General features: G+C 58.7%; 46 protein-coding genes and 6 pseudogenes (2 of these 52 only partly in view). 25 read left to right on the top strand and 27 right to left on the bottom strand.

The genetic code is table 11. From position 1 onward, the window contains the following. Positions 1-767: the 5' portion of a hypothetical protein gene (locus tag M1D87_RS12545; RefSeq protein WP_421091541.1), read on the bottom strand. 124 nt of this gene lie to the left of the window's left edge; the window shows 767 of its 891 coding nt (coding positions 1-767); its start codon is at positions 765-767; its stop codon lies beyond the left edge, outside the window. Positions 768-1292: 525 nt separating this feature from the next. On the opposite strand from M1D87_RS12545, the gene M1D87_RS12540 reads away from it, so the two are divergent. From M1D87_RS12540 to M1D87_RS12530, 3 genes are read left to right on the top strand one after another with little or no spacing between them, the layout of a single operon-like run. Continuing rightward, positions 1293-4466 (top strand): hypothetical protein, encoded by a 3174-nt coding sequence (locus M1D87_RS12540; protein ID WP_409280369.1) that lies wholly within the window; start codon positions 1293-1295, stop codon positions 4464-4466. A gap of 28 nt (positions 4467-4494) precedes the next feature. After that, positions 4495-9192 (top strand): GMC oxidoreductase, encoded by a 4698-nt coding sequence (locus M1D87_RS12535; RefSeq protein WP_409280368.1) that lies wholly within the window; start codon positions 4495-4497, stop codon positions 9190-9192. Between the two features lie 25 nt (positions 9193-9217). Continuing rightward, positions 9218-10705: a hypothetical protein gene (locus M1D87_RS12530; RefSeq protein WP_409280367.1), complete on the top strand. Its 1488-nt coding sequence runs from the start codon at positions 9218-9220 to the stop codon at positions 10703-10705. A gap of 30 nt (positions 10706-10735) precedes the next feature. Here M1D87_RS12530 and M1D87_RS12525 read toward each other — a convergent pair whose 3' ends face one another. From M1D87_RS12525 to M1D87_RS12515, 3 genes are all read right to left on the bottom strand, one after another. Continuing rightward, positions 10736-11527 carry a dienelactone hydrolase family protein gene (locus tag M1D87_RS12525; RefSeq protein WP_409280366.1) on the bottom strand — a complete coding sequence of 264 codons (792 nt, stop codon included), beginning with the start codon at positions 11525-11527 and terminating at the stop codon, positions 10736-10738. Between the two features lie 72 nt (positions 11528-11599). Continuing rightward, the gene (locus tag M1D87_RS12520; protein WP_409280365.1) at positions 11600-12640 is read right to left on the bottom strand and encodes a lipase family protein; all 1041 of its coding nucleotides are present in this window, start codon (positions 12638-12640) and stop codon (positions 11600-11602) included. Positions 12641-12819: 179 nt separating this feature from the next. Further along, on the bottom strand, positions 12820-14016 hold the full coding sequence (locus M1D87_RS12515; protein WP_409280364.1) for an MBL fold metallo-hydrolase: 1197 nt from the start codon (positions 14014-14016) through the stop codon (positions 12820-12822). A gap of 467 nt (positions 14017-14483) precedes the next feature. Between M1D87_RS12515 and M1D87_RS12510 the strand changes: the two genes are divergently transcribed. Together M1D87_RS12510 and M1D87_RS12505 are read left to right on the top strand one after the other, a co-directional pair. Then, a complete protein-coding gene (locus M1D87_RS12510) occupies positions 14484-14933 on the top strand; it encodes a hypothetical protein (RefSeq protein ID WP_409280363.1) in 450 nt (149 codons plus the stop codon). A 75-nt stretch (positions 14934-15008) separates the two neighbouring features. Continuing rightward, positions 15009-16373: a Dyp-type peroxidase gene (locus tag M1D87_RS12505; protein WP_409280362.1), complete on the top strand. Its 1365-nt coding sequence runs from the start codon at positions 15009-15011 to the stop codon at positions 16371-16373. A 149-nt stretch (positions 16374-16522) separates the two neighbouring features. On the opposite strand, the pseudogene M1D87_RS12500 reads toward M1D87_RS12505, so the two are convergent. Continuing rightward, positions 16523-16987: pseudogene (locus M1D87_RS12500) on the bottom strand (outer membrane beta-barrel protein); the annotation flags it as partial. Between M1D87_RS12500 and M1D87_RS12495 the strand changes: the two are divergent. From M1D87_RS12495 to M1D87_RS12475, 5 genes and pseudogenes are all read left to right on the top strand, one after another. Further along, a pseudogene (locus tag M1D87_RS12495) lies at positions 16986-17153 on the top strand (multidrug transporter); the annotation flags it as partial. The pseudogenes M1D87_RS12500 and M1D87_RS12495 sit on opposite strands and share 2 nt — an antisense overlap. 277 nt (positions 17154-17430) lie before the next feature. Further along, a complete protein-coding gene (locus M1D87_RS12490; protein WP_409280361.1) occupies positions 17431-17748 on the top strand; it encodes a type II toxin-antitoxin system PrlF family antitoxin in 318 nt (105 codons plus the stop codon). Beyond that, positions 17748-18209 carry a type II toxin-antitoxin system YhaV family toxin gene (locus M1D87_RS12485; RefSeq protein WP_409280360.1) on the top strand — a complete coding sequence of 154 codons (462 nt, stop codon included), beginning with the start codon at positions 17748-17750 and terminating at the stop codon, positions 18207-18209. The genes M1D87_RS12490 and M1D87_RS12485 overlap by 1 nt, the downstream gene beginning before the upstream one ends. Positions 18210-18615: 406 nt before the next feature. Beyond that, positions 18616-19749: an aminotransferase class V-fold PLP-dependent enzyme gene (locus tag M1D87_RS12480; RefSeq protein WP_322265679.1), complete on the top strand. Its 1134-nt coding sequence runs from the start codon at positions 18616-18618 to the stop codon at positions 19747-19749. A gap of 15 nt (positions 19750-19764) precedes the next feature. Beyond that, positions 19765-19939 (top strand): annotated as a pseudogene (locus M1D87_RS12475) (S-(hydroxymethyl)glutathione synthase); the annotation flags it as partial. 15 nt (positions 19940-19954) lie between these two features. Here the strand turns inward: M1D87_RS12475 and M1D87_RS12470 are convergent. Then, positions 19955-20365, bottom strand: a pseudogene (locus M1D87_RS12470) (radical SAM protein); the annotation flags it as partial. Between the two features lie 36 nt (positions 20366-20401). On the opposite strand from M1D87_RS12470, the gene M1D87_RS12465 reads away from it, so the two are divergent. Both M1D87_RS12465 and M1D87_RS12460 read left to right on the top strand, forming a co-directional pair. After that, a complete protein-coding gene (locus tag M1D87_RS12465; protein WP_322265678.1) occupies positions 20402-21316 on the top strand; it encodes a LysR family transcriptional regulator in 915 nt (304 codons plus the stop codon). A 365-nt stretch (positions 21317-21681) separates the two neighbouring features. After that, on the top strand, positions 21682-22299 hold the full coding sequence (locus M1D87_RS12460; protein ID WP_085719874.1) for a LysE family translocator: 618 nt from the start codon (positions 21682-21684) through the stop codon (positions 22297-22299). A gap of 46 nt (positions 22300-22345) precedes the next feature. Here M1D87_RS12460 and M1D87_RS12455 read toward each other — a convergent pair whose 3' ends face one another. Then, complete coding sequence (locus M1D87_RS12455; protein WP_085719872.1) at positions 22346-22654, bottom strand: chorismate mutase; 309 nt, start codon at positions 22652-22654, stop codon at positions 22346-22348. A gap of 210 nt (positions 22655-22864) precedes the next feature. Here M1D87_RS12455 and M1D87_RS12450 point away from each other — a divergent pair, with 210 nt between their 5' ends. Then, a complete protein-coding gene (locus tag M1D87_RS12450) occupies positions 22865-23224 on the top strand; it encodes a hypothetical protein (RefSeq protein ID WP_085719870.1) in 360 nt (119 codons plus the stop codon). Positions 23225-23258: 34 nt separating this feature from the next. On the opposite strand, the gene M1D87_RS12445 is transcribed toward M1D87_RS12450, so the two are convergent. From M1D87_RS12445 to M1D87_RS12430, 4 genes and pseudogenes are all read right to left on the bottom strand, one after another. Beyond that, positions 23259-23564, bottom strand: a complete 306-nt coding sequence (locus M1D87_RS12445; RefSeq protein WP_085719867.1) for an antibiotic biosynthesis monooxygenase family protein — start codon at positions 23562-23564, stop codon at positions 23259-23261. After that, the gene (locus M1D87_RS12440) at positions 23561-24532 is read right to left on the bottom strand and encodes a zinc-dependent alcohol dehydrogenase family protein (RefSeq protein WP_322265676.1); all 972 of its coding nucleotides are present in this window, start codon (positions 24530-24532) and stop codon (positions 23561-23563) included. The genes M1D87_RS12445 and M1D87_RS12440 overlap by 4 nt, the downstream gene beginning before the upstream one ends. Before the next feature lie 62 nt (positions 24533-24594). Then, positions 24595-24897: an ArsR/SmtB family transcription factor gene (locus M1D87_RS12435; protein ID WP_003256877.1), complete on the bottom strand. Its 303-nt coding sequence runs from the start codon at positions 24895-24897 to the stop codon at positions 24595-24597. Positions 24898-24968: 71 nt separating this feature from the next. Beyond that, positions 24969-25592, bottom strand: a pseudogene (locus tag M1D87_RS12430) (LysR substrate-binding domain-containing protein); the annotation flags it as partial. 6 nt (positions 25593-25598) lie between these two features. Between M1D87_RS12430 and M1D87_RS12425 the strand changes: the two are divergent. Together M1D87_RS12425 and M1D87_RS12420 are read left to right on the top strand one after the other, a co-directional pair. Then, positions 25599-26564, top strand: coding sequence for a DMT family transporter (locus M1D87_RS12425; protein ID WP_409280070.1), 966 nt, complete (start codon positions 25599-25601; stop codon positions 26562-26564). Positions 26565-26741: 177 nt separating this feature from the next. Beyond that, on the top strand, positions 26742-28196 hold the full coding sequence (locus tag M1D87_RS12420; protein ID WP_085719863.1) for an MFS transporter: 1455 nt from the start codon (positions 26742-26744) through the stop codon (positions 28194-28196). Between the two features lie 14 nt (positions 28197-28210). Here the strand turns inward: M1D87_RS12420 and M1D87_RS12415 are convergent, their stop codons facing one another. Next, a complete protein-coding gene (locus M1D87_RS12415; protein ID WP_189121013.1) occupies positions 28211-29062 on the bottom strand; it encodes a LysR family transcriptional regulator in 852 nt (283 codons plus the stop codon). 334 nt (positions 29063-29396) lie between these two features. Between M1D87_RS12415 and M1D87_RS12410 the strand changes: the two genes are divergently transcribed. Continuing rightward, positions 29397-30002: a TetR/AcrR family transcriptional regulator gene (locus M1D87_RS12410; RefSeq protein WP_085719860.1), complete on the top strand. Its 606-nt coding sequence runs from the start codon at positions 29397-29399 to the stop codon at positions 30000-30002. A 520-nt stretch (positions 30003-30522) separates the two neighbouring features. On the opposite strand, the gene M1D87_RS12405 is transcribed toward M1D87_RS12410, so the two are convergent. Further along, complete coding sequence (locus M1D87_RS12405; RefSeq protein WP_232880906.1) at positions 30523-30960, bottom strand: winged helix-turn-helix transcriptional regulator; 438 nt, start codon at positions 30958-30960, stop codon at positions 30523-30525. Positions 30961-31136: 176 nt separating this feature from the next. On the opposite strand from M1D87_RS12405, the gene M1D87_RS12400 reads away from it, so the two are divergent. The 6 genes from M1D87_RS12400 to M1D87_RS12375 all read left to right on the top strand — a co-directional run bounded on the left by M1D87_RS12400 (position 31137) and on the right by M1D87_RS12375 (position 36477). Further along, positions 31137-32000 carry an alpha/beta fold hydrolase gene (locus M1D87_RS12400; protein ID WP_143492623.1) on the top strand — a complete coding sequence of 288 codons (864 nt, stop codon included), beginning with the start codon at positions 31137-31139 and terminating at the stop codon, positions 31998-32000. 30 nt (positions 32001-32030) lie between these two features. Continuing rightward, the gene (locus tag M1D87_RS12395; protein WP_085719852.1) at positions 32031-33029 is read left to right on the top strand and encodes an NADP-dependent oxidoreductase; all 999 of its coding nucleotides are present in this window, start codon (positions 32031-32033) and stop codon (positions 33027-33029) included. A gap of 46 nt (positions 33030-33075) precedes the next feature. Beyond that, positions 33076-33864: an SDR family NAD(P)-dependent oxidoreductase gene (locus tag M1D87_RS12390; RefSeq protein WP_085719850.1), complete on the top strand. Its 789-nt coding sequence runs from the start codon at positions 33076-33078 to the stop codon at positions 33862-33864. 18 nt (positions 33865-33882) lie between these two features. Continuing rightward, entirely contained in the window at positions 33883-34980 is a 1098-nt protein-coding gene (locus M1D87_RS12385) for an alkene reductase (protein WP_223997935.1), read from the top strand. Between the two features lie 370 nt (positions 34981-35350). After that, positions 35351-35929 (top strand): NAD(P)H-dependent oxidoreductase, encoded by a 579-nt coding sequence (locus M1D87_RS12380; protein ID WP_039612922.1) that lies wholly within the window; start codon positions 35351-35353, stop codon positions 35927-35929. A 164-nt stretch (positions 35930-36093) separates the two neighbouring features. Next, positions 36094-36477 (top strand): MerR family transcriptional regulator, encoded by a 384-nt coding sequence (locus M1D87_RS12375; protein WP_003256870.1) that lies wholly within the window; start codon positions 36094-36096, stop codon positions 36475-36477. Positions 36478-36546: 69 nt separating this feature from the next. Here the strand turns inward: M1D87_RS12375 and M1D87_RS12370 are convergent, their stop codons facing one another. The 11 genes from M1D87_RS12370 to M1D87_RS12320 all read right to left on the bottom strand — a co-directional run bounded on the left by M1D87_RS12370 (position 36547) and on the right by M1D87_RS12320 (position 51222). Then, on the bottom strand, positions 36547-39156 hold the full coding sequence (locus M1D87_RS12370) for an efflux RND transporter permease subunit (RefSeq protein ID WP_322265671.1): 2610 nt from the start codon (positions 39154-39156) through the stop codon (positions 36547-36549). A 33-nt stretch (positions 39157-39189) separates the two neighbouring features. Beyond that, a complete protein-coding gene (locus tag M1D87_RS12365; protein WP_232880904.1) occupies positions 39190-40026 on the bottom strand; it encodes an outer membrane lipoprotein-sorting protein in 837 nt (278 codons plus the stop codon). 51 nt (positions 40027-40077) lie between these two features. Then, a complete protein-coding gene (locus M1D87_RS12360; protein WP_232880903.1) occupies positions 40078-41361 on the bottom strand; it encodes a DUF1302 family protein in 1284 nt (427 codons plus the stop codon). Positions 41362-41363: 2 nt separating this feature from the next. After that, the gene (locus M1D87_RS12355; RefSeq protein ID WP_232880901.1) at positions 41364-42128 is read right to left on the bottom strand and encodes an SDR family NAD(P)-dependent oxidoreductase; all 765 of its coding nucleotides are present in this window, start codon (positions 42126-42128) and stop codon (positions 41364-41366) included. Further along, the gene (locus tag M1D87_RS12350) at positions 42125-42862 is read right to left on the bottom strand and encodes a 3-oxoacyl-ACP reductase family protein (protein WP_232880899.1); all 738 of its coding nucleotides are present in this window, start codon (positions 42860-42862) and stop codon (positions 42125-42127) included. Before M1D87_RS12350 ends, M1D87_RS12355 begins: the two co-directional genes overlap by 4 nt. Before the next feature lie 9 nt (positions 42863-42871). Continuing rightward, positions 42872-45742, bottom strand: coding sequence for an aminotransferase class III-fold pyridoxal phosphate-dependent enzyme (locus M1D87_RS12345; RefSeq protein WP_421091542.1), 2871 nt, complete (start codon positions 45740-45742; stop codon positions 42872-42874). Positions 45743-45785: 43 nt separating this feature from the next. Next, complete coding sequence (locus tag M1D87_RS12340; RefSeq protein WP_232880895.1) at positions 45786-46991, bottom strand: beta-ketoacyl synthase N-terminal-like domain-containing protein; 1206 nt, start codon at positions 46989-46991, stop codon at positions 45786-45788. Continuing rightward, entirely contained in the window at positions 46988-48286 is a 1299-nt protein-coding gene (locus M1D87_RS12335; protein ID WP_039612915.1) for a beta-ketoacyl-[acyl-carrier-protein] synthase family protein, read from the bottom strand. The genes M1D87_RS12340 and M1D87_RS12335 overlap by 4 nt, the downstream gene beginning before the upstream one ends. After that, positions 48283-49209, bottom strand: coding sequence for a beta-ketoacyl-[acyl-carrier-protein] synthase family protein (locus tag M1D87_RS12330; protein WP_208209235.1), 927 nt, complete (start codon positions 49207-49209; stop codon positions 48283-48285). Before M1D87_RS12330 ends, M1D87_RS12335 begins: the two co-directional genes overlap by 4 nt. A gap of 157 nt (positions 49210-49366) precedes the next feature. Next, positions 49367-50641 carry a beta-ketoacyl-[acyl-carrier-protein] synthase family protein gene (locus tag M1D87_RS12325; protein WP_232880893.1) on the bottom strand — a complete coding sequence of 425 codons (1275 nt, stop codon included), beginning with the start codon at positions 50639-50641 and terminating at the stop codon, positions 49367-49369. Between the two features lie 11 nt (positions 50642-50652). After that, positions 50653-51222, bottom strand: a complete 570-nt coding sequence (locus M1D87_RS12320) for an acyl carrier protein (RefSeq protein ID WP_061552155.1) — start codon at positions 51220-51222, stop codon at positions 50653-50655. A 287-nt stretch (positions 51223-51509) separates the two neighbouring features. On the opposite strand from M1D87_RS12320, the pseudogene M1D87_RS12315 reads away from it, so the two are divergent. The 3 genes and pseudogenes from M1D87_RS12315 to M1D87_RS12305 form a co-directional block, all read left to right on the top strand. After that, a pseudogene (locus M1D87_RS12315) lies at positions 51510-52091 on the top strand (divalent metal cation transporter); the annotation flags it as partial. A gap of 335 nt (positions 52092-52426) precedes the next feature. Continuing rightward, positions 52427-53845: a DUF2252 domain-containing protein gene (locus M1D87_RS12310; RefSeq protein ID WP_322265667.1), complete on the top strand. Its 1419-nt coding sequence runs from the start codon at positions 52427-52429 to the stop codon at positions 53843-53845. Between the two features lie 58 nt (positions 53846-53903). Then, a complete protein-coding gene (locus tag M1D87_RS12305; protein WP_409280071.1) occupies positions 53904-55013 on the top strand; it encodes a hypothetical protein in 1110 nt (369 codons plus the stop codon). Here the strand turns inward: M1D87_RS12305 and M1D87_RS12300 are convergent. The 3 genes in view from M1D87_RS12300 to M1D87_RS12290 are tightly spaced (at most 39 nt apart) and all read right to left on the bottom strand, a layout consistent with a single transcriptional unit that may run on beyond the window. After that, complete coding sequence (locus tag M1D87_RS12300) at positions 55010-55924, bottom strand: transporter substrate-binding domain-containing protein (protein WP_082810613.1); 915 nt, start codon at positions 55922-55924, stop codon at positions 55010-55012. The two genes, M1D87_RS12305 and M1D87_RS12300, sit on opposite strands and share 4 nt — an antisense overlap. Continuing rightward, entirely contained in the window at positions 55921-57252 is a 1332-nt protein-coding gene (potE, locus tag M1D87_RS12295; RefSeq protein WP_123084317.1) for a putrescine-ornithine antiporter, read from the bottom strand. The genes M1D87_RS12300 and potE overlap by 4 nt, the downstream gene beginning before the upstream one ends. 39 nt (positions 57253-57291) lie before the next feature. Further along, positions 57292-57671, bottom strand: the 3' end of a protein-coding gene (locus M1D87_RS12290) for a cation:proton antiporter (RefSeq protein ID WP_023662718.1). 814 nt of this gene lie beyond the right edge of the window; 380 of the gene's 1194 nt are visible here — the last part of the coding sequence; the start codon falls outside the window, past its right edge — the gene reads right to left on this strand; its stop codon occupies positions 57292-57294.

Raw genomic sequence — 57671 nt, 5'->3', positions numbered from 1 at the left:
AGCTTTAGCTCATCGATAAATTGCCCCCAAGAATTCTCAACAGCACCTTCCAACAGATTGAAGTGAGGGGCTATTTCTTTTTCCAAAGCAAGAATCAAGCTCATCTCGTTGGTGAAGCTTTCTCTATCGCGCCCCCTTAACTGGAGAATAGCGCGCCTGGCTTCGCTCAGCTTATACGAGTATCTGTCATAGATATACTGAGGTAGATCATCGAGTGATTCGCTTAATTTATCTAGTCGGTAATTTGAATACTGCGCTTCGATTGAGCCCCACGTTTCTTTTTTCCGAAGAAGCTTTTGAATTTCATCAGATGCAGGATCGATAGCGATTTGCCCACCAAAATATGAGCCCAAAGAATAGCCACTGATTGCGCCCAAGATCGTGCCAAACACCCGCTGCCTCTTGCTCTTGCCGGTAACTCTATTAAGCACTCTAATTAGCGTTTTATTTTTTGCCAGCGTATCGATATTGAGTCCAATACTTGCACCGCTAATCATCACCAGTGCGGGATCAATCCCAACATCAAACCCAGCGCCAGGAACTAAAGGGTAGCTTGACGACAATCGCTGGGTTACAGGGCTGTATTGAACGAAACGAGAATCATCAACACGATATTGAAGGGCTGTTGGCTTGTCGGCCGTATACACCTCAAGATGTTGCATTATCTGGACTTCTACGGAGGGAGGGGGGTTATGGGATGAATTCCAATAGCCGATCCCAAAAAATACAGTGAACGCCAGCAAGTAAAACAGCGCAAAAACACGCATAGACACCTCCTCTTTAATTGCAACACTCAGGGGATAGCAACAGTTGCCTTGTCATGTTATTGAGAAGCACTGTGATGATGTTAAAAATTTCACGCCCTCGAAGCAGCGCAGTCTGAGGGGCAGATTTCACTAAACGCCCCTAGATTCAGAGCGTAGCTAAATACGAAGCTTTTCACAGCTCATCAGGAAAATCGCATCTGAGGCTTTAAGAATTCATGCCGTTATAGCAAATAGCCTTCAGCAGATCGTCTGGGTGATACCGGCATGGGCTCGATGGCGGCGACCTGGTTTTATGCTGTGCTCCGTCACACTTTGACACCCGACTGGAATACCCCAATGGTTTGTCTATATTCAATCTGAGTTTCAGCCGTCTGCATTGATCGAAGGACGGGCCATCGAGAAGTAGCTCATCGGACATCTACCGCTTCAGGGGATGCAGCTATGTTCACGCGATCGGCCTCAGCACGAAAATGGATTGAGCTATGCCTTCGGCCTGGTCGAAACCTACTTTTCACAGGCGGCTTGTTGACCGCCGTCCTCGCCTCTCCCGCACAGTCGCAAACCACAGCCCCCCATGTTCAAGGGAACGCCTGCAGCATCCACCCAACCCAATTCGAAGTAGGAAAACAATCGCTTGAAGACGCTCGCAAGGCGTATCCGGCTGCTGCACTTGCTCCGCAATCGATGTCGGGATGGGAAAAGCTATCGGGCGTGATTGAAGAGAATGCACCAAGGGATGAAGGCGCCGGAGGATTGAGCGCAGAGGGGGTCAAGCTGTACAGACGCAACAAAGATTGCTTCCCCACCGAACCGCGAAACCTTTTCAGTGAAGTAGACAAAGTCATTGTCGGCGACGATATGTCCCCTCGCCCCATCGACTATAGCGATTCTCATGGCGTCCCGGAGCATGCACGCCAGGCCATCAAGGGTCAGAACACCTGGATGCTTTGGGGCGAGGGAAACGAGGCGTTCTGGGGTTGGTTGCAACAAAATGGATACGGTATCGCCGACTTCCTGATCTTGCTGGATTCGAGAAAGCGTGACTCACGGTTTGCTGACGCCGGTTTGATGAATCAGCCTGGAATGATCAAGCGTGAAACACCCATAGTCGGACTTGGCCTTTATCTCGATCAGGCTGATGGCGATAAAGTCAAGATGATCGCCCCAAAGGACGATATCGATGCTGAAACCCAAAAGCCTGTCACCCCCAAAAGGCCGCCGGCCAGGCATCAACAATATGGCTATCCGGAGTTCTTTGAAGTCGGCAACAAAGACGCCTACAAAAAGATCATCGACCAGCTCGCCAATGACGGTGTCGATCCACTGATCTATGGCTACCCTTCCGGCGTGGTCGGTTTGCGGCTTATGCCCAATCCGGACTTTTTCGGCAGCTCGGTTGCCGCCGAAAAAGCTCGCAACCGTTGGGATGAGCAGGTCGTCAGAGACCATGGTGCTGGGTACTATTCGACTGAGAATGACAACAAAATAAGTGCCGACCCACAGCTCGTACGCCCATTCCGGGTCGCCATGGCCTGCTCATTCTGCCATGTCGGACCGCACCCGCTCGCACCTCCCGCGGATGCCGAAAATCCGGCCTGGGGCAACATGTCGAGCACCATTGGTAACCAGTACTGGAGGCCGGAAAGGGCGTTCTCGAATCTCAGGCAAGATAAAAGTTTTCTCTGGCAGTTTGTCGCAAGCCAGCAGCCGGGCACAATTGATACCTCGCTCATCAGCACTGACCATATCAACAACCCCAACACCATCAATGCAATCTTCGAGGTCAACGCCCGACTGGCCCGCGCCGGGTTGAATCCGCCCGAAGCGCAGAACCAGGCCAATCTGTTACAACGTGGTATTGAGGACAAACCGGATTACACGACGAATCCACGCCACACGCCGCGTGTCCTCCTCGATGGCTCGGATAGCATCGGCGTCGAAGGTGCGCTCTCGCGGGTCTATCTGAATATCGGTGCTTACTCCGAACAGTGGAATCGCCTGCACAATCCGGTTATCGGGTTTAAACCGCAGCGCCCTTTCGAATTGGCGACGGTCAAAAGCAAATCGGTCTACTGGCAGGCAACCGAACAATACCGCATCCCTCAGCTCGAGAGCTTTTTTACCTACGTCTCAAAAACCGGCGCCAGCGTGACGCAGCCGATGAAGCTGAAGTCCACTGCTGAGGGACATGCTCGCATCACAAGAAATGAGAAGGACGCAAAAGATGGCCGCGCTGTATTCCTAGAAAACTGCGCTGTTTGCCACTCCAGTAAGCAGCCGCCCGACCAGCAGTTTGGATTTTCGCGTGAATGGCGCCTCGCCCAGGCTGGAAAGCTACCCACGCTGACAATGCCTATGGACTTTGCTGAGTGGGAAGCTTTCAAACACAGTGACCAGTACCTCGATTATGTCGGTAGCCTTGTGGCCTACGAGCAAAGTGAGTTGGCCCAAGGTCGTGACTTATTCGAGGACAACTACCTCTCCACCGACATCCGGGTGCCCATTACGTTGGTCGGAACCAACTCCCAACGCGCAGTCGCGACCAACGCTATGCGTGGCCAGGTCTGGGACAACTTCTCTTCGGAAGCCTACAAGGCATTACCTGCCGTAGGTGAAGTCCGCTTCTTCAACCCCTTCAAATCGGCGGCAGGTGTAGATGAATGGGGCAACAATGACAGCTATACCCCTCCGCCCGGCGGCCCGGGTTACTATCGGCCGGCTTCATTGGTGGGTATTTGGGCCACTGCTCCGTTCCTTCACAACAACGCCCTGGGAATCTTCAACAATGATCCCACGGTCGAGGGGCGTCTGGTGGCGTTTGATGATGCCTTCGACAGACTGCTTAACAAAAACAAACGCGAAGTCGCCTACCATCATCCCAATGATTTGCGCACGGCCATGGATTTTCGCCAGCGGTTCCGAGATGACGCCGATGTCGCTAGCAAACCCGGGTTCAGCGATTCGGGCCTGATCTACCGGACCACGGTGCGGTCCGAGATCGATTTTCGTGAACCCTTTATCCGCCCGTTATTGAACGGCGTGCTGGGTGAGACGACCACCTCCTTCATCACGTTGTACTTGTGGCTGGCCCTGGCGGCGATCTCCCTGATCCTGGTGTTCATCGGGCGGGCGCGCCTGGCCACCGGCGCCCTCATCCTGCTGACGACTGTGACCGCTGTGCTGCTGCGCATCACCGGTGTAGACAGCATTTATCCATGGCTTTGGGCGATTCCGGCAGTGGCTTTGTTCGCCGCCTTCGGGTTCTTGTTGCGTCCACGCTCGGTCCTGGCGCCACGACTGTTATTCGGTGCCAGCACAGTTGTCTTCCTGGCGATCGGCCTGTTGGCCAATGCATTCGTCAAAGGTCAGATCAGTCCCATCGAAATTCGCCCTATCCCCAAGGGTACGCCGGTGAACCTGATCATGAACATGAATCCGGAAGCGCCGGTGCTGGATCTGGTCAGGGCGATATCGGGACTCACACGCGCTCTGTTGCGCGTGCGCAAGGACAACCTGCTAGATGACGATTCACCTGCCGGTCACTTCCAGGCGCTTGCGGCCTTCCAGGAAGAAGCCGGTCCGGCGCTGCTGACAGTCAGCAAGTGCCCGGACTTCGTAGCCGACCGCGGCCACTGGTTCGGTGAATACCTCACGGACGACCAGAAGAAGCAACTGAAGGCTTTCCTCGAAACATTCTGATGTGTTGCGTTGGTTAATCGGAGCCACCATGGATCACCATGCATTAAATCCCGACCAGGAAGAACTGCTGAAAAGTGCCGAAAACCCACAATCCACTCCATTCGATTACGTGATTGTCGGATCGGGAGCCGGTGGCGGCCCGCTCGCGGCGCGCCTGGCCTTAAACGGGCGACGGGTCCTGTTAGTCGAAGCAGGTGTTGATCCTGCCGGAGAGAATCGCGAGGTGTATAACGTGCCCGCCTTCCACGCCGCCGCGACGGAAGATCCGGAAATCACCTGGGATTTCTCCGTCCGTCACTATGCCGACAATACCCAGCAACGCCAGGATTCAAAGTACAACAAAGACAAGGACTCTCCCCAAAACGGCCCTGTGGATTCGGGAGGCATTCAGTACCCCCGCGCAGCAGCCATCGGTGGCTGCACTGCGCACTACGCGTTGATCATTATCCGGCCGAACGACAAAGACTGGGACCAGATAGCCGAGTCCACGGGCGATCCGTCCTGGCGTTCGGAAAACATGCAAGGGTACTTCGCAAAAATAGAGAATTGCCTGTACTACACGGTCTATAGGGGTTTTGCTGGCAAGCTGTTGGGCGGGCTGCTTAAAGTCGTGCAGGTCATCGCTACCCGCCTCAACCCACGTCGGCAGCTGGATCCCGGTGGCCACGGATTCAAAGGCTGGCAAACAACCAGCTTCATCGATCCACTGGTGATCGCCGGGATAGCACGAGGCGACCGCACCTTCCGGCGTGTGCTCAAGGATGTTGTGTTTTCCTTTCTCGGCAAGCAGCGTGATCGCTCAATGTTCGGTCGCGCCATCGCCCGACTGCAGATTCTGCAGTTTCTCGACCCTAATGTTCGTTCGCCAGAAATACCTACCCGCGATCATCTGTCACTGATTTCGATTGGCACTGATGGCAAGCGTCGCCATGGCTTACGGGAACACTTGTTGGATATCGCCAAGCGATTCCCGGAGCGACTGGTCATTCTGAATCCGGCCCATGCAAACCGTATTGTGTTTGAGAAAGGCGCGAACGATCCCGCGCCCAAGGCTGTTGGCGTTGAGGTCAAGCGCGGCGCACACCTTTATCGTGCCAGTCCCAAGTTTGAATCCGACCGGGAAAAGCCGGCTTCAAAGCTGTACTTCGCACGTCTCGAGGTCATTGTCAGCGGTGGTGCTTTCAATACACCGCAGCTATTGATGCTCAGCGGCGTCGGTGATCGGCAGCATCTTGAAGAACTGGGTATTGAAGGACCGCGTGATAAAGACGGTCAGATGGTAGCGCCTATCGTCAACTTGCCGGGGGTCGGCAAGAATCTGCAAGACCGTTACGAAGTCAGTGTCATCAGCGAAGCGAAGTCCCCCTTTTCCACATTGGACGGGGTTTGTTTCGAGCCGAACAAGCATGGCGACCCTGCCCGAGAGCAGTGGCTGCGCGATGGAACAGGACTCTATTCAACGAACGGTGGCGCTATTGCCTTCATGATGTCGTCCAAGTACAACGCCGAGCCTCGGGTCGATCCCGACTTGTTCATTTTTGGCGTACCCGCCGCGTTCCGTGGCTACCATTGGGGCTGGTCAATGGAGCTATTGCATAAGACGATGGGCGCCAAGACCGAGTCGCGCAACCTGTGGAGCTGGGTCATCCTCAAAGCCTATACCCGTAACAATCAAGGTGTCGTTCGCCTGCACAGCAAAGACGCGCTGGATACACCGAAAATCAACTTCAATTCATTCAATGACGGCTCCGCAGAAGGCTTTGGCGCCATGAAAGATGTCGAAGCCTTGTGCGAAGCAATTGAAGTCGTGCGCAAGATCAATGGTGATGTCACTGTATTCGAAAACGAAGTGCAGCCAGGATCAGCGCGAGGGGATGGCTCACCTCAACTGAAACAATGGATCAGGGACGAAGCCTGGGGGCACCATGCCTGTGGCACGTGCCAGATGGGCAATGAGCCCCATTGCACCGACACCAGCAAGCTCAAGAACAGTGACGCCGTCCTGGATAGCAGCTTTCGCGTGCATGGTGTGGACAAATTGCGCGTGGTCGACGCCTCAATCTTCCCCAACATTCCCGGCTATTTCATCGCCACTCCCACCTTCATGATCGGCGAGAAAGCCGCCGATGTGCTGCTGGAAGATTGCCACAGCTATCCACAACAGCTTGAGGCTGTGGAAGCGGCTGCGATTATGGCTCGACGTAATGCCGCTAAACCCGATTCCCAGCCCACCCAGCCAAATACCGCGAAGCTACCCAAGGACACCATCGGACTCGCCCTCTCAGGCGGAGGTATCCGTAGCGCAACCTTTTGCCTTGGCGTGATCCAGGCACTGGCTAAGTGTAAACGCTTGCGTGACATCGACATCGTGTCATCCGCCTCCGGTGGCGGCTATATTGCCGCTTTTCTGGGACGACTTTTCACTCGGATACACCCAGATGTATCCGATAAGGCCGCGCGGGTGGAGTCGATACTCAAGGGTTCCCCCGAAATCGACTGGTTGCGACGCAATGCCCAGTACATTGACGGCGGTGGTCGTGGAGACGCCCTGTTCGATGCGGCCATCGTGCTGCGCAACCTGGCCTCCGTCCATCTTTGGCTGGGCATCTTGTTGTTCGGCGTGTTCGGGTTGATCCGCTGGCTGGCTATCACCTTCCTTGGCGATGTGGAACCCGTGACTCTGTTTGAAAAAAATCTTTCGGCCTGGTGGTGGCTGCCTGGTGTACTGCTGGTATTGACTGTGCTTCCCCCGGCCATCGGCTACTGGCTGGTGGTGCAAGACCCGACCCGAAACCGGCGCGCATTGCTGCCATTGCTGGTGTGGCTGACTTTTCTTGCATGCGCCATTTACGGCCTTGCGTTGCCGGCAATCACAGTCTGGTGTGGCGTCGCCATCGGTGTACTGCTATTGGGTCTGCTCGTGCAGGAGGTTGCGAGATGGGGCATCCCCAACACAACAGCATCCATGGAGTGGGCGCGACCCGACGATCCTGATGAAGACAACCCTGCGGACAAGAGCGCTATCGTACGCAATCGGCTGACGCGACTTTTTGGCGTTGGCCTGTTCGGTTTCACCGTCAGCGTTCTGTGGGTAGTTGTGGATACAGGTGCGCAGTTAGCTGCCGCCGGCATACCCATGATCGGCTGGTCGATTGTGGGATTGGCACCGTTGCTACCGTTGTTGCGTGCAATTGCGACCGGGCTGCTCAAAAGTTCACCGTCGGGGGCCGTTTCGTTTTTCATCAGGGGGCTCGGATTAGCGTTCCTGATTGGCACTGTCACGTTCCTACTCGTGTTCGCGCTGCTGATATACGTCAATATGCTCGCGCACCTGGTATTCCTCAAGGACCTCCAGGTCGGCATATGGTGCGTAATTACAGCCCTGCTTGTATCCGCCGTCCTGGGGCAGACACTCACCCTCCTCAACCTGTCTTCCTTGCAGCAAGCGTATTCGCAGAAACTGGTGCGGACCTTCCTTGGCGCTACGAACGATGCGCGCGTACATCCCACCGGTACTCATACACCCGTGCCGGTCAACGTCAGTGACCTGGGGGATGACATCGATTTTGATGCCTATCATCCCGAACGCACGGGAGGCCCATTGCATCTGGTCGGAACCTGCCTGAACAACTCTGTGGACCCTTTGTCCGGCAACCTCCTGCGTGATGACAAGGGCATGCCGATGTGCCTGGGGCCGGCAGGCATTTCTGTCGGACGGCGCTTTCATGCGTTATGGGGGGCGCGTGACAGCGACACCCCGGCGCGCAAGGTTCCTGTGACTGCAATCAATGTAGCGCCCGATCCCAATCAGTTTCATGTCCTGTCACGCTCCGATGACAAACCTGTCACAGTGGAGCGCCTGCGCCTAGGCCAGTGGATGGCGATCTCCGGGGCGGCATATACGACTGGCTCGGGGCGCAGTACGCAACTGTGGCGATCGCTGATACTCGGGCTGGTCAATCTGCGTATTGGTTACTGGTGGAACAGCGGTATCCCCGCCGGACGGCGGCCCGGACATTACCCGCCAAGTCTCTGGCGCGCCCTCAAGTCCCTTCCGTCGACGGTCTTCTCCTTGCAGTCAAGCTTGCTGAACGAATGGCGAGGATACTTTGCCGGTCCTGCCGAGCGGCTCTGGTACCTGAGCGATGGCGGGCATTTCGACAACACCGGGCTCTACGAGCTGATTCGCCGTCGCCTGCCCATCATGGTGGCGGTCGATGCGACCAGTGACCCGAGTTATGTGTTCGACGATCTCGCGCTGCTGACGCGGCAAGTGCGACTCGACTTTGGTGCGGAAATAAAATGGTTACCCTCGTTCGCATCAGCATCAGCATCAGCATCAGCATCAGCACCCTCCCCAGGCGTCACATCCAGTAACGCGGCGGACTGGAAAGCTTTCACAGCGTCAAACAGGCTTGTCGGCGTACCTCTGTGGATGCAAAAGCACGTCAAGGCGAAATCCCTCGGGGCCATAACGGACATGAAGCGCCCAGGCCCCTTCGGTGCGGCGTTGGCACGAGTAACCTATTCAAATGGACATCCTTCTGGCTGGCTACTGCTGGTCAAGCCCTGTCTGTTTGCCGAACTCCCCACTGATCTGCGTGCCTACGCGGCCATGCACGAGTCCTTTCCCAACGAGACCACGCTCGATCAATTCTTCGACGACAACCAGTGGGAAGCTTACCGCTTGCTCGGAGAAACAGCTGGGTCAAAACTTTTTCGCTGAGCCTGACGATTGCAGGAGGTAGATCATGACAGTCACGCCCATTCCCCGCGCACTGATGCAATGTGCGTGCCTGCTGGCTCTGTTGGGGCTAGCCTCATGCAACCTCTATAACAGCCCGTATCGGACAATGCCGCAAAAGCGCGTCTCTGTCAGCGCCACAAACCCACCGGGTCCTGGATACGATTTGCAGTTTATCGAATCGGACGATCAAGGCTGGTTCTGGAAGCCGGATCAGGCCGTTTCGGCTCTGTCGAGCATAAAAAAAGCGACCACTGAAGGTGACACGCTCGTCCTGCTTTTCATTCACGGCTGGCATCACTCAGCCGCTTGCTACGATGACAATGTCGAGGCATTCAAACGTGTGTTGCAAACTTTGCACGATGAACTGAACCAACCGATGTACAGCCAGGCGATGCCCGCTGCCAAATCGATGCGCATTATTGGCTTGTATGTCGGATGGCGCGGACGTTCGCTGCCGGGGCTGATCGACTACACGACATTCTGGGGACGCAAGTCGGCCGCAAGGCGTGTCGGTGATGGTGACCTCCAGGAGTTCATGGCCAGATTGCAGCGGATATACAACGACCATTCCGACGGGACTGACGGCAAGCAAAAACGTTTCTTCGGGCTGGTTTCGATCGGTCATAGCTTCGGTGGCGCCGTCTTGCTCACTGCGACTTCACATTACTTTGAGAGCCAATTGCAACTGGCTAACCCGACCAGCGGATTTCTGAGTACAGCACCTGTGATGCCGACTGGTGCTCCTGTCCCTGACACATCGCCGAGCGCAAAACCGGCGCCCATGAAGCATACGATAGGTGGTTTTGGCGACATGGTCGTCCTCGTCAATCCTGCCGTCGAGGCGGCCGCATACGAACGCATCAACATCCTTTCACGCGGTATCAATTACAGCTCCGACCAAACGCCGTTACTCGTCACGTTTTCCGCGCAAAACGATGGCGCCCGCCATAGCTGGTTCAAGGCCGGTCGAATCGCTGGGGAATTTTTCACGAATGCCGCTCCCGTCCCCGATGACCGGGAGCGCACCAGCCTGCGCGAAGCACTAGGTGTATACGATTACGGCGACAGCGGTATCACTCACTCGCTCACACCGAGCGAGCCTCGACAATTGATTTCGGGCCAGGAGAACGAAAGACCTGATTTGCAATGTACAGACAAGCGGCCAGACACATTCGAGTGGTGGCGCTGGGCCGATAAGCGAGTAAGTCCCGACACGTCCTTTCCGAATGACACGCTAAACGTGAAGACCTCCACCGTTGAGGCGCTGAAGTTTTTCGACTTTTCCAAAGAAGCCCAATATTCAGGTTTGAATCTGAAACCGGAACTTTCTGTAGTACATCATCAGCCATTCATGGTTGTGTCGGTCGACAAGCGAATCATCGATGGCCACAACGGTATCTTTTCAGAACCATTCATGAATTTTCTGACACGCTACATCGGTCTTACAGAGGCGAAGCGGATTTCGCTCGGTATCGAGGCCAGTAAGCGCTGAACACCTTGCCTGCTTCACCTCATCACAATCTCACAGGTGAGAATGGAGGAAGGCGACCAGCCGCTGCAGAGCAACCCGCGTGGGATGGTTAGCATCGGGGATGTTCGCCTTGTCATATTCCTCCGTGAGCAAGGCATGGTGCTTTTTCCTGCCGTCTGCAGGAGCATCGTACTCGTGGAGAGTGCCCGTATTGGGGAAGTTTGCTTGAAGCCTCTGCACCCGCGCGTGGGGGCATAGGCGATCATCGGCAAAGCGCTGGATCAGCAACGGCGTCCTCTGGTTCGCCGATGCCTGGCCGGCCATGAGCAGGTCGTCGTCAGAGATATTCAACTGGCTCATCCAGGGTCCGTCGCCCTTGCCGATAATCCAGTAGCCGAACTTGAACGGAACAGCGGGTTGCGACGCCACCGCTGCGCCCACATTGGTTTCGAGGATCAGCGGGATAGCGAACGCGCCAGTGACGCACATGCCGATCACGCCGATTTTCGCGTTCCTCATCGAGGCTCCCAGATGGCGGACGAGCGCACGCAGCCAATCGCTCACCGGCGCCGAAGTCCCAGCCTTGAGGAAACCAAACTCCTTGGTCATGCAAAGAATGTAGCCCTTGGGTACTGAGCCCTTTTCTTCCAACTTGCCGAACAGCAAGGGTAGGTACACCTGGAAGCCGGCGTCTATCAGGCGCTCGGCAAAGTTTCTCGTATCGCTCGTCAATCCGGGTAGCTCATGCATGATGAGCACAGGTTTCCCCTCCCCCTTGGTATACACCAGGTGTTCGTATTCGCCATCGCTGAAAAGGAAGCTCATGAAGCCTGTCATTTCCATGTAGCGCATCTCCCTTTATTAGCGTTATCGCGTCAACTCGGGATTTTCAATGCTAATAAGTCACTACTTCGTTCAGTAGTGCAGCCCCTGGTCCTTGGCCATCGGGGGGGCCGTTTTCTCTGTATATTGGACACCCTTCATGGCGCCGGCCACTTCAGCTAGGCGGCAGGCGAACATGTGGCTGCCATGGTTGCTGATGCCTCCAGGGTGCGTGTTGACATTGAAACGCAAGTCTCTGACGGCAGAGTCCCGATGGCCTGGTGGGGCAATAAAGTTGATGAGCAAGCGGAGATAGGCGAGACCTTCACCGTGTTCGAAAATCCGGTCAATTTCAAGGCCCTTGGTGTTTTCATCCCGCGGTGGATTGGCAGTAGAAAACCAACCGGTAACCGGTGTCGAATTGAAGGCGATGACTTTCGATACCCTGATGGGATGTGATGTCGACCGAGGTAGTGCATAGGCCAGTTGTTGCGCCAGTCCGCCACCCAGCGAATGACCGACAGCGGTGATTTTGACGTTGGCTGGGAGCCGGCCCTGAGCCATGCGCTCTTGAAGCTCAGCCTCGAATGCCTTGGCTACTTCGTCTCGGGTAACATTGTATTGGTCCTCGCCGCGGAGCGCAGTCGGGATTAACCACCTGAAATTTGAGAACCAATCTTGCTTCTGATCCGCCTCGGTGCCCCGAAAAACGATGGCTACTTCAGTGATGCCTTTGGGATCTCCACCCGCGCGAAACTCCCAGACGCTAAAGAACAATTTCGCATTTTCCGCCAGGTCGGCCAGGCGTTTTGAGGGGAAGGTGGGCCAGACATGCCAGCTCGGTGTCGGAATCATTTGGTTGCTGTAGTCGCGCCCACAGGCCTGGTTGAAGCGCACATCAGATGGTGTCTCGACCGCCTCAATGTTCGCGCTGACCAGTTGCACTTTGTAGTCAGGCCACTTCAGGTGATAGGAATTGGCAGCCAAAGCCATATATTCCCAATATTCCTGCGCATACGCGGTAAAGCGGGGACCGCCTATAGGGTCTCCGTAGACTCGCTCTTTTGGCTCGCGGATCAAGACGACGTTGTCCTTTTGAAACCAGGAACTGCAACTGACCTGCAAAACGGCCATGATCAAAAGTCCCACTTTCATACATCGCATACAGAACCCTCCTGCCACGGTAAAATCCCGTCATCTGCTGTTATGACACAACGCATTGAATTGGCGATTTCGGCGAATGGCCACGCGCCCCTAAATACCCCGTCAATATCTATGAAATAACGCCGCATACTCCATAGCCAGATAGTTTTCTATTTTCTCGGATGTGCAGTTAAGGTTGATCCAGATCGAGGCACCTTTGGTGGTTTTGCGGGTGGCAAGGCGACCTCATAGAGGGGAGCTGGCATACTGACGGTTGCATGAATTGCTGCGTCCTGAAGGACCTTATACACTCTTTTCTGCATGCCAATGACGTTTTGTCCAGACAACGGTTTTGGCTTTGGATCTCCGGGGTCATTACCGAAGAAATTTTCCCAGTGCCCAAGCAGTACAAGTCTGGGTCTTGTCCGCTTAAGTAACTCGTCCGGATAGTTGTCCACGTTCTCCCATGAACCTACCCCGAGAATCTCCACGTCAACGGCCGTATCATCTGGCATCGGTTGGAGGATTCCGCAGGGAGGCGCTGCAGCGCTGTCCTGAAAGTGGATCCGGTATACAGGCTTATGGTTGTCATCCAGCAAATCAATCAACCAGGCCATTGACTGGCCTTGCTTCCAACCAAACACTGATTTTGGAGCCTCATTCAGATCCGTCGGATAATCACCGTCAGCAAAGGTATGACCCAAGATGTGGCTCGCATGCATGCTCTGGATGGGCATTGCCCGGATGTGCCCACCGCTGGAGGGGATCCACGTTCCGGGTTTTGACGGCTCCTGCCTGCCTTCGCAATTTTGAACAGTCGCCATTTGCGAATTGACAATTTTGAGTCGATCGGGATCCACCCAGGTCCAATGTTCCTTCTCGGCTTCGTCGCGAAAGCGGATCGAATGCATGATCTGCACAACCGTTTTAGAACCATAGAGTGTGGCGTGAGGCGTGTACATGTGCATCACCCAAGGCACGTCCAGCAGGTGGTCATAATGACCGTGCCCAACCAAAAGCATCGTGACATCGCCTGCTTTGGGCATGTACTTTTTTATCCTCTGCTTATTGGCTTCGACCCACAACGGAGGCCAACCTTCGATATTCAGCGTGGCGGGATTGCTGAAGGATGGTGCAAGAAGCAAACCCTCTCCCCGCCAATGCAGTAGCCACCCTCCTACCCCCAAATACTGGATCTTAGGTTCAGGCAGGTCGTGACCATAGGAGATTTCAGGTTGCTCTGTGTTCGAACTGAGTGAGCAACTCCCAAGCAAAAAAACGACGAACCCAGCGAGCACAGTCTTGTTCATCCTCGGGGAGAGACTTTTTTCACTGGTAAATAACACATTGGTGACTGTGCCGCTCATAAGGTGCTCCGTTCATGGCTGAGCCATGATTGAAGATCCTCCAACAGAACAATGGGTGACCATTGAGTGGGTCTAGACCCCCCGTAGTTAATTGTCAAACACGGCACCGCAAGATCACTGCACTAACCCGAAGATAATCTAAAGAAGCCCCTCGAAAGAACGAATTGGATGTAAATGATGCTTAGCCAGAAGTTACTCAGCGACTGACCAAATACTGGCTCTAACAAATCGATGTAGCGGACACTTGATCCATCGCCATTTTTTCTATCAAAAAGACAGTTACAGCCTTAAATGCGGCTACGCTCAGACCTTGGGTGGAAAGGTGAAGCCGGTCTGATTGGGAACTCCAAACCGGTGGCGCAGCGTGATCACTGTCAACCCAACCAACTGACAACGAATACCCCGATCTTGCGCCCGGTTTGTCTGCCGTGCGGGTGTCCTAAACCATCTCTTAGAGGAGCACCACGATGCTAAACGCGCTGAACATGACGATGCCGTTGAAGCAGGATTCAGAGTCCCAACAAAAGCTGAACGCACTCAAGGCGCACTTTGCAGACGGGATACAACAGAAAATTGGCGTAGCGCTGGCCAAGTCGGAGATCGTCCATTTCGCCCGGGTTCTGATCATCGACGACAAATACATCCAGGTGCTCACCGAATTCGACGGTGACAAAAGGGTCTACGCAGTCTTCTTTCTCAAGCAACTGCCTGACGTGTTCAAGGCAATCTTTGAGCTGGTGGAGGGTGCTCCGTCGTGGGATGAGCTGGAAAAGAGCGAAGACCGCTTTGTTGAAGTCGCGCAGAGTTTCAATGTGCGGGCGCTGGGAGCGAAGGAGGACGACCCGACAGCCGGATGGCTGTTCTCGGCCTTTGACACCAAGACCGTGAAAGACATCAAAGCGGCGCTGACCAAGTAGAACACAGTTTGCAAGCTCGCGGGATCGGCAGCCGGTCGGTCCCCTGTTTTCCATCACGCTGCTGGGGGCACTCAAATGTCGTTTGATCTGGCGGACATCCAAGGTTTGATTCATCACCACTATGGGTATCCGAAGACTCGACACCTGTTGTTTGAAATTGGCAGCCCGGCGACGGGCATGCATATGCTCAAGTTCCTCGCGCCACGGACTAACACGGCAGTCCCTCTCAATCCAAAACCCGAGTCGCTACTCAACGTCGGGATCACTTATGGCGGACTCGAAGCGCTCGGGGTGAAACCCCAACTCCTGAAAAGATTCCCCCAAGAGTTTCGTGATGAGCCAGACCCGGTCACGATGGGGGATTTCGATGCGAGCGATCCAGTAAACTGGTGGAACGGCAAATTCAAAACCCAACAGGTGCATCTGGTCGTCCATCTGTACGGCCAATCGCCCGAGGCCCTCGACAAGGTGACCGCCGAAGTTCGCGCTGCGGCCGGCGGGAATCGGGAACTGCTCCCCCTTAAGTCGGAAAGTCCAATCGAAGGGGGATGGCTCAGCGATATCCCCGGCGAGCTTCACTTTGGTTACCATGACGGCATTTCGCAACCCACGATTCGCTGGGACGACGGCCCCCTTCAGCAGGGCGAAGTGGATTATCGTCATTTTATCCTCGGCTATGCCACAAACGAGATCCCGTCGGCACCGCAAGAGTTTGCCTCCGACCCTAGCTCAAGCCTCGCGGCTGAACTGGGACGCAATGGCACGTACTCGGTCTTTCGCTGGCTCTACCAGGACGTGGCGTTGTTCAACCGATTCCTTGATTCGGAAGGCCCCAAGACATTCCCGGAACTGTCGCCGGAGGACGCACAGGAATTGCTCGCCGCCAAGCTGATGGGGCGGTGGCGTGACGGAACACCACTGGCCATGTCTCCCAATGCACCAGATCAAGCACTCTCCAGCCGCAATGATTTTGATTACGCCACTGATCGCGATGGCCGTAGATGCCCGTTCTCGGCACATATCCGCGTGACGAATCCGCGTGATCAAGAACTCGACCACGCTTCAATAGTGTTAGGCGGCGTGCCTCGTGTCATTCGGCGCGGTGCGCCGTACGGATCGAAACTAATGGGGACTGTGGATGACCAGGTCGATCGAGGACTGGTGGGCATGTTTCTCTGTGCCAGCATCGTGCGGCAGTTCTACAAGCAAGTCGTCTGGATGAAGGAAAACAATTTCAGCCCGGTATTTCCCAATCAGCACTCGCAAGACCCCCTGGCCAATCGCCTGACGCCGGATGCCTCCAACCAGTTCCTGATCCCAGCAGCGACCGGCGATAGAACCGTGACATTGCAGGATTTCGTAACCACCAAGGGAACCGCCTTCTTCCTGCTCCCCGGTGTACAGACGCTCCACAGACTCGCGGACGGCCAGTTTCAATAGCGGTCCCAAAGCAGGAAATATGGCCCCAAAGAAGCCGGAAGCCACCTCGCCCAACGCCTGGGTCTCTCGACAGCCTGAAAAGCTTCTCATGGCTCGCACGCCCATGCTAAAGCCTGCATGGCATAAATACTCAGGGCGGTGATGGGCAATCAGAAATAGACCAGCGCTTCCACCAGCGCGGTCAGTTGCGAGCGGGCGCGGCCGTTGCCATAAGGGCGGTCATGTTCACGGGCATCAAACCAGTCGTAACGAAGCTCCGGGCGCAGCGACAGGTGCCCGCTGACGTCCCAGCGCAACCCGGCAGTGAGGGCCTTGAAGTCGCCGCGGCTGGTGCTGGTGGGAAACAGGATGAAACCGTCCGGGTCGCTGAAATGCTCACCGCGCACCGAAAACGTCAGGTCCGGGCGGTACTGGTAAGTGAGCACGGCACTGGCACCCCACCAGCGCGCCCCGTGGAAGCCCGGGCCGCTCACAACGTCCACGGTCGAGGGCTTGCCATCGCCGCTATGGTGGCCGTAGACCAGTTCGGCACCCATCGACCAGCGCTCGTCGAACCGGTGCCAGCCATTGAGCGAGTGCTGTTGCTTGAGGTGGCCGCTGTCAGCGATCAGCCGTTATCGCGAAGGCGTCGATACGTACCTCAATACGCTGGACGCCCAGCGAAACCTGTTCAGCGCTGAGCAAGACCTGATCACGGTGAAGCTGGCAAGCATCAACAACCTTATTTCACTGTACAAGGCACTCGGCGGTGGAGAGGCTGAAGTACCGGTGAGCCTGTAACAGCCCGCGCAAAACAGTTCCCCCCTTTGGGCTCGATTTATTCGAGCCTCTTTTTATACGTCAACATCAGGAGTGTGCTGAGTTGCCATGTTTGCAGCACGCTTTTTCGACCTGGTCGATGCTGTTCGCTGCTTTGGATCGTGTCCCTGGAAGTGGTGTAACTCAGCCAGGGCGCTATTTAGCGTCCTCCCCGCCCATGCTTGATCGGCAGAAAACCAAGATTGACCAAGTAAGGATTTTTCCTTACCACTCAATCAATACATCCGGGAGAACGCTCATGCCTGCCATCCACGAAATCGCCACGTTGACCTCGAAGGGGCAGGTCACACTGCCAAAATCCGTTCGCCAGCTACTGGGCATTGACACAGGTGGCAAGATTGCATTCGACGTGCGCGGGGGTGAAATCGTGGTCAGCCGCGTAGAAACCACCCACGAAGACGCTGCCATCGGTGCGTTCCTGGGTTTGCTGGAGGCTGATATCCGCGGCGGCCGCAACCTCACCACCCTGCCGGAAGACTTGGCGAAAACCATGCTCGCCAACGCAAACCACTCCGTAAACCTGGACGAAGATATCGACGGGGAGGTCGCGATCTGATGCTGCGACATGGCTGGACACTGTTGTTCCATGAAGGTGTGACGTTGCAGCTACGCAAATTGCAAGAAGCCGCCGCCCGGGCCGAGCAGAACGACCCGCAAGGTTTTGAAAGCAACGCCAACGTCAAGCTGTTTCGGGCATTGAGCCATCTGATCATGGAAGCTGTGCCTGCCGATCCGGGCCGTGATGAGTTCCGCCAAGGCAATACGCTGGGCACCGCCTACCGACATTGGCGCCGTGCAAAAATCTGCAGGCGCTTTCAGCTGTTCTTTCGCTACGACTCGAGGTCCAAGTTCATCGTCTATGCATGGGTCAACGACGAAAACACCCTACGCTCCACAGGCAGCAAATCCGATCCCTACGCGGTATTTGAGAAGATCCTGGGCCGCGGCAACCCTCCTGATGACTGGGATGCGCTGACTGCTGCGACACGTAGCGACTGGGACGAGCCCAAAGCATAAATTGCGCGAGTGGGTGAGGGATTGCACCTTTGAAACCAATCCCTTCTTGTTGCGTCCACTGCAATCCACTTGTAGCTGCTGTTGAAAGGGGTACATCTGCGGGTACAAATCAAATTTCCGATTCATAACCATTTGATTTATATGAATGTCCAAATATTCTTCGGGGTTCCTGACAGCCTCTGAGCACGATCCCCAACACCTCATCGCGCAAATGGCCCAGGTGCTATGGATCAAGGCTTTCACGCTTGGCCGGCAAGAACGCCACGCCCCCCGTGTGGGAGCGGCTTCAGCCGCGAAGCAGGCGCCGCGGTATTACATGGATTTCATCAGTCCCGGTCATTCTTGGCATTTGACAAGGCTAAGGACAGGGTCGATACCAATGACATCCCTGCCAAAGGAGTCACCCATGTCGAAGCTTTATCCCAGCATTGATCCTGAGGGGCTGGTCGAGTACTCGGTGGTGTACAGCGACCGCTCGCTCAATCACATGTCGCAGACGTTTCAAGGCGTGATGAAGAACATTTCCAAGACCCTGAAACAGGTCTATAACGCCCAGGCTGTTGCGGTAGTGCCCGGCAGCGGTACATTCGGCATGGAATCGGTAGCGCGCCAGTTTGCCACCGGTCAGCAATGCCTGGTGATACGTAACGGCTGGTTCAGTTATCGCTGGAGCCAGATCCTCGAGATGGGCAACATCCCGGCGGCCACCACGGTGCTGAAAGCCCGACCGGTCGACACTGGTCGCCAGGCTGCCTACGCTCCGCCCCCTCTGGACGAAGTGCTGGCGGCGATAAAGGCGCACAAGCCGCAGATTGTCTTCGCCCCCCACGTTGAAACCTCATCCGGGATTATCCTGCCCGACGATTACCTGCGGGCCGTCGGCGACGCTGTACATGCGGTGGGCGGCCTGTTCGTGCTCGACTGCATCGCCTCAGGCACGATATGGGTTGATATGCAAAAGTGCGCAGTCGACCTGCTGATCAGCGCTCCACAGAAAGGCTGGAGCGCCTCCCCTTGCTGCGCCCTGGTGATGCTCAGTGCTTTGGCCCTGGAGCGTATCGAGCAGACGCAAAGCAGCAGTTTCGCCTGCGACCTGAAAAAGTGGCTGCAGATCATGCAGGCCTACGAACAGGGCGGGCATGCCTACCATGCGACCATGCCCAGCGACTCTCTCGCGCGATTTAACAAAGTAATCAACGAGATGCGAGCCTACGGTTTCGACAAGGTCCGCGGCGAACAACAGGCTCTGGGCGATCGGGTGCGCGCCATGTTGACCGGCAAAGGCATCAAGAGCGTGGCCGCAGCCGGCTTTGAGGCCCCGGGCGTAGTGGTGAGCTACACCGATGATGCCGATATCAAGAGCGGTAAGAAATTTGTCGAGCACGGCCTGCAGATAGCCGCCGGAGTGCCGTTGCAATGTGACGAGCCGGCCGACTTCCAGACCTTCCGCATCGGTCTGTTCGGGCTCGAAAAACTGCACAATATCGAGCGCACGGTCAGCACCCTTGAGCAGGCACTGGACGAAGTGATGGTGAACTAAGGCCTCATCCTGGCATTTGCCGCTTTCGTGCCCTCGGTGATCGAAAGCGGCACGCCACCGGCACAGATGGCGGCAATTCGCGAGCGTCTGCGTGAACTTGGCCTGGAACCTTACGACTGCTTGTCGCCCCCCACTCATGGATGCACTCGCGGTTCACGCCGCCAAGCCAAAAGGCACTCACCGCGAATGATGGTGATCTGAACCCTTAAACTGCTTGCAGTTGCCGGTCAGCGTGGTAAGACGAGCGCACCAGAGGCCCGGAGGCCACGTTTCTGAACCCCATCGCCAAGGCCTGCTCGGCAAGCATGGCGAAGGTGTCAGGGTGCACGAAGCGCTGCACCGGCAGGTGGCTGCGGGACGGTTGCAGATACTGTCCCAGGGTCAGCATGTCAACCTGATGCTCACGCATGCGCTGCATCACCTCGACCACCTCGGCATCGGTCTCGCCCAGGCCTAGCATCAGGCCGGACTTTGTCGGTACCGCCGGCAGGCGTTGCTTGAAGCGCTCCAGCAGGTCCAGCGACCACTCGAAGTCCGAGCCCGGCCGTGCCGCCCGGTACAGGCGCGGCACGGTTTCCAGGTTGTGGTTGAACACGTCTGGCGGCTCTTGCGCCGAAGTGGCGGGCGCCGCCATCGCGGCCGGGAGGCTACGGTGATCCAGCTGCACGATGTCGACCTTAAACTGCTCAGGGTATTCACCACGATCGTCATGTGCGGCGGCTTTTCTGCGGCACAGGCCGCGCTCAATGCCGGCCAGTCGACCATAAGCGAACAGATGTCGCACCTGGAAACCCGCCTGGGGGTCAAGCTCTGCCAGCGCGGGCGCAGTGGCTTTCGCCTGACCGAGCAAGGGGTGGCCATCCATGAAGCGACCCTGCGCCTGCTCAGTGCCGTGGAAAGCTTCTGCATGGACGCCGACGTGCTCAAGCAGCACATCAGCGGCAAGCTCAACCTGGGCATCATCGACTCCACCCTGACCGACCCCGTCTCGCCCCTGCCGCGCACCACCCAGCGCTTTGTTTCGCGTGGGCACGATGCCCACCTGCACATCTATATCGGTGCCCCGGCGGAACTCGAAGAGCGCGTGCTCGACGGCAGGCTGCACCTGGCCATCGGCCACTTCCCATTGCGGGTCGCGGGGTTGTCCTACCAGCCACTGTATGACGAGGCCCTGGGACTCTACTGTGGCCGGCGCCACCCGCTGTTCGCCAGCAACGCGAGCAACGGTCGGCTGATGGAGGACGTGCGCCAGAGCCGGATCGTGGTGCGCGGCTACATGCAGCAGTACGACCTGGAGCAGTTGGGCATCACCAAGGCCGATGCGACCGTGGAGAACATCGAGGCAGCGGCGATCCTGATCATTTCCGGCGCCTATATCGGCTTCTTGCCAGTGCACTTCGCCGAGCAATGGATCAAGACGGGCGACATGCGTCGCCTGGGTGCCAGCCTGCTGGATCTCTGCTCGCCGTTCGATGTGGTCACCCGCCGCGGCGTATCGCGCCCACCCATCCTGCAGGCGTTCCTCGAAGACCTCGATGCCTGCGCCTCCCAGCCCGGCTCCCCCTGATTCACCCCGCTACTCGAAACGGACGATCCCCACCCGCCAATACTGCGCTGCCGTCGTTGCCCCCCCTGCCCGCCGCCCCAACATCAATGACTGGAGAACCTATGAGGGTATTGGTAAACGTCAAGCGAGTCGTCGATTACAACGTCCCCGCCTGTGTCGCCGCTGACCGACTACAGGTCGCAGGTAGCTGATCGCGACCGACCGCTTTCGACCCATAGCGGACATAGCGTTTGTCGCTGACTTGGACAACTGAGCAGGTCTAAACCCATCAGGGCCAACAATCCTTGAGATTCCTCCTTGCCATTGGTACACCCCACCGTCAGGATGGATGCTTCATCAGGCTTAAGGAGAGAGCCGTGTTTCCAATGAATGTGTGGTTTGCCTACACTGCTGCCTGCGTGCTGTTGGTATTGGCGCCGGGCCCTGACAACCTGTTGGCCATTGGTCGTGGTCTCAGCCAAGGCAAAGTCGCAGCGGCCGTATCCGGCATGGCATCAGGCGCGGGCATTCTGTTTCACGTCGCAGCCGCTTCGTTAGGGTTGACCCTTCTGATGCAAACCTCGGCGGTCGCTTTCTGGGTGATCAAACTCATTGGTGCCGGCTATCTGCTCTGGCTCGGCATCAAGGTCTTGCGCGCGCGCAGTTTGATCAGCTTTCAGCCGGCGTCCCGGCAATCGTTGCCCAGCATTTTTCTGACGGGTCTGCTTTCGGCTGCACTCAACCCGAAACCAGGCTTGTTTGTGTTGGCATTCATTCCCCAGTTCGTCGATCCGGCTCGCGGATCGGTCAGCGTGCAGATGATGGTTTACGGGGTGTGGTTTGCTGTACTCACAGCCTTGGGTTTTGCCTTGATGGGCATTTTCGCCACGGTGTTATCTCGCTACCTGTACCAGCGGCCGCGGCTGGTAAATGGGCTAAACGTGGGCGCTGGCCTCACCTTTGTCGCATCTGGTGTTTCGATTGCGGCTTTGAGTCAAAGGTAGTGGGTAGGGAAAAGCGGCGGGGCTTCGGATGAGCCCCGTGTTGTCATCAAAATGCTGAAGGTTCGCTGGTCAGCTTCGCATGGGTACTCAGTTCTTCAGTGATGAAGGCCGAAATCATTGCCCGGTAGACCTGCTCCACGACCTCAGCCGAAGCACCGGTTTCGTCAGCCATTTCACGAACCTTCCTTATCACTTGCTCAACCCGAGCAGGCGCACGCACATCATCGGTGGTTTTCTTGAAGGCAGCTGCTTGCGTCACAAGCCGGCCCCGTTTGGCGAGAAGCGAAACGAGGTTGCGGTCGATTTCATCGATCCCTTGGCGGACTTCGTCCAGAGAGGTGCAACGTACATCCATTTGCTTGACTTCCCTTTCATGAGCCTGCGGATTAGGGCAGGCAGTTGCTGGTGGTTTGGGGCTGTATTGTAGCCTCTGGTGAATGTCCGCTATGGGTCGAAAGCGGACAGTTGCAAAGGCCAGCAATTCTACGGCTTCGCTATCCATTGCCGGCTAATTGCCGCAGCCTACCTCCAGACGCTGAACAACCTACCCCAGGAGCTGTGGCAAATGGAAGAAATGGAAAAAATCATCGCCCCAGGCGGCAGATTCGCGGTCAAGGTCGCCGCCTGGGAAGCGCGCAACAGCCAATGGGTGTATGTGCCCTCGCTCCTTGATAGGCAAACCCAGGCGGTCATTTTTGCATTCGCCGACCCTCGTTGGTCCATGGATCAGGCCACCTGGCGCAGTCATGCGACGGTTCATTTCGTGCTCCGGAAATTTCCGGGCGATCACCATCCGGCGACACTGGAGCTATTGGTGAATTGCGCCAATCAGACTGCGGTCGTGGTGGCAGGCACCGAACACAAGCTGGCCGAGATCGAGCAAGTACTGGAGGCCGCATTCGAGAAAAAACCAAGTGCGTCCTGACCCGACGGCCTTGCTCGCCCCCCCTGTAAGTCGATCAAACACCCGTGGGAAAGCCGGCACCGTCGACATGATAAACCTGCGGTTCTTCCGACAAGTACGGCGCCAGCCCCAGCATGAACAGGCGATGGTCTTCACTGGCTTCGAAACCAGGCGTGTGGTCTGCAAGTGACGCCCAATACACGATCAGGTTGAATACGTGTGGCGTCTCTACCCCCTGCGCCAGCATGTGCCCGCCGTAGCCCTTGGCGCGAGTGAGCAAAGGCGCGACCTCGGCAAATGCCTCCCTGAACGCTTGGATGTGTTGCGAATGAACGGGAAGCAGAGCGATTTCATAGATCATGGCAATTCCTCGACAACGGCGATGGCGATCTTTCCCTGGATACCGTTATTGGGGCTCTCCAGACGGGCATGGGCCAGCGCTATGTCGCGAAGGGAGTAGACGGCGCCGATATGCGGCCGCAGTTGCCCACGCGCCACCAACGCACTCAACTCATCGAGCTTGCCGCGGTTCTGGCGGGTGAACACGAAGTGGTAACTGGCGTTCTTGCCCCAGGCCTGGATGAGGTTCTGTGGTTGTGCCGTATCCACGATCGACACGACGCGGCCCAGTTGTGCAAGCACATCAGGGCTACCTGCCAAGGTGTTGCCTCCGATGCTGTCGAACACCACGTCGACACCTTGCCCGTTAGTCTCCCGCATCACGGCAGCAACGTAGTCTTCTGTTTCGTAATCGATGACCACGTCGGCGCCCAGCCCACGTACGAATTCAGCGTTGGTCTCGCGCACCGTGGTGAACACCCGTGCGCCCATGGCTTTTGCCAGCTGGATCGCCACATGACCGACGCCCCCTGCACCGCCGTGTATGAGGATGCTTTCCCCCACTCGAAGCGCCGCACGCACGACCAGTGCTTCCCACACCGTGCCACCGACCAGGCTCAGGCTAGCCGCCTGCAGATGGCTCAGTGACGCAGGCTTCCGGGCGATAATGCTTTCGGCTGCCACGTGGTACTCGGCATAACTCCCCGGCCCGCCGAATATCTGCGGCGTGTACCAGACTTCGTCTCCTGGAGCGAAGGCCGTCACGCCCGCACCAACGGCTTCTACAACCCCCGACACATCATGCCCGGTAATTGCGGGCAGCTGCACCAGGTCGTGATAGTCACCACGGCGGACTTGATAATCCAACGGGTTGATGGATGTTGCGTGTACCCGGACCAGCACCTGTCCCGCCAGCGGTACAGGCTTCGGCACCTCGCAGAGCTCGAAGGCATCTACCCCGCCGTAGGATTTGAGCAACATCGCCTTCACGGTAAACCTCCATATCTGGAATAAGGGATATCGAGATATTTCGATATAATGCAGCAAAAAAGTTACAGGTCTTTCCCGATGATCTCGGCAAGCGCGCTGATGGCGGCTTCATTGCGTTTGTAATATGTCCACTGGCCTATGCGCCGGACCTCAACCAAACCCACCCGTTGCAGCGTTGCGAGGTAACTCGACACCGTAGACTGCGAAAGCCCTATGCCTTCCTGGATACTGCTGACGCACACGCCCACCGTCAGAACGTCCCCTTCGTCTTGGGGAGGGAAGTTCTTTGCGGGATCCTTCAACCCCTTCAGTATCTGAAGGCGTATCGGGTTCGACAGGGCTTTGAAGACTTCTAGCAATTCCATGACGCGAGGATATCGAGATTCTTCGATAAGTCAATACCCGCTGGCGGCGCATCGAAGCGTCCGCCCCTTGCTTACAACCGAAACGATTGCCGCATCGCCCGCGCCAGCAAAGTCACGGCGCCGTCCCCGCCCGATGCCGGGCTGCGCACGAACAGGATGTCGTGGTCGGGAATGGCCGGCAGCCCCTCGAGGATCTGCATGCGCTCGGTGACCTTGGCCCGGTCGATCACACTGATGGCCAAGCCGGCCTCCACACAGGCCTTGACGGCCTGGTTGGAGTGGCTTTCAAGGATAATGCGCGAGCGGCGTCCCGAGGCCTTGAGTGATTCGACCATGGCCTCACGGTAGGGGCATTGCAAGACATGGGCAGCTAGCGGCAACGGGTCGCGCAGGACCGCCGCCGCGTTCATCGGCCCGACCCAGACCGGCGTGGTCGACAGCAGTCGCTCGGCATCGGGCCCGAGCGTGCCTTCGGCCTGGGCGACCACTGCTGCCTGCAATTTGCCGCGCTGCACCAGCTCCCTCAGGGCATGGCTCGGCCCGGTCCTGAGTTCGAGCACCACATTCGGCCAGGCAGCGCTGAACATCGGCAAGATATCGCGAATCACATGAGCCGCGTATTCGTCAGGGACACCGAGCGTGATACGCCCGGCCAGATCCGGCCCGTGCAGCTCTGCCAGCACCTGATCATGTGTCGGGGTATGAACCAGCCCCCGCCGATCCCGCCCGCCACGCCGACCCGTCGCCCCTGGCAGCGGGCCTTGCCGCTGCCCTTGCTTGAAGCCGCGCTGCTGCTGACCTGGAGTTCCGGGTTCATCGGTGCACGCTTTTCCATCGATCATGACCCCGCCCTGCTGGTGGTGTTCTGGCGCTGCCTGGTGGTGAGCCTGCTGTTGTTCCCGTTCGTCTGGCGCGCCCTGCGCCATACGCCGTTTGCCGTGTTGCTGAGCCACGCGGGCATCGGCCTGCTGGCCATGGCGGGCTACCTGACCGGCGTGACGCAGGGCATTGCCCTGGGTGTGCCCGCCGGCCTGGCCGCGTTATGTGCCGACCTGTTGCCACTGGGCATGGCGCTGCTCGCAGCGCTGGTACTGGGCGAGCGCCTGCCGCTGCAGGTGTGGGTCGGCCTGATCGTCGGGCTGTTGGGGGTGCTGTGGGTGACCCACGATGCGCTGATGCTGGGCACTGCACCGGTGTGGGCCTATGGCCTGCCCGTGGCCGGCATGTGCTCGCTGGCGGTCGCCACGTTGTGGCAAAAACGCAGCGAGGTGCAGGCGATGGGCTTGTTGCCCAACCTCTCGCTGCAGTGTTTCGTCTCCAGTTTCGCCTTCGCCGCCCTCGAAGGCAGCCAACGCAGCCTGGCACCGGTTACCAGCGCAGGCTTTGCACTGAGCGTGTCGTGGACCGCAGTCCTGTCGACGCTTGGCGGCTATGGGTTGTACTGGGTCTGCCTGCGCAGGTCCTCGGCCACCCGCGTCGCCAGCGTGCTGTACCTCAGCCCGCCGATCACCCTGCTCTGGGCCTGGGCGATGTTCGATGAGCCGTTGTCCTGGCCCATGGCAGCGGGGATGGCGCTATCGGCGGTCGGCATCTGCCTGGTGGTACGCGCCGAGGCCCGGCAAGCCAGCCGCGATGAGCGCAAGCCCAACCACCCTACCCCACGCTGAGGTGCCAGCGAGACTGACAGCAATGAACGTTGCCCGTGCAGTTTCGTAAGGCGCGCGCCGGGATGTGATTCCCTAGAGTGTGGCCCATCGGCCAGGCACGAGCGGGGCGACAACCCTGCTCCAGGAAACCTGGCCTGCACGCGTATCGAACCTGAGTTGCCACACAGGATGCCTGTCATGTCTCGAATCGAAAACGAAGCCAGCGAACCCCGGCGCTGGTTGATGTTCGCCATCTTGCTGGTCGGTGCGTTTCTGCCTCCGCTGGATTTCTTCATCGTCAACGTCGCGCTGCCCTCGATACAGGCCGACCTGGGCACAGGTGCCTCTGCCGAGCAGCTGGTGATCGCATCCTACGCGACGCTCTATGCCGTGACGCTGATCACTGGCGGGCGCCTTGGCGACCTGTATGGGCGCGGGCGGATGTTCTTCGTCGGCCTGCTGGGCTTCGCCGCTGCCTCGCTGCTGTGCGGCGTGGCGACTGCGCCATGGGTACTGGTGCTCGGGCGCGCCTTGCAGGGCGTTAGCGCTGCCGTGATGGCGCCGCAGGCACTCGCCTCGGTACAGACGATTTTTCCGGCAGCGGAAAAGTCATTGGCCCTGAGCCTGTACGGGGCTGTGTTTGGCCTGGCGTCAGTGATCGGCCAGGCGCTGGGTGGCGTGCTGATCGCGCTCGACCTCTTCGGCATGGGCTGGCGCGCGATATTCCTGGTCAACCTGCCAATTGCACTGCTGGTGATTGCATTCGGTATCCCCGTGCTAAAGGACACCCGTGCGCTGCAGGCAAGCAAACTGGACCTGGTGGGTACGGCGTTGTCGATGCTGGCCCTCGGCGCCTTGGTCGTGCCGTTGATCGAGGGCCGCGAAGCGGGATGGCCGTGGTGGGCGTGGCTGTCGCTCGCCGCTGCGCCTGTACTGGGGGCGCTGTTCTGGCGCTACGAGGCGCGCCTGCACCGCGCCGGCGGAACCCCTTTGCTGGCACCGGCCGCGCTGCAAGCCCCCGGGCTGGGCCGGGCGTTATCCATAGCGCTGTGCTTCTACGCCATTGGCGTGTTCTTCCTGCTGTTTTCGATCTACCTGCAAGGTGCACTGCATATGACCGCACTGCATGCCGGCCTGGTCTTCCTGCCGTTCGGCGCCGGCTTCCTGATCGGACCGCTCTCGGTTCCCCTGCTCAGGCGCGTGCTCGGCGGTTACGTGAACCCGGTAGGCATGGCGCTGGAGGTCATCGGCTTGCTCTGGCTGGGTTGGCTGATGTCAGTGACTCCCCCTGGCCTTGCCCCGCCCTTCACGTCCCTGGCGGTCATCCTGTTCCTGATCGGGCTGGGACAGGGCCTGGCCCTGCCGACGTTGATGCGCCTGGTCACGGGCCGGGTCGCACCGGCGTATGCCGGGATGATCGCAGGCATCACCAGCGCGACCTTGCAGATCAGCACCTCGCTGAGCGTGGCTGTCATCGGTGGCGTGTTCTATACCGTGCTGGGGGAGCAGGCAACCGCAGCCCGCATCAGCCACGCCTTCACGGTCGCCGTGCTGTGCATGGCCGCCTGCCTGGCTGTAGGGGTTGCGCTGAGCCTGACGTTGGCGCGGCAGCCGGCACCGCTGGCGGAGGCAGCGTCGATGCGCCCGAGCTGAGCGGCGGCAACCTGCTACCCTGCGCCGATCATGCTGGAGGCAAGGTCGGCCAGTGCACGCAGCCGGTCCAGTTGACGCATGTCGCGGTGATAGCCCATCCAGATGTCCCGCCCCGGTGGTGGCTGGTGCTCGTCCAGCAGCCGCAGGCCGGGTACCGAGTCGCCGAGCATACGTGGCAACACGGCGACCCCCAGCCCTTGCGCGCACATCTGTGCCTGAACCGTCCGGCTGCTGCTGGTGAACACGGTGCGGGCCTGCGGGTAACGCTGCTGCAGCCAGTGCACATCCGGGTAATGGGCCTGGGCAATGTTCATCAGGATCAACCCCAGGCCCTCGCCGTCCGGGTTTGGCGCTGGGGCATGCACTGCGGTGTAGAGCCCGTACGGCAAGGTTGTCAACTTGCGCTGGACGATGTCAGGCTCGGTGAAGGGCACGATCCGGAAAGCGATGTCGGCATCGCGGCGGGCAAGGTCGAACAGCCGATGCCCGGCAATGACTTCGGGCACGATCAATGGATACCGTCGTGCCAGTTCGACCAGCACTGGCGACAGGACATGGCAGGCGAACCAGTCGGCCGAGGAGATGCGCAACAGCCCCTCCGGCTGATCGCCATGCCCCGCCAGGCGACGTTCGATGGCCAGCGCACTGTGCTCCATGGCCAGCGCCAGGTCGAGAATCCGCTCGCCATTGTCGGTGAGCACCAGCCCCTGGGCAGTGCGCAGGAAGAACGCTTGCCCACTGGCCTGTTCGAGCACCTGCAAGCGTCGCCCGACCGTCGGGTGACTGACCTCCAGCGCCCTGGCGGCCCCTCCCAACGAGCCACTGCGAGCAACCGCCAGGAAGATCCGCATGTCACTCCAGTCCATGCTGCCCTCCCGTGCCAGAATGAGTGATGAGGGTGCAACAATGACGGCGTGGCTGCAATCCCCTGAGCGGCTGCCATTCCTGTGCGGTACCGGTGGCAGCCGCTGTTGCCAGCGATGAGGCCGGTACTGACCACAGAGGATTGGACAGTTATCCGCTTTAGGTCGAAAACTGCCGTACGCGACAGGCCGCTATCGACCCAAAGCAACCGTTCGACGTGTCTACGAAACCAGGTGCGATTCAGATGATGATCGAGATCAAACCCCAAAGCGCCTTTGATGATGCGCGTCATCAATGTAAGGTATTGGTTGCCTTGCCATCAAAGAGAGAAGAGACATGAAGGTCACAAAGGACCAGGTGCAAGCTAACAGGGCCCACATCGTAGAGACTTCTTCGAGACTGTTCCGTGAGCGCGGCTACGACGGTGTCGGTGTTGCAGACCTCATGGCTGCCGCCGGCTTCACCCACGGCGGGTTTTATAAGCACTTCAAGTCCAAGGCGGATTTGATGGGCGAAGCAACCACTTGTGGAATCAGCAGGACGGTCGAGCAGATGCAGGGCATCCAGTTGGCTGACTTCGTCAAATTTTACTTATCCCGAGAGCACCGCGATGAGAGAGGCAACGGTTGCACGGTAGCAGCACTGGGCGCAGACGCCGCTCGCCAGTCCGATGACATCAAAGCAGCTTATGAAGCTGGGATCGAAGAATTACTGGAGGTATTACAAGGCAAGGATGAGGAGGCTGGAGCGGGCCGTGCCGAAATCATCAATACCTTCGCACACGCTCTCGGCGCCTTGATTCTGTCTCGAGCCTGCCCGGACGACTCTCCACTTGCTGATGAGGTGCTCAGCCAATGTCGTGAGCAGATCCTGGATAAGATACGCCGTAAAGGCGATCACTGTAGGTCATTCATTCCCACGAGTATCACTGCTCAAGCATGAGTCCGTTCCACTTGAAAGGTGGGTGCCCCGGAATGGAGATCATGCCGCCCGCGTCTGCGGAGTCCTCAGCCAATTCCCCAAGCTTGACCTTCTCCTCGCTCTCACCACATGACTGAGCAGTTGTCATCTCAGTCGGATGGAGGGCATCTACACATTCGGTAGTATCAGGTACAGGCTTTCGCATCGAGCGTCCTAAGGTTCAGAAACCATCGGCCTAATGATTACGATCATCATCAATAAAGTCAATTTTTTGATGTCGATCATAATTATTGGGTACAAGACCTACCGCTCGTGATGCCTTGGTTGGAAACCGGCAGTAGCAGCAATTTACAAAGTACTGCTAAGGAACTGCGGCTATCCACGACTGGGTTATGCGCGCGAGGAGAGAGCTTTGGGCTGCGGTGACAAAGCAAAGCTTCTCACCAATTAACAGTTGCTGAGAGGGAGTACGCCATCGCTAGATGGTCGATATTCGATCTGATAATAGCCCAATGATCTACCGACGGGCTCAGAGGTCATGTCAGCTTTCGTCAGGTACAACAATGCGCATGGGGCGCGTGCCGATCTTTGCGCCTGTCACCTCATCCACGGCAACCGCTTTGATTTCCGTGCCTGTTTCGGCGTCAAAGAAGCGAGTCAGCTTGCCACCGCCTCGGTGCTGCCGCCCCCATGCACCGATCATGAAAAGCACAGGCAGAAAATCGCGACCCGCAGCGGTTAGCAGATACTCCTCCCGTGGAGGGTGCTCCGAATAGCGTCGCTTCTCCAGTAACCCCTCCTCCGTCAATGTCGCCAGTCGGCGGGTCAGCATCGTCGGTGCAATACCTAGGCTTTTTCGGAATTGGTCAAAGCGAGAGAGGCCCGCATGGGCATCCCGCAGAATCAGCACGCTCCAGGAGTCACCAGCGACAGCCAGGCTGCGGGCGATCGGGCATGGGTTATCGCAGCTATTTTTCATGTCCATACTATTTTGATAGTGACCTGCCTTCAAAAGGGTAGTATTGTCTGTATCAAATTGATAGTAACACTCCGATGATGAGCCATCCACCCGTTCGGGAGACTTCCTTGATGAGCGCGAAAAATCCGGCCTACGCTCCGGCAGACTCAGCGTCTTCGGGCACCGGCCCCACCCAAATGGCGCGGCCGCTGGAGGCTGCGAAATGGAAAGATGCCACCACCCATACAATTGACGTTGGCGGGGTGGCATTCGCTTACCGTGATCTTGGCGTCGAGTCTGGTGTGCCGTTGGTTTTATTGCACCACCTGATGGCAGTCCTGGACGACTGGGACCCGCGTGTTATCGACGGTATAGCGGTCCATCGTCGGGTGATTGCTTTCGATAATCGCGGTGTCGGGGCTTCGGGAGGCTCAGTTCCTCACACCATTGAGGAAATGGGACGGGATGCTATTGCCTTCATCCGTACATTGGGTTTCGACAAGGTCGATCTGCTCGGTTTCTCGATGGGCGGTGGTGTGGCACAGGCCGTGGCTCTCCAGGCTCCCGATCTCGTACGGCGGATTATCCTCGCTGGAACGGGCCCACGGGGTGGTGGTGGTATCGATAAGGTCACCAAAGTCGCTGCGCTTGCCTACATCAAGGCCGCGCTGACCTGGACCGATCCAAGGAACTTTCTGTTTTTCCCTCGCACCCCCGAAGGCAAGCGTGCTGCAAGCGATTATCTCGCCTCGCTGAAAACGAGGAGTGGGAATCTCGACAAGGCAATATCACTTCAGGCGCGCAACGCCCAGCTGAAAGCTATCCGTCAATGGGGCTTGAGCCCACCTCACGATCTCACCCTTATCAAACAGCCAGTTTTCGTAGCAAACGGTGACAACGACCTTATGGTCGACAGCAGCCTCTCGGCTGATATGGCGCGCCGCCTACCGAATGCCCAACTGACGAAATATCCCAATTCCGGTCATGGAGGCGTCTTTCAACACCACCAGGCTTTTGTATCTGCGGTACGGGATTTTCTATCTGACGGTTCTGAACAGTAAGTATTAAAAACCATGATGAATAACCGAACTATGAAAGCACTAACCTTCAAGCGCTATGGCAAATCACCCGACATCGGGTTAGCCGACATTCCCCGGCCCACGTTGAAGGCTGACGAATTATTGGTACAGGTCCACGCTGCCGGCCTGAACCCGATCGACAACATGATTCCGACGGGGATGTTCAAGCCTGTATTGCATTTCCAACTGCCAGCCACACTGGGTAGCGATCTGGCCGGCATAGTGACCGAGGTTGGTAGTAGCGTGACCCGCTTCAAGCCAGGCGATGCTGTCTTCGCCAGCATCTTCGATCTTGGCACAGGGGCGATTGCTGATTTCGCAGTTGTGCCAGAGTGCGCTGCCGCGCTGAAACCGGCCAATCTGAGCTTCGTGCAGGCCGCGTCGATCCCAATGGTCGGCCTCACCTCATGGCAAGCGCTGAAGGAGCGCATCAATCTTCACCCTGGACAGAAGGTATTCATTCCTGCTGGTTCGGGCGGGATTGGTACGTTTGCAATCCAACTGGCGAAACATCTTGGGGCAAAGGTGGGAACCACCACCAGTACAGGCAACGTTGAACTGGTGCGCGCTCTGGGTGCGGACGAAGTTGTGGACTACAAGACGCAGGAATTTGAGACGGTGCTGCGCGACTATGACGCGGTACTCGGAACCGTAAGGGGGGATGCGATTGAAAAATCCATGTCCATCCTCAGACCAGGAAGCCAGATCGTCTCACTCATTGGCCCATTGGATGCTGCATTCGCGCGTGCCAAACGGCTGAATGTCTTTTTGACCTTCGTATTCGGGCTGATGAGCCGCAAGATCATGCGTCTGGCAAAGAGGCGGAGCCTTAAATACTCGTTTCTTTTCGTGCATCCCAACGGTAGCCAACTCGCCGAAATCGGCAAGCTTCTGGAAGCTCAGCAAATTCAGCCGGTGATCGATCGGATATTCCCGTTCGAGGAAGCAAAGGATGCGCTTGAGTACCTTGCTCAAGGGCGCTCCAAAGGCAAGGTCGTAATCCAAATGTGATTGCCGCCCTGTTGCTCACAAAACCATCGACATAAAGGTAATCTCAATGATCACACGTCCGACCGTACTTATAACCGGTGCCTCTAGTGGCATCGGCGCCACCTACGCCGAGCGGTTCGCCCGTCGCGGCCACGATCTCATCCTTGTTGCGCGCGACAAATCGCGCATGGATGAGCTTGCATTTCGCTTGCGTAAGGAAAGCAAAGTGGCCGTTGAGGTGCTGCCAGCTGACCTGACAAGCTCGGCAGACCTGTCCGTCCTTGAAAATCGACTGCGCGATGACGCGAATATCGGGGTATTGATCAATAACGCGGGGATGGCCCAATCGGGTGGGTTCCTGGACCAGTCTGCCGACGCCATCGAACGCCTTATCACGCTCAACATCACCGCGCTGACGCGGCTCGCTGCTGCGATCGCGCCGCGCTTCACGCAGTCGGGCACCGGTGCAATCGTCAACGTGGGTTCGGTGGTGGGTTTTGCGCCCGAGTTTGGCATGTCGATCTATGGAGCGACCAAAGCCTTCGTGCTTTTTCTGTCACAGGGTCTGAGCCAGGAGCTGTCACCCAAGGGTGTGTACGTGCAAGCGGTGCTTCCGGCAGCGACCCGCACCGAGATTTGGGAGCGTGCCGGCGTTGACGTCAATACTCTCCCGGAGGTGATGGAGGTCGGTGAGCTGGTCGATGCTGCACTGATCGGTTTTGACCGTCGCGAGTTAGTAACCATCCCGCCGCTTCATATTGCTGAACGCTGGAGTGCGCTGGAAGGTGCGCGCCAAGGCCTGATGTCTGACATTCGGCAAGCCCACGCAGCTGAACGATATCAGCTACAACCTTGAGCGCGTGATTGTGTACGAATGATCGAATCCATCACCAAGGAAACCACTATGAACGACCGCTTGTTCACATCTGCCCAGCTCGGCAACCTCACGCTGAAGAACCGCATTGTCATGGCGCCGCTGACCCGCAGCCGCGCGATCGGAAACCTGCCCAATGAACTGATGGCAGAGTACTACCGCCTTCGGGCGGACGCCGGACTGATCATTACCGAAGGTACCTCTCCATCACACAATGGCCTGGGGTACCCACGTATCCCTGGCCTTTTCAACGACGAGCACGTGCAAGGCTGGCGAAGCGTGACCGATGGTGTCCATCAGGCCGGGGGCAGGATTTTTGTGCAATTGATGCACACAGGGCGGATCAGCCACCCCGCGAACCTGCCGGCAGGCGCCCGCGTCTTGGGACCTTCGGCGATCGCAGCTCCTGGCGAGATGTGGACCGACAGCGAAGGCATGCAGCCGCACCCAGTGCCCCACGTCATGAGCGAGGCGGACATTGCCCAGAGCATCCGCGAATATGCAGCCTCAGCCAAACTGGCGATACAGGCGGGTTTCGATGGCGTCGAGCTGCATGCAGCGAATGGCTACTTGATTGACCAATTCCTCAATACCGCATCCAACCAGCGTGATGATCGCTGGGGAGGCCCGGTCGAAAACCGCATCCGCTTCGCGGTCGAAGTCGCAAGGGCAACTGTCAACGCAATTGGCGCGGAGCGGGTTGGCATGCGTATCTCGCCGTATGGGGTCTTCAACGGCCAACTGCCAGATCCCGATATGGACGCGCTGTACCTGCACCTAATCAAGGAATTGAATGCGCTCGGTCTGCTCTATATTCACATCGTCGATCACAGCGCCATAGGGGCGCCGGAAGTCAGCCCAGAGTTGAAATCCGCTATCCGTGACGCGTTCAACGGCTTGTACATACTCTCCGGTGGCTACGATGTCGCTCGCGCCAATGCAGACCTCGACGCGCAGCGTGGCGACCTGGTGGCTTTCGGTCGTCCGTTTATCTCGAATCCAGACTTGGTCACCAAGCTAGCATCGGGACAGAACTTGGTAGAACCTGATAGCTCTACCTTTTACACCCCTGGAGAAAAGGGATATACCGATTATTGATGTCTGACGTCCCCTCCGAACTGCCACATTGAACCGAGGAAGGCGACTGACCGCTTTGGACCTCTTTTGCTGCTGAATCTTGGTTAACTTCGTTGTATTCAATGTCCGCAATGGGTCGATAGCAGCCGTTCGTGAAAGCATTCCCAAACGGACCCAGCCCTGTCCCGTTATCGGCCACGCAACCGTGGAGGTGCACTAAAGTCCAGCGAGGGCCTGTTCGAAAGCTGTCATAAATCGCCGTTCTCGATCGCGCATTCTGATGAGGGTATCGAAGGGTATTTCTGGGGGTACATTACCGCTAACCGGCAACGCTTGACTCTACCGTAAGGGGCAGACTTTACCCTTGGCACTTCATTACCTGGAGTTTGTCATGAAGAGCAAACGCATGCTCGTAATCCTCGGCCACCCTTCGAACGACAGCTTTTGCGGCGCTGTGTCCGAACGTTACGTCGAGGCCGCCACGCAAGCAGGCCATGAGGTGCGCTTGCTGCGCCTGGACACCCTGGATTTCGATCCGGTCCTGCACGATGGCTATAACCAGGTCCAGTTGCTTGAGCCCGATCTGATCGCCGCACAGAACGACATTACCTGGGCCGAACACCTGACATTTGTGTACCCGATCTGGTGGGGCGGCATTCCGGCGTTGCTCAAGGGGTTCTTCGACCGCGTGTTTCTGCCCGGTTTTGCCTTCAAGTACCGCAAGGGCTCGCCCTTCCCGGATAAGCTGCTCAAGGGCCGCACGGCTCACCTATTGGTGACCATGGACACGCCGCCGTGGTACTACCGGTGGGTGTATCGCATGCCGGGCCTGCACCAAATGCGCAAGACCACCCTGGAGTTCTGCGGCATAAAACCTCTGAAAACCCTGACCTTCGGTCCGGTATTGGGCTCCAAGCCGGAACAGCGTGAAGCCTGGCTCAAACAAGTCCAGGCAGTCGCCAGTCGCTGATCGGCCCCGGTCGTGCCGTGCCCCTGCACTGCCCAGCCGAGCCTCCCTGCTGCGACACCTTGCCCAACTTGGCTTCCAACCCCCTGACGCTTGTGCAAAGATGTCGCGCGCCTGTGCGAGCGCGCGACATCTTTTCGCTTCTGATGCGTCAAAAAGGGATTTTCATGTACATCGGCAAAGCCGCCCAGCTGTCGGGCACCACCGTCAAAAGCATTCGACATTACGAAGAAATCGGCCTGTTGCCCCCCCCGCAACGCGAAGGCAAGTACCGCATCTACAGCCAGCAAAGCGTAGAGCTGCTGACCTTCATCAAATGCGCTCAGCAACTCGGTTTCAAGCTCAAGGAAATGCAGGCCATTCTGCAGGATCATCGCGGCCAGGAGCTGCCCTGGGATCTGGCCATGCAGGCCATCGATAACAAAAAACAGGAATTGATGGGACAGATCCAGGCGTTGCAGAAAGTGCATGACGGCTTGGTCGAGTTTGAGCTGAGCCTCAAAGATGCTCAGATGCAATGCCAGTTCGAACACCTGGAAAAAGCCCGCTGAATCCGCACCGCCGCCCCTGAACGGCCATGGCGCCCCGTGCCGTTTTCAACACGCAGGCGCCCCAGCGATTTAGCCTGGCACAGCCTCACCCCGCGGCTGCTCGCCCTTTTGCACTGCTGGTTGCGGCACAATCGAGGCAAAGAACCACGGCGAAATCAGCGTGACCAACAAAATGGTCATGAAGCCACTGGATGACAGCGCCAGTATCACCAGCACACCCAGGTCAATGACGGGTTTGTAGGCGGAGAACAGCAACGCGACAAAGCCCATCGAGAAGATCACGACATTGACCACCGTCGAACGCCCGACGCCCTGCATGGCCGCCAGGATGGCCTCGTCGACCTCGGCGCCCTTCTGCACCAGCATCTTGATCCGTGACAGCAGGTGAACGGCGTAATCCACGACGCCCACCACCAGGAACGTCACCAGTGTGGTACCGATGTTCAACTCGATATCCAACAGGTACATGCTGCCGTACACCGTCACCGACGTGGTCAGCAACGTCAGCATGCCGAGGATGCCCAGGCGTACTGACTTGAGCCAGAACATCATCATCAAGGTCACGGCCAGCAACGCCAGCGAGAAGCTCAGCACCTGACCCTGGGTGATTTCCTGCAACACCCCGGTCCATATGTACGGCGTACCGGCATGGGTGACTTGCAGGTTGGCCGGTTTGTTGATCGCCAGCCAGGCGTCCAGTTTATCGAGCATCGCCTGGTAATCGCCCGCCACAGAGGAGGTCATGGTGAACAGCGTCACCGCCTTCGAGTAATCGGCATTGAGCACGTTCTGCAAGTCGGTGCCGCCACCGTTCTCGAACATCATGATGTGTTGTTCGATGAGCGAGTTGCCATCGACATCGAAGGTCTCCGGTTTCCCGTCATCATCGACCACCGTCACCTGCTCCACCGCCTGCGGCACCCGCAGGAAAGCAGGGTTCATGTCGTTGAGCACGAGGTTCATGCGCTTGATGTAGGTGGCCACCGAATAGGTGTAACTCACGTTCGGCTGGGCCCTGATGAACTGGTCCAGACGCTCGAGGAACTGCACGGTTTCAGTGGTCAGCGCGCCACGCGGAGTCTTAGTGTCGAAAGCGATCCAGCCCGGCGAGGTACCCGCGACCCCGGCCCGGTTGATGAACTCGTCGGACATCCGCACCGGGCTGTCCTTCTTGAAGTAGGCAATGCCCGAGTCTTCGATATCCACCTTGAACGTGAACACCGTCATCATCGCCAACAACGGCAGGGTCACCAGCAATACCGGCTTGCGCCAGCGAATCAGCCAGGCACAGAACACCACCAGATAGTGGGAGATCAGCGACTCTTTGAGTTGCACTTTGCGCGGGACGGCATCTTTGCCCCAGATCGAAATCCACGCCGGGATCAGTAGCAACGAAATGATCAGCGCCGCCGTCAGGCCGATGGACATGAACACGCCAAAGTTGCGGATGCTGACAATGTTGTTGGTGGTGGAAATCAAGAACGTCGCAATAGTCGTGACCGTTGTCAGAACGACGGGCGTGACCATCAGGCGCTGGGTTTCTCGGTTGGCTTCGCGGAAAGACTTGCCCGAATTGAGCTGTTCGTAATACTCGGCCATGACGTGGATCGCGTCGGCACAACAGATGGTGAACAGGAACACCGGCAACACACTGGTGAGCAAGTCCATCGGTACACGCAGCAACGCCATCAGGCCAAGGGTCCAGATGGTGCAGAACAGGATATTGAACAGCGGCAGCACCACGCCAAGTGGTTTGCGAAAGAAGAAAACCAGCAGAGAAGTCACCAACAGGAACACGATCGGGAACAGCATCGCCAGGTCGTGATCGATGATCTCCTGCTGGGCCGCAATGAAGATCGGCATGCCGGCGATGAATACCTCATCGGTGAACTCCGGATGAGCGGCCTGGTACTTTGCGATAATCTCGCGGACCTGGTGATAGGCACGCAACTGGGCCTGAGCGTCGTCCTGTTTGGTGCCCAGTTCGGCGACGACCATGGCGACTTTCTTGTCCGCCGAGACGACGCCACCAACCATCTGCTCGTTGCCCATGATCTGCGCTTCGACCTTGCTCGGGTCCATATCCAGGGCGTGCAGGGTCTTGTGGATCCACAACTCGCCATCGGCACTCAAGCTGATGTTTTCCAGGTCAGCCATCGAGGCCATTTCCTGGATCGGGTTAAGCCGCTCGGCAAGAAAGCTCAGGAACTGCAGGTCGTGGCTGTCCCAGTGCCGGGCAATCCCATGGTCGCGCAGCGCTTTGGCGGCAGCGTAATCGTTCTGCGAAAAACCTTCGGCGAGGATCTGCACCAGCAAGGCCTGGGCATCGGGATCGCCACTGTGGAGGCCAACGATGCGCTGCAGTTCGACACGGTCCTCATCGTTCGCCAGCATCAGCCGGCGTATGGCCTGGGACAACTCGAACTGCGCGTTCAGCGACGTGGTGTTGAAGACACTCTCGGGGTTGCTCAGCGCCACCATGACCGAGTCATATGTACCGGTGAACTCGCGCTGCAAATCAATGATCGTCTTGCGCGCCGGGTGAGTGTCCTTGAGCAGATACGGATTGGTGTCCGACATCAGCGCGCCGAGGGTGTAGGTGAAGTAGGCGGTGATCGCCACCAGCACGAACACAATTGCCCGCGCATAGCGCTCGACGAAGTTCAGGTATCTTTCCATGAATGAGGGTTCCAGATGAATCGAGAGCGGCGCTTAGCGGGCAGACACGGCGTATTCCGGCAAGTCGCCGGCTTTCAGCCCACGCTTGATCGCGGTCTGCGTGAACAGGCGGTCGTCCAGCGCGACGTTGTACTGCAACTGGTTGAAGCGCAGCTGAGAGCGCGTACCGGCGATGAAGTCTTCGGTTTCGCTGAAGGTAATGCTGTCGATCTGGTCGATGGTTTCAGTCTTCAGAGTGCGCATCTGCTTGAACATCACACCTTTTACATCGAAAAAGTCCTGGCGCAGCACCAGTGAGTTTTTCTTGTCAACCCAGACCTTGAGCTTGTTGTAGCCGGTCTTGGCCAGCACGGCAGGCGTCGCCGGCTCACGCTCGATCACGTAGCAATCGCGGCCCTGCAACTGCTCTTCGCCAACCAGCGTTTGGCGATAGTCTTCGGCGCGAATCTTGTCGAGGTCGGCATAGGAGTAGTCGCTACCCATGAACGCCCCGCGTTTGTCGGTGGTGGAAATCCTTCGGGTCTGTCGGCTGACCGGCAAATACATCCATTGGCTGTCTTCGAGGCCCAGGGCCTCGCGCGGGTTTTCGATGTGGAAGGCGACGTCACGCACATCACTCGGCGCGGAGAAATACATGGTGAATTTGTCGCTGTCCGGGTAATCCTTTTGCAGGTAACTGAACTCGCGGATGCGGCTCTTACCTTGCTTGTCGATCAGGATCAGGGACACCTGGGACATGAAGCTCTTGCCGTCATCGCGGTCCCGGGCCTGGCGAATGATGTCGTCGGCCGTGCGTGGTTCAGCTGCCATGGCGGCAGCGGCGCTCAGCAACAGTGCGCTTACAGTCAGGGTCTTGAAGATGGGCAACATCGCGATTTCCTTTTCATTGTTTGAGTGGTTCGCACACCGGCACCGGTGTGGTCAGAACAGATAACCGGCGGACAAGCGCACCTGATCGCGGTTGGCGTAAGCACCGAACTGGCGGTCGGGCTTGCCGAAGAACACATCGACTTCGAGCCCCAACTTGAGCCAGTCCACCGGTTTGTAGGTGAAGATCCCCTGAACGAAACTGTCGTCCTGCGCTGGCGGCGACATGCCGAAAACCAGACGGGTCTTGAGGCGATCCTGGAACTGCGATCCTTCGGCAGACACGGTTAACAGGTCGTCGCGTTTGTCCTGGACCATGCCGGGCTGCCAGTCGAGCAGCCGCTGATGTTGCCACTGCGTCGAGATCAGCCAGTCCCGCCACAGGTAATCGACGCCCAGCAGCGACTTGGTCATCGCCTTCTGGTCGCTGCCGTAAGCGCGGTAAGGATTGGTGACGCGCCAATTGTCGAAGTAGGCGACTTCACTGCGTACCACGATGCTGTGGCCGGCATCGATGGCCACACTGGCGCCGCCCATGGAATAGCGCGGGAATTGCCGTTCGAGGCGAATCAGGCCCTCTTCGGTCTGGCCTTCGACGGCGTAAACCGGGTCCTGCTGGCGGGCGTTGAGGGCAACGAAGCTGACATCCACCGTGCCGATCCGGCCGTTGGCACTGGCGCCATAACCGAAGCCACTGTGACCGTCATAACCGGGCCGCGAATCGACCACAAACATCTGCGGATCGGGTGTGGCAAAAATCGGTGCATCGAACTCACTGCCGACGGCCGGCGCCTGGTTTTTCACGAAATCAGTGATCACCAGCGCTTCCAGCTCCCACTCGGCGACCGGCTGCACCAGGCGAATCATCGGCACGGCGATGCGGCTGTCTTCCAACAGACCGATCACCCCCTCGCGATAGTCCAGCGGGTTGATCTGATCCAGCACCCGTAATTCATCTGCACGCCCCCACACCACCTGCTGCCAGCCCACCGTCAGCTCGCCGTCACCGACGTAGAGCCCCCAGTAAAGGTGCCGCCAATCGGCGGTTGCCCGGTAATCGTCCCGGGCTTGCGCACTGTAGGGATTGTTGCCGTCATAACGGAAGTCGTAACGGGCTCGGCCCTTGGCCTTGTAGTAGCCGCTGTCCCAGGCATCCTCCAGGCTGAACTTGAGGTACACGGCCTTTTGCGTGACCTGGTCGTCACCGTGCAGACGCACGGCCGTGGCTACGCCGATCTCCGCTTCATGATGCTCCGGCAACCACTCGGCGATCGCTACCGGCGAGCCGAGGCTGACCAGCGCGGCCAAAAGGCCGCGGTTCAATCCCAGTCGAGCCATGGCTACATTCCCAACCCGGCACCGCCGTCGATCATCAGGCTTTGCGCTGTGACACCACTCGCCTGCGGGCTCGCCAGATAACGGACCATGGCCGCCACTTCGTCGCCCTGAATGAAGCGCCGCAGGGGCAACTTCTTCTTGGCATTGCGCAGGATTTGCTCGTGGGTGATCCCGGCGATGCGCGCCTGAGCCGCCAATTCGCCTTGCAGCATCGGTGTGTCGATCCAGGCGGGCAGGATGGCATTGACGGTGATTCGCCGTGGCGCCAGGTCCAGCGCCAAGGCCTTGGTCATGCCGATGATGCCGTGCTTGGAGGCGCAGTAAGCGGTGTTGCGGACCTTGCCCGCTCGACCGAGGATCGAAGACATGTTGACGATCCGCCCACCATCCGCCATCAGTGGCAGGCACAACGAGGTGACGTAAAAAGTGCCGTTGAGGTTGATCGAAATCACCTTGTGCCAGTTGTCCAGGTCTTCGGGCTCGTTCTCGTCGCAGACCCCGGCGCTGTTGACCAGCACATCGACAAAGCCGACCCGGTTGGCCAGGCCCTTGAACAGAAGTTGCAGGCTGGCCAGATCGGCGATGTCCGCTTGATGGGTTTCGATGCGAGCAGCAAATTCGCCCTCGGTGACCCACCGCTGCAAGGTTGCCAGATCCCGATCAAGCAAGATCAAAAGGTGCTCGGCCTGGGCTGCAAAATTTTCCGCGACGGCGCGGCCAATACCATTGGCCGCGCCGGTAATCACAATCGTGCGTGCCTGGCTCATAGCATTTTCAATCCGCCGTTGACGGGCAAGACTTCGCCCGTGACGTACAGGCCGCGCTCGGCCAGATACAGCACCGCGTCGGCAATTTCTTCAGGCCGGGCGAACCGTTTGATCAACAGCCGCGACTGGATTTCCTGCTCATGGGCGCCGACCAGGGCTTCGCTCATGTCGGTGCTGACGATGCCGGGCGCCACCGCGTTGACCCGGATGTTGCGCGGCGCCAACTCCACCGCCAGTGCGCGCGTCAATGCTTCTACACCGCCTTTGGCCGCGGCGTAGTTGCTCTGGCCCTTGCCGGGCTTTTGCGCGGCCACCGAACTGAGGTTGACGATGCACCCGCTGCGTTGGCGCATCATGCAGGGCAGCACCTGCTGACAGCACAACAACGTGCCGACCAGGTTGGTCTGGATGACCTCGGTGATGTCGCTCAACGATTGCGCGGCGAGCAAACCGTCACGGGTAATACCGGCGTTGTTGACCAACAAGTCGATACGCTCGAAACGCTGCTCGACCCGTTCAAAAAACGCCTGAATGCTCTGCGCATCCTTGACATCACACTGCACAGCCAGGCACTCCCGGCCGAGCCCTTCGACCTGCGCCTGCAAGGCAGCGGCTGACGCCTCGTCACGGACATAACTGAAGGCAACCTGATAACCCGCGCCGGCCAGGGCCAGCACGACGGACTTGCCAATGCCGCGACTGCCGCCGGTCACGACGGCTATTTTCTGAGTCATGACCGCTCCTTAAAGCGAGTTTTGAGTTTTGAATTGCGCAAGGGTTAAGCCGTGGGTCGCGGCCAGTGCGCGGACCTGTTGAACTTGCTCACGGCTGATATCGCCGTAGGAGCCGTGCTGGCTCATGCCAGACAAGCCCATCAACACCGACTCGGCCATGCACGCATACAGCTGACCTTTTTTCAGGTAGGCCCGCACGTTGGGCGCCAGGCCGTCGTCGAACGGCGTCTGGACGATGCCGCCGTGCATGTAGAGCACGTCTTCGCGTTGGCTCGGCATGTCTTGATGAACGTTCAGCGGCACGGCGATATCGCAAATCACGCTGCGCTCGGCGAAATGTTCGGCGCCGAGGAACGGCTGAGGCGCATTGGCAGCGCACAGGACAATCCGTGCACCCTTGAGGGCTTCGAGATCGTTGGTGACCGTGATGAAGGCGTTCGCGCCAAGGCGCTCATCCACCAGACGGGCGATGTGCAAACCGAGGTCGGCTTTTTGTCCATGTGAATGCAACAAGCCACGAAAACCATCAAGGGCCAGCAGTCGCTGCGCCAACCGGTCATGTTCGGCCGTGCCTTTGAGGATCGAACGCGCCGCGTCGGCGTAAATCTGTTGCGCAGTTTTCTCCAGGCGCCGAACCGAGCCGTCACGACCGCTGCCAATCAGAATCAGGTGATCGACAGTGGCGGACAGCAACGAGGCATAGGTCGACGCAACGTTACCGGCGGCGCCGACAACGGCAGCGGTTTGCTCGCGCAGTGCCAGACCTTGCTGTACACAGCCTTGCTCGATGGCTTCGAGCCCCATGCCGATGGTCAGGGCATTGCCGGACGTCAGCGCCATGTCGGCAATCTTCAGCGCCTGACAATTGTTGGTGACGATCGAGGTGTACATCCCGAGGCCGGCGATGCTGCAGCCATCGGCGCGGGCATCGGTAACACGCCTGCCGACTTCTTCGCGAATGCTGTCCAGGTCACCGCTGAGGATGTACTCGGCCATGGCATCCGAATCCATGCACAGCGGGTACAACGTGAACTCCACCGCCATGCCCAGGCGCGACCGAATGATCACCGGGCCGACTGGCGCAGCGCGGCGTTCAGGCTTGGTGCGGTTGATGAATGTGCGTTTCTGTTCCGGGCTCAGGGCTGCCAGCGAGGGATCGACGTCACCGAGGATATCGGCATCGATCAGGTGGTTGATGAACGCTACCCGGGCGACGACTTCGACCTTGGCATCGATTTTTTCAACGGGCTCGGCCACCCGAAAATCGTCCTGACGGGCTGGCACGGCGGGAATCGAGTCCGCGCAGATACCCGCCGCCAACGGCAGCGCATCGCCACGGCGCAGCATGTCACAGACTCGTTGCAGGGCACCGATCAGCCCGTCGATTTCGCCCAGGGTGATACAGGCTGGCGGCTCCAGGCGAATCACGTTGGAGTTGCTGCCCGACGGTGCTACCCGCAACGCTTCGAATTGCAACAGGTAGCCGGCGATCAAGTAGCCCAAGGCATCGTTGTACTGGGCCGACGCCTGTACCAGCGAGCTGCTGACACTCAGGTCGTGCAGTTCCAAACCTACCAGCAAGCCGCGCCCGCGCACATCGGCGATCACATCCGGATAGGCCATCTTCAGTTCATTGAGCGAGGCTTTGAGGTAGGCGCCCTTGGTGCGTATGTCTTTGAGCATCGCGTCGTCATTGGCGAACAACCGGCGCAATGCCGACAGCGCGATATGGCAGGACGGATCGTCCTCGGCGAAGGTCGAGCTGTGGATGTAGCTGAACTCGCCTTCGTAGTGGCTGCTGCGGATCACCGTCGCGGCGATTTTCATCAAGCCGCCGCCGAGGGCCTTGGACAGGCAGTAGTAGTCGCCTTGCAGGTTGAACTGGCTGCTGGCAAGAAACGTCCCGGCGCGACCAAAACCTGACTGCACTTCATCGATCACCAGCGGGCATTGTTGCTCGTTACACAGCTTGCGCAGCCCCAGGTAGAACTCGGCCGCGAACTCGTTGATACCGCCTTCGCCCTGAATCGGCTCCATCAACACGGCGGTAATCGCGCTGAACGGTAGTTTCAGCACGTTCAAATGTTCGCCGTCCCATTGCAGGCTCAGCCAATGGTGCGTGTGCCGGGCGGGCAATTCCTGCAACTGATGGGGCTGCTGGGGGTCGATGAACTCGACGTTCAGACCAAAACGGGCAAACGGCGCGCGGTACTGACGGCCATAGGTCAGTTGCACGGTATTGACCAATTTGCCGTGGAAGCTGCCGCGCAGGGCGATAAATACCGGTTCGATATGCAGCTGCGCCAGGTTGTGTTGGCGAACGGCTTCAACCACCTGACGCAAGGTCACGCTGTTCAGATTGGCTGGCAGGACACCTGCAGGCAGGTCGAGCTCGGCTACATCCAGCTCGCGATAAGCGCGTTCGCTGGCGGTCAGGCTGGCCAGGGTGAAATCGATGTCGTCGAACTGCTTTTGCAGGCTCTTCTGGCGACGGAACTCCGCGTGCTTGACGGCGATTTCCACGGCCTCTGCGCCACTGTTGGAGAAAGTCGAAATGTAACGTTCGGTGTTCTTCAGTTCGCGATTGAAGGCGTCACTGAGCTCTCGCCCCAATTGCCCGGCCGCACCGCGGATCGACATTTGTGCGTTGAACGGCACGTCGCTGCGCAGCAGCGCACAGAGCTGATCGACAAACTGTGGGTCGTTGTGGCCGAACAGTGCCGCACCGTAACCGCCGAGAAAGTCGGTGACCGTGACCATGTCGCCCTTGGGGTTGCGGTAGAACAACTGGCTACCGAGGGCGCGCTGAAACTCACACTCCAGGCCCAGTGCCTGGAGCAGGCCGACGAATTTGGGCCGAACGAAATCGCGATAATCCATGACTGTCATATCCCTGAAAGTAAAAAATGGGCGGTAGTCAGCGTCAGTCTTGAGTGACCTTTGCGCTGTAGAGCACTTGGTAGGCGGCGCTGAATCCGTTGTCGTCGCGGTTCAGCACCAGGCAATGCTCAAGGCTCGCGGCGTGGGGCGCGCCCTGAATGAACGGCAGGTTTGCCACTGGCTGCTGCAAACCGGCAATCGGCGGCACGCTTTGGGCCTGCAATGCGCAACGCGCAAGCATCAGATCCACCAGGCTCGGCGCTGCGCTGAGAATGCCGTTTATCGCCAACCCGCTGGTGATGTGCGAGGCGCGCGCAAGGGCCAGCGTCTGGCACAACACGCGGTCTTTGTGGGCATCGCCGGTGCCGCTGCACACCAACAGATCGGTTGGGCTGTCGGGCAGGCTCAAGCGACCGAGGGTGGCATGGGCCGTCATGTCGGCGAGGCACGCCTGAGGGCCGGCCGGCAGGTCTTCGCGCCGGCGCAGCACCAATGCTGCCGCGCCCTCCCCGGCAATGCCGCCGGTGCCCCGAAGGTCAAACGGCAGCAGAGTGTTCGAGCCGTTGGCGCTGATGACCCCCGCCTGAACCAACCCGGACAGCGCCAGGGCATCCAGCTCGCTGCCCGCACCGACAACGATCGCCGCGTCGATTCGGCCATCCTGCAAAGCGGCCGTAGCCTCACGCAAGGCTGCCAGGTTGCCGGCGACACCTTGCATATAGGCGTTGCACTCACCCACCAGTTTCAGCGCCAGGCTGGTGACACCCAGCAAGCAGTTGCTCAAGCCTTTGAGCACCAGAAAAGGGTCCTGGGCACGGTCTTGCAGGATCCGTTTGGCGAACGCCGCCATGTCGGCGACGCCGTCCTGCCGACAGCCGAGCAACAACTCGGCATAGGATTCCAGAGACGGATGGGTGTAGCCGCCCTGACAGCAATACAAACCGAAACGGACATCTGGCTGCTCATCGGCAAGGCCTGCCTCTTCCAACGCCTGACGTACCGCGCTGACACCCCAGATCACTGCCGGCGTGCAGTAACGCTGAAGGTTTTGCGCAAGGTCTTGTCGGCTGCGTTGGTGGTCCTGATCCTGAATTTGCCCGAACGCCACCACGCGTTCGCTGCTGAACCTTCGGGCGTTCAGCGCCGTAATTGCACTGCGCCCCTCGTTCGCAGCCGCCCAGAAAGATTCGACACCCCAGCCGCTGGGCAACACGCAACCCGCACCGGCAATCGCGACCGCCTGTTTCATCGCGGCGCCTCCCGGTACTTGCCCAGCGCCAGTGAAGTGTTGAGGCCGCCGAAACCGAAGGAGTTGCTCAGGGCAACGTCGACCTTGCGCTTGACCGCTTGATGGGCGCAGTAGTCGAGGTCGCATTGTTCGTCGGCATCATGCAGGTTCAGGGTCGGCGTGACCCGATCATCCCGGCAGGCCAGGGCCGTGAGCATGAATTCCGGTGCTCCGGCGGCCGCAATCAGGTGGCCGAACTGGGATTTGTTGGCCGTCACCAGCAACCGCCGATAATGTTCGCGCTCGGCGAACAGGGTCTTGATCGCCAGGGTTTCGGCGGCATCGTTGAGGGGTGTCGACGTACCGTGGGCATTGATCAGATCGACCTGTTGCGGCTCCAGCCCGGCATCTGTCAGGGCCGCCTGCATCGCCAGCACCGCTCCCCGGCCCTGCGGGTCGGGTGCGGTGATTTTGTAGGCATCCAGGCTGCTGCCGAAACCCAGCACTTCGGCGTACGGCGTTGCCCCTCGGGCGAGCGCCCGTTCGAGGGTTTCGAGCACGACAAAGCCACCGCCTTCACCCGCAATCAAGCCACTGCGATGGCGGTCGAACGGCCGACACAGTTCGGTGCCCCAACGCTGCTCGCTGCTGGCGGCGCCGAGCAGATACAGCGCGGTCATGGTGTCCAGGCTCAGCACCGAATCGGCGCCCCCGGCAATGGCCAGCTCGACCTCGCCGCGACGGATCATCTGGAATGCATTGCCGATGGCCTGGGATGCTCCCGCGCAAGCGCTGCTGATATTGATCACCGGGCCTTCACTGCCGATGCCATCGGCAATCACCCGCGCAAGACGGTCGTTGCTCTGACACAGTGAACTGTCAGGATCGACCTGCGCCTGTCGCGCCATCAACTGAGCCCAGGACGGTGCCTGCGCCGGGTCATCCGCCAGGCTGAGCAGCATGTCCTGCAAACGATGAGCAGGTGCGCCGGACGCTGACAATACCGCCGCGCCACGCAACTGTTCGGGGCTCAGGCCACTGTCGGAAATGGCTTGGGTGGCCGCGACCCAACCAAAACGGGTGCGTTTTTCCAGCGACAACCCCCAGGCCGGATGGTCTTTCAAGTGTGCCGGCATCAAGCCCATATCCACGGGCGCTGCGTAACGCACAGGGAACGCACCCGCCTCGACGCCTTCCGGTTGCCATGGCCGAATGCAATGCTCGCCGGCCAACATTCTTTGCCACATGGACTGCCACTCGAAACCGAAGCCGGTGACGGCGCCCATGCCCGTGATCACGATCCGTCTGGGGCTCATGGGTAACTCTCCATTGTCTCTGTGTCCGACGACGTTCTGGCCAGCAGCACCGCGCCCCAATGCCCACCTCGGCTATGTTCGAGCAACAGCGTGTAACGGCTGCAATCCAGTGCCCAGGTCACAGCGATTTCGCTGAGCAAGGCGCTGGCGCCCAAGTCACCTACCAACGCCCTGGAGTGTTCGAGGGTGTGCCCCGATAGGGTGAACAACGCGGCAATTTGCGGGTCCTGTGCATCGGCGACGACTTGCCCGACATCGCTGAGGCATAGTTTTTCGTTGCTCAAAGCACGCTCGATGACGTCGCGACCAACCGCCAGCCCACGCTCGGGTTGCGCGCTGTAACCACGGGCAAACCCGGCAATGCGCAACGCAGATTGAGCACCGCGGCCCGGTTTGGTCGTCAGCAACAGTGCCGCAGCACCTTCGCCGAAAACCCACGGGCCGGGGTTCACAGGTGGGTGCGTAGCGTCACGCAGGTACAATGCCGGGGTGATGTTCGGGCTGCTACTGACCACGACGGCAGCATCGGCACGGCCTTCGCTCAGATGGGCGGCGGCTTCCATCAAAGCATCCAGCCCCGCATTGCCCTGGGAGCAAAAACCGCCCATGGGGCCCTTGCAATGCAAGGCCTCAGCCGCGTGGGCCATGACGCTGCTGTTGAGCATCATCAGCGCATGCAGCGGCGGTGTGTGGGCAAAGAATTGCGCCAACAGATCCGCCGGTTGTGCGCCAATGGCCTGCACGGCATCCCAGCACGAGCTGGGGCCATCCACTTCCGGAATGGCAGCGGTCAATGCGATCCGCTCATCGGGCAGTTCCAGCTCACGCAAGGCCTCGGCGAGGCGGCCGGCGCAATACAGCAGGCGCGCGCCCTGAGGCTCGAGGCTGCGGGACAATTTGCGGTCGTACACACCAGCCGGCAAGGCGGGCGCTGTGACACAACGGGCCAGGCGTGCCGGGTCGAAATCCAGCGGTTGCGCGGCCTGAGGTTGACTGTCACGAGGCGCACATTCAGTACCGGCGGCGTTGAGTACCGACGCTGCAGTGATATAAACAGCAGTTGAATTGGATCTGGTCATGTCATGCCCTGCCCAGCACCAACGAACTGTTCACGCCACCAAACCCGAAGGAGTTTGAGAGCACGACATTGATCGGTTGCTGCAACGGTTCGCAAAGGAATTTCAACTCCGGAAATTCGGATTTTTCCGGCTGAAAATTGAGGGTCGGCAAGGCCACGCCCGACTGAATGCTCATCAACGACAGCACCGCCTCAATGGCACCACTGCCGGCCAACGAATGCCCTACGGCAGATTTGTTGGCGGTGAACGTCATCTGCTCCAGGGTTTCGCCGAACACCTGCGCCAGGCCCAGGGCCTCGCAACGGTCATTGGCCTGTGTCGACGTACCGTGAACATTCACATGGTCCACAGCCGCACTGGGCAGTTCGGCATCGGCCAGGGCCGCGGCCATGCAGGCGGCGTACTTGCTGCCATCGCGGCTGCTGGAGGTGATTTTCTCTGCCTCGCACAGGTTCGCGTAACCCAGCACCCGGCCCAGCGAGTGGGCCTGACGACGCTCGGCATGCTCGCGGGATTCCAGCACCAACAACGCCGCCCCTTCACTCAGCACAAAACCGCAGCGGTCTGGCATGAACGGCCGGCTCTGTTCTTGTGGGGAAAAGTCCACTCGCTGGCAGAGTGCGCCCAGCCCATCAAAGCTGTAGTAGGACAATTCATGGGCCATCAACTCCACCGCGCCACACAACGCCAGGTCGATCTCGCCACGGGCGATCGCTCGATAGGCGCTGCCGATGGCCATGGTGCCAGCGGCACAGGCATCGGAATGTGTGGAGATATGGTCACGTACACCCAGCCATTCGGCGAGATGGCGGGTTTGCTGATCAACCCGCCGGGCGAACGCCCCACCGCTGAGGGTGTGGTTATCCAGGTACTGGTCAAGATCGACCCGCCCATGATCGTCCATGTAACGGCTGGCGTCCCGCAAATCACCGCTCATGCAGTATTTATTGGCCCCGACGAAAATACCGCTGGCGACCCGGGCAAATGCGCCGTCGGCCAACCCGGCATGGGCCAACGCCTGACGGGCCACGTAATGCGCCAGCCATTCCTGGCGGGAGGTGGTCTGCAGATCGCCCGGAAAGGCCGCAGCGATCACCTGCCATTGTTGCTCATCGATAAACCCGGCCGCCGGGTTCGCAAACCCCAGTTCGACAAACGCCGGGTGCTGGCGAATGCAGGAACGGTTTTCGCTGATCGTCGTGAACAGCGAGGCTGCATCCAGTGCCGTGGGAGCCACCAGGCCATAGCCGGTGACCAGAACCTCTCGGGCTTGCATCAAGGCAACCCCTACGCCGAAGCCTTCAATTGGGTGGCCGCGTACTGCTCAACCAACAGACGCGAGATCGAGTCACCGTCCAAAGGGGTCAGACGAGCACTGCAACCGCCACACACCACTTGTTTGCGTTCGTTGAGTTGGGCATGCACCGCGCCACACTCAGGGCAGGTCTCGGGGAGGTAGTTGAAAACGTTATGGCATTGCTGCGCCCAGTTACGCACGGTGGTGGCCGAGAAGACATCGCCCGGCTGCATGCCCGCGTGCAACTGGCCCGGCGCATAAGCGCTGAGGCTCTGCTCCAGCAAGGCCACGCCGTCCTGCGTGATTCGGCCTTTTTCGACAAACCGGGTGGCGTCGCCGAACACCGCTACCGCGTGATCCAGCACGCTGGTTTTCGGCAAGGTGCAACCGTACTGACGGCCCAGCTGGAAGCTCAAGTCGACGATGTCCAGCGAGTCGGCGCCGAGGTCGTCAACGATACTGCTGTGCTCTGCCACGTCGGCCCGGTCCAACACCAGCAACTGCGCAAGAATCTCCTGTGTACTGCTGATAACGCTGTCCAATTCCAAGGGATTGTTCATTGATTGTTTCCCTACAAAAGCCGCATTGAATGAATAAATTCATCGGGCCAAAAAATGCTGTTTTCAGGCCAGATATATCGAGGGCCGGGAGTCTAAAGTCTCCCCCTAAGGGGAGAGTCAACGTGCCAGCATTGCTTTTTGCGAGAAATCCCGACGCGCCCTGGAACCTTTGTTTTATGCAGCTCAATGGTGCTTGGAGAGGGATCGTAAAATGACAAAATCGATTGCTTGAAACAGCACGATAGTTCCAGAAGCGGGATATATCCGTGCCCGCAAGCACCAGAGGCATCATGCGCAACGACCTGCTGTTCGCGGTATTCGTCGGTATCGTCATCAACCTGGCGATCTGGATCGTCGGCGCGGAAATCCTGCGGCCCAACGGCATCGAGGTGAAAACGCTCGGCGACCTGGGCAAGGCGTTGGAACTGTTCTTCGGCCCGATCGGCTGGTACATCTTCTTCGTAGGCGTATTCGCCACTTTGTTCGCCAGCATTTCTGGCAAGACCACTGCGTTCCCCATGCTGATCACCGACGCTTTCCAACATGTGAAGCCCGAACGGCGCGAACGCTATGGAAAGGAATTCCACAACGTCCCGATGCACAAGTGGTTCATGTAGTTCATCCTGGTGACGCCACTGGTCTGGTCGATCCCGGGCATGCCCGACTTCGTGACCCTTACCATCGGTGTCAGCGCGCTGAACATCATCGGCCTGCCGGTGATCTCGCTGGGCCTGCTGATCATGTCCAACCAGAAATCGCTGCTGGGCAAGGCGTACCGCAACAACTGGTTCGAAAACATTGCGCTGGCATTCGCCACTGGCCTGGCGTTATGGGTAGCCCTCCAGCTTGCAGTGGACCTTATCGCCTGAAGGTAATTGGCGGCCCTGGCTCAATGTTGGCCAGGGCTTCTTTGTGCGCCTCTGGCCCTGCGCGCCAATACCACTTTGATGCAAACCAGCAGCGGCGCAGGCACGACAAACAACAGCACCACAGCATTGAACACAGTGTCGAAGGCAATTACCGCTCCTTGTCACGCCACTGCCCGCCTCAACAGACTGGTAGCTGCACGGCCAATTTGGGATGAGTGAATTACTGCTACGCTTTTCAGAAGCTGTCCGGGAATATTCGACGCCGCATCAGTGATTCATCACAGACGAGTTCCGTTGTCGGTCGGGCCCACCCTTTGCTCATCCAAGGTGCCGACATGGCTGAGTTCAAGAAGCGTTCAACCAAACGGTTGTCCAGGGTAATAGACGACATCCGTGAAGATAAGAATTTTCACTCGCTCAAGGAGAGACTGGAGGCCGGCAAACGTCTACGAGATGTCGTGCCGCGGGCGGCTCATGCAACGTGGAAATGCAAGCCCAGGCAGCGTGATCCTGTCGGTTTGCTCGAACTGTCCAACCGTGACCGACATCCGGCACTGGTGCCTGTGCGTTACGGGCGAATGCTGCGCAGTCCATTCACCTTCTTGCGCGGCTCGGCCGGCCTGATGGCACGCGACCTCGCCACACTGCCTTGCACCGGCATACGCGTCCAGGCGTGCGGCGATTGCCACCTGCTCAATTTTGGCTTGTTCGCCACCCCTGAACGCAACCTGATCTTCGATATCAACGACTTCGACGAGACGCTCCCTGCACCTTGGGAATGGGACATCAAACGGTTGGCGGTCAGTTTTGCCGTCGCCGCCCAGGACAATCGGCTGAACGATAAGGAGGCAGGACAACTGGCCATGGCCTGCGTGCAGGCCTACCGCAAACGCATGCGTGAATTGTCGGAGATGAGTCCGCTTGACGTCTGGTACGACCGCTTGGACGCTCAAGCGATCATCGACATGGCACCCAGCATGAAATACCGCAAAGCGCGGCAAGAGTTGATAGCCAGGGCCAGGACGCGTATCGGGGACTACCTGTATCCCCAGATCAGTGATGAAGTGGGCGGTAGGCGGCGCTTGGTCGACCAGCCGCCAATCCTGTTCCATATCCATGAAGCCGGTTTTGCCAAGCGCGTGAAGCTGGCTCTTGAGGATTACCGCAGTTCATTGCTACCCGAGCGCAGATTTCTCTACGACCGTTATCGCCTCGAGGACTTTGCAGTAAAAGCCGTAGGCATCGGCAGCGTGGGCACGTTCTGCTTCGTTGGCTTGTTCTTTTCGGCCGAAAACCATCCGCTACTGCTGCAATTCAAGGAAGCCTGCCCATCAGTGCTGGCGCCCTATGCCGGCAAGAGCGAATTTGCCAATCAAGGTCAGCGCGTGGTTACCGGCCAGCGCCTTTCGCAGTCCGCCAGCGACATTTTTCTGGGCTGGACCGAAAGCAGCAAGGGCCGGCAGTTTTTCGTCAGACAACTGCGCGATATGAAGATGTCATTGCCGGTGGAAGGTGCGTCTTTCGAGCAAATGAACATGTATGCGCAGGTGTGCGGCATGACATTGGCGCGGGCGCATGCCAAGTCAGGGGACGCAGCACTGATCAGCGGATATCTCGGCAAGTCGGACGCCTTCGATCAGGCCCTTGGCAAGTTTGCCCTGGCTTATGCCGAGCAGAATGCCAGGGACTACGCGGCGCTGGTCAACGCCGAGAAAAAAGGCAGGATAAAAGCGTTTCGCGAGGAAGACGATTGAGCACTGCCATGGCCTATGCCCGGGAGTGACCCAACTGCATTTATCTGGATTCAAGAAGATGAATGAAAATCGTGTTTCCACTGCGCATTCAAGCTCCTTCCGTTTCAACAGAACCGCTCTCGTCGCGGCCACACTGATGCTGACCGCCTGTTCCACGCTCGGCCCCTCTACTATCGAGCGCGATAGAAGCGATTACGCGACCGTCATAGCCACGACCTGGAAAGAACAGACCCTGTTGAACATCGTCAAGTTGCGCTACGCCGATGTCCCTGTCTATCTGGAGGTGTCTTCGGTGATCAGTTCCACGGCCATCCAAAGCCAGGTAAACCTTTCCGCAAGTTGGTTCAGTGGTTCACCAGCCGAGGGTAACAGCCAGACATTGGGCGCTTCGGGCCTTTATACGGATCGCCCTACCATCAGCTACACACCGCTATCCGGTGAACGCTTTTCCCGCTATCTGCTCACGCCGCTTTCGCCAGCGGCGATATTCTCGCTGATTCAGGCGGGCTATCCGGTTGATCGCGTGCTGCACCTGACCACGCGTGCTGCAAACGGCTTGTACAACAGGTCTACCTCCCCGTCTCGTTTACGTTCAGCAGACCCTGAGTTCTATGCGGTGCTGGATGCACTTCGGCGGATTCAGCGTTCGGAAAAGCTGGGTATGCGGATCAGTCAACGTGCCGGGGCTGACAGTGAGTTGCTGCTGATTGCCGACACGAGGTCGGAGATCGTCGAAAATGATCGCCGGTTGGTGCGCCAGTCGCTGCACCTTCGACCCGATGCGGAGGTACTGCACCTCACTTTCGGTTCAGTGCAGCGGAACGATTCCGAAGTGGCCTTGCTGACACGCTCGATGTCGGAGATCTTCTCGGAAATTGCCGCCACCATCGACGCCCCCCCCATCCATGTGCAAGAAGGGCGGGCAAACCCCGCGCCCGCCCTTCCTGTGGTTTCCAGCGAGTGGGACGCGCCACTGGTGCGTATCTTCTCAAGCGAGCACAAGCCAGATAATGCCTATGCGGCCGTGCGCTATCGCGATCACTGGTTCTGGATAGACGATCGCGACCTGAGGTCCAAGTCCGAGTTTCTGTTCATCCTTGTGCTCTTGTCCCTTGCCGAAACCGGCGTCGCGCCGGAAACACCAGTCATCACCATCCCCGCCAACTAGTCCGGCAGCGGATACAGGCTTTGCAGCAAGCGGTCCTGTGCGGACTGTGGACCTAGGTAGCGAACGAACAGCGCCTCACCTTGCGGCCCCGAAAGGGCCTGACTCAAGGCGGTATCCACCAACAAGCGAAAATCAACATCTCCCCTTGGCATCGACAACGCCACCCGGCTCATGACGAACAGGTGATCCGGAACCCACAGCTGGTCGCGTTCGGCTTGCCGGGCCTGGTGGGCCAGCAGGACCACCCTGTCTCCAAGGAACGCGTCGACCTTGCGGTCGGCCACCCGCTGCACCCCCTCCTCGTACGTCGACACTTCCTCGAGCGTGGATTGCAAGCCAAGCTGGCGAATCCGCTCATGGGCCCAGCGGCTGCTCAAGGTGCCACGCAATACGGCGAAACTGTGCTTGCTCAGCCCTGCATTGATCGTCGCGCGCCAGCGCGGGCCGGTATTGTCCGTGCTACCGCTGAGGGGGCTGAGCAAGCTGGCAGGTGCATCGCGCCTGACCAAAGCCGCGAGGCCGGAGGTAAACACCGGAATGGAAAAATCCAACGTGCCTCGCCTGGTTTTGGTTTCCACCATCGGTGTACACAGCAGGTCGACCTGCCCGTTGCCCACGGCCCGAACAGCCTCTGGCTCTGCCAGTGAGTGCCAGCGCACCTGCAAGCCAGCGAGCCCTGGCAATTCCCGAATACGTGCAACGACTGCTTGGCAAAGGTCGATGGAATACCCCTCCGGAGCCTGATCGCTGCCTGATGAGAAGGGTGCGAACCCCTCCATGAATCCGAGGTTCAGCACCTGCTCCTGGCGTAACCGGCCCAACGTGTCGGCAGCGGCGACGGTGCTGTCCGCTGACGCGCACGACAGCAAACTGACAAGACACCAACCGGTCACTTTCGATCCGCGCTTCATGGCGCACCTCCGATCATGTCCAGCGCCTTGACGAAACGTTTGGCAATGAAGCCGAACAGCAGGTAACCCAGCGCCATGATCAGTGCCGCACCGAATACGGCTTCCAGGCCCGAGGCGTACAGTGCGTAGAAGCAATAGCAAACCGCGACCACCATGATTACGCTGTTACGGCGAAAAATGGCTGCCTGTACCTGGGCCTTGTACATGATCACCAACAGCCCGGTCAGCGAGGTGATGTAGGGGATGATGTTGGTCACGGCAGCCAGGTTCACCAGTTTGCTGAACTGGGCGCTGGCATTGGGCGAGAGCGTCGACAGGGCAATGAGGCTCTGCAGCACCGCGCAGGTCAGCATGCCCGCCAGTGGCACGCCACGGGCCGTGGTGCGTGTAAACAGCGTTGGGAAAAGCCCCTGCCCGGCGGTGACCCTGGCGGTTTCAGCCAAGGTGAACTGCCAGCCGAGCAACGAACCGACGCAAGCGATCACCGCCAATGCCATGATCACGTTACCGACGGAGTCATTGAACATCTGTGCATAGACCATGGCGAAGGGCGCGCTGGCGTTGGCAAGCTCCGGATTCGGCACGATGCCCTGGATGACACTGGTCGAGAGGATATAGATCACCGCCGCGCCAAGGGTGCCGAGCAAGCATGCCAGAGGCACATTGCGCTTCGGATTTTCCACCGCGTCGGAGTTCTGCGCAGCTGATTCCATACCCAGGAACGCCCACAAGGTCAGTGGAATGCTGTTGGTTATGGCCTGAGCCACCGGCATTTGACCTGGGTTCCAGGCGTCCTGGAAGGTTGCGAGGCTGAACCAGTACCAGCCGATCAAGCTCAAGCCGGCAACCGGGACGATGACACCCCACACGCTGACCGCGCCAATACGACCGGTAACCTCGGCGCCACCCAGGTTGGACAAGGTGGTAAACCAGATCAACGTCACCGCTCCTGCCAGTAGCGGCCCGCCGCCACTGCCAAGCCAGGGAATGAAAGGCGTGAGGTAGCCCACGGCGGAAATGGCTATGGCCACGTTGCCAATCATCAGTGACAGAAAGTAAAGGTAGGAGCACAGAAAGAAAGCAGACTTGCCATGGGCTTGTTCACTGTAGGCAGACATGCCACCCGATTGCGTGCAGTAGATGCCGCATTGCGCGAAACAGTAGGCGATAGCCATCGAGCCTATGGCCGTGATCACCCAGGACAACAGCGAGACAGCGCCGATCTGCGCCATGCTCGCCGGCAGCATGATGATGCCGGACCCCATCATGTTTACCGTGACCAGTGTCGTCAGTCCGACCAGGCCCATTTTCTTTGCTTTTTCACGCATGGCGGCAACCTCCGCGAAAGCCTGTCGAAGAACCGATCGTCACTTTCCAACGCTGCGTCCCAACCGACGGGCCCCAGGTGCAGCGCTTATGCCGTGCAATACCACGCTGAGCACGACGCAAGCGATAGTCGTGGCGATGATCGTGCTGCCCTCTTGCAACCGTGCATCGAGTACCAGCACAGCGAAAACGATAGACGCTAGACCACGCGGCCCGAACCAGCCAATGAACAGACGGCTATCGGCAGTCAGTTCGCTCCCGGCAAGGCTGACCCAGACAGGCACCATACGCACCAGCGACAGGCTCAACAGCGCGTAGAACCATACCGAGGGCGACAGGATTTGCGAGGCCTTGGGCGCAACGTAGGCACCGAACACCACCCAGGTCAGCAGCGAAAGCGCTTCACCGCAGGATTCGCCGG

The organism is Pseudomonas sp. SA233 (assembly GCF_054792385.1).
The sequence above is the reverse complement of the archived record's forward strand: the minus strand, read 5'-3'. Positions and strand labels throughout refer to the sequence as shown.

Excerpts from the sequence above, each read along its gene's own strand:
- M1D87_RS12490 (WP_409280361.1), top strand. The coding sequence starts at position 17,431 with ATGCCTGCCATCCACGAAATCGCCACGTTGACCTCGAAGGGGCAGGTC.
- M1D87_RS12310 (WP_322265667.1), top strand. The coding sequence starts at position 52,427 with ATGGCTGAGTTCAAGAAGCGTTCAACCAAACGGTTGTCCAGGGTAATA.
- M1D87_RS12480 (WP_322265679.1), top strand. The coding sequence starts at position 18,616 with ATGTCGAAGCTTTATCCCAGCATTGATCCTGAGGGGCTGGTCGAGTAC.
- M1D87_RS12305 (WP_409280071.1), top strand. The coding sequence starts at position 53,904 with ATGAATGAAAATCGTGTTTCCACTGCGCATTCAAGCTCCTTCCGTTTC.
- M1D87_RS12420 (WP_085719863.1), top strand. The coding sequence starts at position 26,742 with ATGTCTCGAATCGAAAACGAAGCCAGCGAACCCCGGCGCTGGTTGATG.
- M1D87_RS12510 (WP_409280363.1), top strand. The coding sequence starts at position 14,484 with ATGCTAAACGCGCTGAACATGACGATGCCGTTGAAGCAGGATTCAGAG.
- M1D87_RS12345 (WP_421091542.1), bottom strand. The coding sequence starts at position 45,742 with ATGGATTATCGCGATTTCGTTCGGCCCAAATTCGTCGGCCTGCTCCAG.
- M1D87_RS12340 (WP_232880895.1), bottom strand. The coding sequence starts at position 46,991 with ATGAAACAGGCGGTCGCGATTGCCGGTGCGGGTTGCGTGTTGCCCAGC.
- M1D87_RS12410 (WP_085719860.1), top strand. The coding sequence starts at position 29,397 with ATGAAGGTCACAAAGGACCAGGTGCAAGCTAACAGGGCCCACATCGTA.
- M1D87_RS12390 (WP_085719850.1), top strand. The coding sequence starts at position 33,076 with ATGATCACACGTCCGACCGTACTTATAACCGGTGCCTCTAGTGGCATC.
- M1D87_RS12520 (WP_409280365.1), bottom strand. The coding sequence starts at position 12,640 with ATGGCCGTTTTGCAGGTCAGTTGCAGTTCCTGGTTTCAAAAGGACAAC.
- M1D87_RS12485 (WP_409280360.1), top strand. The coding sequence starts at position 17,748 with ATGCTGCGACATGGCTGGACACTGTTGTTCCATGAAGGTGTGACGTTG.
- M1D87_RS12375 (WP_003256870.1), top strand. The coding sequence starts at position 36,094 with ATGTACATCGGCAAAGCCGCCCAGCTGTCGGGCACCACCGTCAAAAGC.
- M1D87_RS12325 (WP_232880893.1), bottom strand. The coding sequence starts at position 50,641 with ATGCAAGCCCGAGAGGTTCTGGTCACCGGCTATGGCCTGGTGGCTCCC.
- M1D87_RS12335 (WP_039612915.1), bottom strand. The coding sequence starts at position 48,286 with ATGAGCCCCAGACGGATCGTGATCACGGGCATGGGCGCCGTCACCGGC.
- M1D87_RS12530 (WP_409280367.1), top strand. The coding sequence starts at position 9,218 with ATGACAGTCACGCCCATTCCCCGCGCACTGATGCAATGTGCGTGCCTG.
- M1D87_RS12300 (WP_082810613.1), bottom strand. The coding sequence starts at position 55,924 with ATGAAGCGCGGATCGAAAGTGACCGGTTGGTGTCTTGTCAGTTTGCTG.
- M1D87_RS12385 (WP_223997935.1), top strand. The coding sequence starts at position 33,883 with ATGATCGAATCCATCACCAAGGAAACCACTATGAACGACCGCTTGTTC.
- M1D87_RS12445 (WP_085719867.1), bottom strand. The coding sequence starts at position 23,564 with ATGATCTATGAAATCGCTCTGCTTCCCGTTCATTCGCAACACATCCAA.
- M1D87_RS12450 (WP_085719870.1), top strand. The coding sequence starts at position 22,865 with ATGGAAGAAATGGAAAAAATCATCGCCCCAGGCGGCAGATTCGCGGTC.
- M1D87_RS12395 (WP_085719852.1), top strand. The coding sequence starts at position 32,031 with ATGAAAGCACTAACCTTCAAGCGCTATGGCAAATCACCCGACATCGGG.
- M1D87_RS12515 (WP_409280364.1), bottom strand. The coding sequence starts at position 14,016 with ATGAGCGGCACAGTCACCAATGTGTTATTTACCAGTGAAAAAAGTCTC.
- M1D87_RS12365 (WP_232880904.1), bottom strand. The coding sequence starts at position 40,026 with ATGTTGCCCATCTTCAAGACCCTGACTGTAAGCGCACTGTTGCTGAGC.
- M1D87_RS12535 (WP_409280368.1), top strand. The coding sequence starts at position 4,495 with ATGGATCACCATGCATTAAATCCCGACCAGGAAGAACTGCTGAAAAGT.
- potE (WP_123084317.1), bottom strand. The coding sequence starts at position 57,252 with ATGCGTGAAAAAGCAAAGAAAATGGGCCTGGTCGGACTGACGACACTG.
- M1D87_RS12380 (WP_039612922.1), top strand. The coding sequence starts at position 35,351 with ATGAAGAGCAAACGCATGCTCGTAATCCTCGGCCACCCTTCGAACGAC.
- M1D87_RS12320 (WP_061552155.1), bottom strand. The coding sequence starts at position 51,222 with ATGAACAATCCCTTGGAATTGGACAGCGTTATCAGCAGTACACAGGAG.
- M1D87_RS12505 (WP_409280362.1), top strand. The coding sequence starts at position 15,009 with ATGTCGTTTGATCTGGCGGACATCCAAGGTTTGATTCATCACCACTAT.
- M1D87_RS12415 (WP_189121013.1), bottom strand. The coding sequence starts at position 29,062 with ATGGACTGGAGTGACATGCGGATCTTCCTGGCGGTTGCTCGCAGTGGC.
- M1D87_RS12355 (WP_232880901.1), bottom strand. The coding sequence starts at position 42,128 with ATGAGCCAGGCACGCACGATTGTGATTACCGGCGCGGCCAATGGTATT.
- M1D87_RS12405 (WP_232880906.1), bottom strand. The coding sequence starts at position 30,960 with ATGAAAAATAGCTGCGATAACCCATGCCCGATCGCCCGCAGCCTGGCT.
- M1D87_RS12400 (WP_143492623.1), top strand. The coding sequence starts at position 31,137 with ATGGCGCGGCCGCTGGAGGCTGCGAAATGGAAAGATGCCACCACCCAT.
- M1D87_RS12460 (WP_085719874.1), top strand. The coding sequence starts at position 21,682 with ATGAATGTGTGGTTTGCCTACACTGCTGCCTGCGTGCTGTTGGTATTG.
- M1D87_RS12425 (WP_409280070.1), top strand. The coding sequence starts at position 25,599 with ATGAACCAGCCCCCGCCGATCCCGCCCGCCACGCCGACCCGTCGCCCC.
- M1D87_RS12360 (WP_232880903.1), bottom strand. The coding sequence starts at position 41,361 with ATGGCTCGACTGGGATTGAACCGCGGCCTTTTGGCCGCGCTGGTCAGC.
- M1D87_RS12525 (WP_409280366.1), bottom strand. The coding sequence starts at position 11,527 with ATGGAAATGACAGGCTTCATGAGCTTCCTTTTCAGCGATGGCGAATAC.
- M1D87_RS12455 (WP_085719872.1), bottom strand. The coding sequence starts at position 22,654 with ATGGATGTACGTTGCACCTCTCTGGACGAAGTCCGCCAAGGGATCGAT.
- M1D87_RS12435 (WP_003256877.1), bottom strand. The coding sequence starts at position 24,897 with ATGGAATTGCTAGAAGTCTTCAAAGCCCTGTCGAACCCGATACGCCTT.
- M1D87_RS12350 (WP_232880899.1), bottom strand. The coding sequence starts at position 42,862 with ATGACTCAGAAAATAGCCGTCGTGACCGGCGGCAGTCGCGGCATTGGC.
- M1D87_RS12370 (WP_322265671.1), bottom strand. The coding sequence starts at position 39,156 with ATGGAAAGATACCTGAACTTCGTCGAGCGCTATGCGCGGGCAATTGTG.